General features: G+C 66.9%; 50 protein-coding genes (2 of these 50 cut by a window edge). 21 read left to right on the plus strand and 29 right to left on the minus strand.

The window, feature by feature from the left end; genetic code table 11:
- The 3 genes in view from sdhA to sdhC are tightly spaced (at most 7 nt apart) and all read right to left on the minus strand, a layout consistent with a single transcriptional unit that may run on beyond the window.
- Positions 1–1,044 carry the 5' portion of a succinate dehydrogenase flavoprotein subunit gene (sdhA, locus tag E7T10_RS01890; protein ID WP_137720487.1) on the minus strand. Its footprint begins 741 nt before the window's first position, so 1,044 of the gene's 1,785 nt are visible here — the first part of the coding sequence; the start codon lies at positions 1,042–1,044; the stop codon falls past the left edge of the window.
- 7 nt (positions 1,045–1,051) lie between these two features.
- Positions 1,052–1,456 carry a succinate dehydrogenase, hydrophobic membrane anchor protein gene (sdhD, locus tag E7T10_RS01895; protein ID WP_137720488.1) on the minus strand — a complete coding sequence of 135 codons (405 nt, stop codon included), beginning with the start codon at positions 1,454–1,456 and terminating at the stop codon, positions 1,052–1,054.
- Positions 1,453–1,917 carry a succinate dehydrogenase, cytochrome b556 subunit gene (sdhC, locus tag E7T10_RS01900; RefSeq protein ID WP_185224885.1) on the minus strand — a complete coding sequence of 155 codons (465 nt, stop codon included), beginning with the start codon at positions 1,915–1,917 and terminating at the stop codon, positions 1,453–1,455. The genes sdhD and sdhC overlap by 4 nt, the downstream gene beginning before the upstream one ends.
- Positions 1,918–2,123: 206 nt before the next feature.
- Between sdhC and E7T10_RS01905 the strand changes: the two genes are divergently transcribed.
- The 3 genes from E7T10_RS01905 to alaS all read left to right on the plus strand — a co-directional run bounded on the left by E7T10_RS01905 (position 2,124) and on the right by alaS (position 6,532).
- Positions 2,124–2,717, plus strand: coding sequence for a hypothetical protein (locus tag E7T10_RS01905; protein WP_137720489.1), 594 nt, complete (start codon positions 2,124–2,126; stop codon positions 2,715–2,717).
- Positions 2,718–2,754: 37 nt separating this feature from the next.
- Positions 2,755–3,615 carry a pirin family protein gene (locus E7T10_RS01910; RefSeq protein WP_137720490.1) on the plus strand — a complete coding sequence of 287 codons (861 nt, stop codon included), beginning with the start codon at positions 2,755–2,757 and terminating at the stop codon, positions 3,613–3,615.
- Between the two features lie 271 nt (positions 3,616–3,886).
- A complete protein-coding gene (alaS, locus tag E7T10_RS01915; protein ID WP_137720491.1) occupies positions 3,887–6,532 on the plus strand; it encodes an alanine--tRNA ligase in 2,646 nt (881 codons plus the stop codon).
- A gap of 382 nt (positions 6,533–6,914) precedes the next feature.
- Here the strand turns inward: alaS and E7T10_RS01920 are convergent, their stop codons facing one another.
- The 3 genes from E7T10_RS01920 to E7T10_RS01930 form a co-directional block, all read right to left on the minus strand.
- Positions 6,915–7,469, minus strand: a complete 555-nt coding sequence (locus tag E7T10_RS01920) for a DUF2939 domain-containing protein (protein WP_137720492.1) — start codon at positions 7,467–7,469, stop codon at positions 6,915–6,917.
- A 50-nt stretch (positions 7,470–7,519) separates the two neighbouring features.
- Positions 7,520–8,119, minus strand: coding sequence for a DUF2939 domain-containing protein (locus E7T10_RS01925; RefSeq protein ID WP_137720493.1), 600 nt, complete (start codon positions 8,117–8,119; stop codon positions 7,520–7,522).
- 180 nt (positions 8,120–8,299) lie between these two features.
- A complete protein-coding gene (locus E7T10_RS01930; protein WP_039246750.1) occupies positions 8,300–9,520 on the minus strand; it encodes an NADP-dependent isocitrate dehydrogenase in 1,221 nt (406 codons plus the stop codon).
- Positions 9,521–9,828: 308 nt separating this feature from the next.
- On the opposite strand from E7T10_RS01930, the gene E7T10_RS01935 reads away from it, so the two are divergent.
- The 3 genes from E7T10_RS01935 to E7T10_RS01945 are packed head-to-tail and all read left to right on the plus strand — an operon-like array spanning position 9,829 to position 12,091.
- On the plus strand, positions 9,829–10,041 hold the full coding sequence (locus E7T10_RS01935) for a DUF2945 domain-containing protein (protein ID WP_137720494.1): 213 nt from the start codon (positions 9,829–9,831) through the stop codon (positions 10,039–10,041).
- Entirely contained in the window at positions 10,038–11,186 is a 1,149-nt protein-coding gene (locus E7T10_RS01940; protein WP_137720495.1) for a DUF1176 domain-containing protein, read from the plus strand. Before E7T10_RS01935 ends, E7T10_RS01940 begins: the two co-directional genes overlap by 4 nt.
- The gene (locus E7T10_RS01945; RefSeq protein WP_246846076.1) at positions 11,183–12,091 is read left to right on the plus strand and encodes an NAD(P)/FAD-dependent oxidoreductase; all 909 of its coding nucleotides are present in this window, start codon (positions 11,183–11,185) and stop codon (positions 12,089–12,091) included. The genes E7T10_RS01940 and E7T10_RS01945 overlap by 4 nt, the downstream gene beginning before the upstream one ends.
- Here E7T10_RS01945 and E7T10_RS01950 read toward each other — a convergent pair.
- The 9 genes from E7T10_RS01950 to E7T10_RS01990 all read right to left on the minus strand — a co-directional run bounded on the left by E7T10_RS01950 (position 12,088) and on the right by E7T10_RS01990 (position 23,048).
- Positions 12,088–13,920, minus strand: a complete 1,833-nt coding sequence (locus E7T10_RS01950) for a DUF885 family protein (protein ID WP_137720497.1) — start codon at positions 13,918–13,920, stop codon at positions 12,088–12,090. The genes E7T10_RS01945 and E7T10_RS01950 overlap by 4 nt on opposite strands.
- Positions 13,921–14,070: 150 nt before the next feature.
- Positions 14,071–16,302 carry a polyribonucleotide nucleotidyltransferase gene (gene pnp / locus E7T10_RS01955; RefSeq protein WP_137720498.1) on the minus strand — a complete coding sequence of 744 codons (2,232 nt, stop codon included), beginning with the start codon at positions 16,300–16,302 and terminating at the stop codon, positions 14,071–14,073.
- Between the two features lie 298 nt (positions 16,303–16,600).
- Entirely contained in the window at positions 16,601–16,870 is a 270-nt protein-coding gene (gene rpsO / locus E7T10_RS01960) for a 30S ribosomal protein S15 (protein WP_017506665.1), read from the minus strand.
- A 73-nt stretch (positions 16,871–16,943) separates the two neighbouring features.
- Positions 16,944–17,876, minus strand: coding sequence for a tRNA pseudouridine(55) synthase TruB (gene truB, locus E7T10_RS01965; RefSeq protein ID WP_137720499.1), 933 nt, complete (start codon positions 17,874–17,876; stop codon positions 16,944–16,946).
- 82 nt (positions 17,877–17,958) lie between these two features.
- On the minus strand, positions 17,959–18,414 hold the full coding sequence (gene rbfA, locus E7T10_RS01970; RefSeq protein WP_039246761.1) for a 30S ribosome-binding factor RbfA: 456 nt from the start codon (positions 18,412–18,414) through the stop codon (positions 17,959–17,961).
- A gap of 65 nt (positions 18,415–18,479) precedes the next feature.
- Positions 18,480–19,163 (minus strand): DUF2459 domain-containing protein, encoded by a 684-nt coding sequence (locus E7T10_RS01975; RefSeq protein WP_137720500.1) that lies wholly within the window; start codon positions 19,161–19,163, stop codon positions 18,480–18,482.
- Complete coding sequence (locus E7T10_RS01980) at positions 19,160–19,711, minus strand: hypothetical protein (protein WP_137720501.1); 552 nt, start codon at positions 19,709–19,711, stop codon at positions 19,160–19,162. Before E7T10_RS01980 ends, E7T10_RS01975 begins: the two co-directional genes overlap by 4 nt.
- A gap of 54 nt (positions 19,712–19,765) precedes the next feature.
- Positions 19,766–20,449, minus strand: coding sequence for an outer membrane lipoprotein carrier protein LolA (locus E7T10_RS01985; RefSeq protein ID WP_137720502.1), 684 nt, complete (start codon positions 20,447–20,449; stop codon positions 19,766–19,768).
- Between the two features lie 187 nt (positions 20,450–20,636).
- Positions 20,637–23,048, minus strand: a complete 2,412-nt coding sequence (locus tag E7T10_RS01990) for a DNA translocase FtsK 4TM domain-containing protein (protein ID WP_137720503.1) — start codon at positions 23,046–23,048, stop codon at positions 20,637–20,639.
- 139 nt (positions 23,049–23,187) lie between these two features.
- Here E7T10_RS01990 and E7T10_RS01995 point away from each other — a divergent pair, with 139 nt between their 5' ends.
- On the plus strand, positions 23,188–24,444 hold the full coding sequence (locus E7T10_RS01995; protein ID WP_137720504.1) for a UbiH/UbiF/VisC/COQ6 family ubiquinone biosynthesis hydroxylase: 1,257 nt from the start codon (positions 23,188–23,190) through the stop codon (positions 24,442–24,444).
- Here E7T10_RS01995 and E7T10_RS02000 read toward each other — a convergent pair.
- From E7T10_RS02000 to dapF, 5 genes are all read right to left on the minus strand, one after another.
- A complete protein-coding gene (locus tag E7T10_RS02000) occupies positions 24,441–25,256 on the minus strand; it encodes a SirB1 family protein (RefSeq protein ID WP_039246771.1) in 816 nt (271 codons plus the stop codon). The genes E7T10_RS01995 and E7T10_RS02000 overlap by 4 nt on opposite strands.
- Before the next feature lie 12 nt (positions 25,257–25,268).
- Complete coding sequence (locus E7T10_RS02005; RefSeq protein WP_210416195.1) at positions 25,269–25,670, minus strand: YraN family protein; 402 nt, start codon at positions 25,668–25,670, stop codon at positions 25,269–25,271.
- Positions 25,671–25,675: 5 nt separating this feature from the next.
- Complete coding sequence (rsmI, locus tag E7T10_RS02010) at positions 25,676–26,548, minus strand: 16S rRNA (cytidine(1402)-2'-O)-methyltransferase (RefSeq protein ID WP_137720506.1); 873 nt, start codon at positions 26,546–26,548, stop codon at positions 25,676–25,678.
- Positions 26,545–28,875: an NADP-dependent malic enzyme gene (locus tag E7T10_RS02015; RefSeq protein WP_137720507.1), complete on the minus strand. Its 2,331-nt coding sequence runs from the start codon at positions 28,873–28,875 to the stop codon at positions 26,545–26,547. The genes rsmI and E7T10_RS02015 overlap by 4 nt, the downstream gene beginning before the upstream one ends.
- A gap of 133 nt (positions 28,876–29,008) precedes the next feature.
- Positions 29,009–29,839, minus strand: coding sequence for a diaminopimelate epimerase (gene dapF / locus E7T10_RS02020; protein ID WP_168189868.1), 831 nt, complete (start codon positions 29,837–29,839; stop codon positions 29,009–29,011).
- A 40-nt stretch (positions 29,840–29,879) separates the two neighbouring features.
- On the opposite strand from dapF, the gene E7T10_RS02025 reads away from it, so the two are divergent.
- The 5 genes from E7T10_RS02025 (at position 29,880) to E7T10_RS02045 (ending at position 36,872) form a co-directional block, all read left to right on the plus strand.
- Positions 29,880–30,674, plus strand: coding sequence for a potassium channel family protein (locus tag E7T10_RS02025; protein ID WP_137720508.1), 795 nt, complete (start codon positions 29,880–29,882; stop codon positions 30,672–30,674).
- Positions 30,675–30,774: 100 nt separating this feature from the next.
- Positions 30,775–32,961, plus strand: coding sequence for a prolyl oligopeptidase family protein (locus E7T10_RS02030; RefSeq protein ID WP_137720509.1), 2,187 nt, complete (start codon positions 30,775–30,777; stop codon positions 32,959–32,961).
- 163 nt (positions 32,962–33,124) lie between these two features.
- The gene (locus tag E7T10_RS02035; protein ID WP_137720510.1) at positions 33,125–35,362 is read left to right on the plus strand and encodes a prolyl oligopeptidase family protein; all 2,238 of its coding nucleotides are present in this window, start codon (positions 33,125–33,127) and stop codon (positions 35,360–35,362) included.
- Between the two features lie 68 nt (positions 35,363–35,430).
- Positions 35,431–36,186, plus strand: a complete 756-nt coding sequence (locus E7T10_RS02040; protein ID WP_137720511.1) for a thioredoxin family protein — start codon at positions 35,431–35,433, stop codon at positions 36,184–36,186.
- A gap of 11 nt (positions 36,187–36,197) precedes the next feature.
- Positions 36,198–36,872 carry a phytanoyl-CoA dioxygenase family protein gene (locus E7T10_RS02045; protein WP_137720512.1) on the plus strand — a complete coding sequence of 225 codons (675 nt, stop codon included), beginning with the start codon at positions 36,198–36,200 and terminating at the stop codon, positions 36,870–36,872.
- A gap of 1 nt (position 36,873) precedes the next feature.
- Here the strand turns inward: E7T10_RS02045 and E7T10_RS02050 are convergent, their stop codons facing one another.
- Entirely contained in the window at positions 36,874–37,950 is a 1,077-nt protein-coding gene (locus E7T10_RS02050) for a phosphotransferase family protein (RefSeq protein WP_137720513.1), read from the minus strand.
- 37 nt (positions 37,951–37,987) lie between these two features.
- Positions 37,988–39,517 carry a glycerol kinase GlpK gene (gene glpK / locus E7T10_RS02055; protein ID WP_137720514.1) on the minus strand — a complete coding sequence of 510 codons (1,530 nt, stop codon included), beginning with the start codon at positions 39,515–39,517 and terminating at the stop codon, positions 37,988–37,990.
- A 37-nt stretch (positions 39,518–39,554) separates the two neighbouring features.
- Here glpK and E7T10_RS02060 point away from each other — a divergent pair, with 37 nt between their 5' ends.
- From E7T10_RS02060 to E7T10_RS02070, 3 genes are all read left to right on the plus strand, one after another.
- Positions 39,555–40,535, plus strand: a complete 981-nt coding sequence (locus tag E7T10_RS02060) for a threonine/serine dehydratase (RefSeq protein ID WP_137720515.1) — start codon at positions 39,555–39,557, stop codon at positions 40,533–40,535.
- A 61-nt stretch (positions 40,536–40,596) separates the two neighbouring features.
- Positions 40,597–41,064: a MaoC family dehydratase gene (locus tag E7T10_RS02065; protein ID WP_137720516.1), complete on the plus strand. Its 468-nt coding sequence runs from the start codon at positions 40,597–40,599 to the stop codon at positions 41,062–41,064.
- 239 nt (positions 41,065–41,303) lie between these two features.
- Positions 41,304–42,461, plus strand: coding sequence for an OmpA family protein (locus tag E7T10_RS02070; protein ID WP_137722527.1), 1,158 nt, complete (start codon positions 41,304–41,306; stop codon positions 42,459–42,461).
- 191 nt (positions 42,462–42,652) lie between these two features.
- Here E7T10_RS02070 and E7T10_RS02075 read toward each other — a convergent pair whose 3' ends face one another.
- Positions 42,653–43,327, minus strand: a complete 675-nt coding sequence (locus E7T10_RS02075; RefSeq protein ID WP_045811096.1) for an OmpA family protein — start codon at positions 43,325–43,327, stop codon at positions 42,653–42,655.
- A gap of 226 nt (positions 43,328–43,553) precedes the next feature.
- On the opposite strand from E7T10_RS02075, the gene E7T10_RS02080 reads away from it, so the two are divergent.
- Entirely contained in the window at positions 43,554–44,465 is a 912-nt protein-coding gene (locus E7T10_RS02080) for an isopenicillin N synthase family oxygenase (RefSeq protein WP_137722528.1), read from the plus strand.
- Positions 44,466–44,469: 4 nt separating this feature from the next.
- Here E7T10_RS02080 and E7T10_RS02085 read toward each other — a convergent pair whose 3' ends face one another.
- The 6 genes from E7T10_RS02085 to E7T10_RS02110 all read right to left on the minus strand — a co-directional run bounded on the left by E7T10_RS02085 (position 44,470) and on the right by E7T10_RS02110 (position 51,651).
- Positions 44,470–46,419 (minus strand): TadE/TadG family type IV pilus assembly protein, encoded by a 1,950-nt coding sequence (locus E7T10_RS02085; RefSeq protein WP_168189869.1) that lies wholly within the window; start codon positions 46,417–46,419, stop codon positions 44,470–44,472.
- A 98-nt stretch (positions 46,420–46,517) separates the two neighbouring features.
- Positions 46,518–48,413, minus strand: a complete 1,896-nt coding sequence (locus E7T10_RS02090) for a M2 family metallopeptidase (protein ID WP_137720518.1) — start codon at positions 48,411–48,413, stop codon at positions 46,518–46,520.
- 64 nt (positions 48,414–48,477) lie between these two features.
- Positions 48,478–49,170 (minus strand): monofunctional biosynthetic peptidoglycan transglycosylase, encoded by a 693-nt coding sequence (gene mtgA, locus E7T10_RS02095; protein ID WP_137720519.1) that lies wholly within the window; start codon positions 49,168–49,170, stop codon positions 48,478–48,480.
- Positions 49,170–50,135, minus strand: coding sequence for a WD40 repeat domain-containing protein (locus tag E7T10_RS02100; protein ID WP_137722529.1), 966 nt, complete (start codon positions 50,133–50,135; stop codon positions 49,170–49,172). The genes mtgA and E7T10_RS02100 overlap by 1 nt, the downstream gene beginning before the upstream one ends.
- Positions 50,136–50,184: 49 nt before the next feature.
- Positions 50,185–51,123 carry a pirin family protein gene (locus E7T10_RS02105; protein ID WP_137720520.1) on the minus strand — a complete coding sequence of 313 codons (939 nt, stop codon included), beginning with the start codon at positions 51,121–51,123 and terminating at the stop codon, positions 50,185–50,187.
- A 39-nt stretch (positions 51,124–51,162) separates the two neighbouring features.
- Complete coding sequence (locus E7T10_RS02110) at positions 51,163–51,651, minus strand: Lrp/AsnC family transcriptional regulator (RefSeq protein ID WP_055754211.1); 489 nt, start codon at positions 51,649–51,651, stop codon at positions 51,163–51,165.
- A gap of 161 nt (positions 51,652–51,812) precedes the next feature.
- On the opposite strand from E7T10_RS02110, the gene E7T10_RS02115 reads away from it, so the two are divergent.
- From E7T10_RS02115 to lpdA, 5 genes are all read left to right on the plus strand, one after another.
- Positions 51,813–53,048 carry a thiamine pyrophosphate-dependent enzyme gene (locus tag E7T10_RS02115; RefSeq protein WP_200918604.1) on the plus strand — a complete coding sequence of 412 codons (1,236 nt, stop codon included), beginning with the start codon at positions 51,813–51,815 and terminating at the stop codon, positions 53,046–53,048.
- A 59-nt stretch (positions 53,049–53,107) separates the two neighbouring features.
- Positions 53,108–54,175, plus strand: coding sequence for an alpha-ketoacid dehydrogenase subunit beta (locus E7T10_RS02120; protein WP_371276275.1), 1,068 nt, complete (start codon positions 53,108–53,110; stop codon positions 54,173–54,175).
- A gap of 1 nt (position 54,176) precedes the next feature.
- Positions 54,177–55,832, plus strand: a complete 1,656-nt coding sequence (locus E7T10_RS02125; RefSeq protein ID WP_137720521.1) for a 2-oxo acid dehydrogenase subunit E2 — start codon at positions 54,177–54,179, stop codon at positions 55,830–55,832.
- A gap of 129 nt (positions 55,833–55,961) precedes the next feature.
- The gene (locus E7T10_RS02130; RefSeq protein WP_137720522.1) at positions 55,962–56,420 is read left to right on the plus strand and encodes a hypothetical protein; all 459 of its coding nucleotides are present in this window, start codon (positions 55,962–55,964) and stop codon (positions 56,418–56,420) included.
- Positions 56,417–56,845 carry the 5' end (the start) of a dihydrolipoyl dehydrogenase gene (gene lpdA, locus E7T10_RS02135; RefSeq protein WP_137720523.1) on the plus strand. The gene runs 969 nt beyond the window's last position, so the window shows 429 of its 1,398 coding nt (coding positions 1–429); it begins with the start codon at positions 56,417–56,419; the stop codon falls past the right edge of the window. Before E7T10_RS02130 ends, lpdA begins: the two co-directional genes overlap by 4 nt.

Raw genomic sequence — 56,845 nt, forward strand, 5'->3', positions numbered from 1 at the left:
GATCGGCTCCTTGGTCACATCCACGCCGGCGAAGATCTTGGCGCTTTCGGAAATGCCCGGCAGGCGCTGGTGCAGAATCTTCGGATCCAGGTGATCCAGGTGCAGGAAGATGTGGTCCTTGTTCGGACCCACGCCGCGACCCTCGCGGATTTCGATGGTCATGGAGCGCGAGACCATGTCGCGCGGGGCCAGGTCCTTCACGGTCGGCGCATAGCGCTCCATGAAGCGCTCGCCTTCCGAGTTGGTCAGATAGCCGCCCTCGCCGCGTGCGCCCTCGGTGATCAGGCAGCCGGCGCCATAGATGCCGGTCGGGTGGAACTGCACGAACTCCATGTCCTGCAACGGCAGGCCGGCGCGCAGCACCATCGCATTGCCGTCGCCGGTGCAGGTGTGGGCCGAGGTGGCGCTGAAGTAGGCGCGGCCGTATCCGCCGGTCGCCAGAACCACCATCTTGGCGCGGAACTGGTGAAGCTGACCGTTGTCGAGTTGCAGGGCCGTCACGCCGGTGCAGGCGCCGTCCTGCATTATCAGGTCCAGCGCGAAATATTCGACGAAGAACTTCACCTCGCGGCGCACCGACTGGCCGTACAGGGTGTGCAGGATGGCGTGGCCGGTGCGGTCGGCGGCGGCGCAGGTGCGCTGCACCGGGCCTTCGCCGAAGTTGCGGGTCATGCCGCCGAAGGCGCGCTGATAGATCTTGCCTTCTTCGGTGCGGCTGAAGGGCACGCCCCAGTGTTCCAGCTCATAGACGGCCTTGGGCGCGTTACGGACCAGATATTCGATCGAGTCCTGGTCGCCCAGCCAGTCCGACCCCTTGACGGTGTCGTACATGTGCCACTGCCAGCTGTCCTCGCCCATGTTGCCGAGCGAGGCGGAGATGCCGCCCTGGGCCGCGACGGTGTGCGAGCGGGTGGGGAAGACCTTGGTCACGCAGGCGACCTTCAGCCCCTGCTGGGCGGCGCCGAGCGCGGCGCGAAGGCCCGAGCCCCCGGCGCCGACGACGACGACGTCGTATTCGTGATCGATCAGTTCGTAAGCGGCCATCAGTTCATCAGGCTCCGAAACCAGCGGGCAGCGGCGCCGAGCCCAGCGCCAGCCGCACGATGAAGAAGACGCTGGCGGCGGCCAGCAGCAGGAAGACGACGTTCAGCAGCAGGACCAGAAGGCCGCGCGTTCCGACGTTGGGCACGTAGTCTTCCAGAACGACTTTCCAGGCCAGGCTGACGTAGCCGAAGAAGATCACCGCGGTGATGGCCATCAGGGCGGCGTTCAGCGGATTGGCGAACCACGCCATCGCCGCGTCATAGCCGGCGCCCGCGAGGGTGAAGCCGGTCGAGGCGACCCAAAGGCCCAGCGGCAGCAGGGCCACCAGCAGGATCCGCTCGATCAGCCATTCGCCGGCGCCGTGACGCTCGGAAACCTTGACGTTGTTCTTGAATTTTGCGGCGCCGCTCACAGCGAAACCCTCCCGGTGGCGAACAGCACGACCCAGAACAGCACGGCCAGCGGGATCGGCCCCCACACCGCGATGTTCGACAGGGCGGTCGCCGACTTCACCGTCAGTCCGTTGCCGGTGTCGTTATAGGTGTGGCGCGCGCCGTTCAGGATGAAGGAGAACAGCACGACCGTCAGACCGAAGAAGACCAGCAGGCCCAGCGGCGATCCGGCCAGATCGAGCGCGCTCTGGAACGCCTCGGGCCCGAACGCCAGCGCGCCCAGCCAGGCCAGGACGAACAGCACGCCGACCGTGGCGGCGATGATCGTCGCGCGGAACAGGATCGAGGCCGCCATGGTGACGTGCCAGCGCCAGACGCCCATGTGGGGCGACAGCGGCGCGATATGTCCGTTCGGTTGAGTGACGAAGCGACCCGTCCGGTCGCTTGAGGCGCCACCCGGCGTCGGGTTGGGCTGGTTCATGCGAATGGTTCTCAAAAGCGAATGAATTCAATCGCCGTGTGCGGTTGCGAAGGCTTTTGTGACCCTGTGGGGCCGGTGTCAACGCACAGACCCCCAGATCGACGGATTGTGCGGTTTACGTCGGTTCCATCACGACGGATCACGTTTGCGTTCCGTAAGCGTTCGACGGCTAGGCGATGCGGCGGGCGATTTGGCAGGGTGGGCTCATGTTGCTGCTCGCCCTGATGTCCGCCGTCGCACTGGAGCCCGCCATCCAGACGACAGGGCTTCTGGACGCGACGCCTGAAACCTATCGTGCGCCGGCCGTCCGCCCCTATCAGCCGCCGTCCCGTTTCGGGCGCGAAACGGCCGAGGGGGACGGCGAGATCGACCTGCATCGCCGCCCTCTGACGGCCCCCGTCGGGGTCGACGACTACGCCGGCGACTATGAGTTCAGTCCCTCCGACAGCCAGACGACCTATGATCAAGGCGTGGCCCAGGCTGCGATCGACGCCGAAGCCGCGATGGGGCCGCTCGATGGTCGCTGGCGCATCGCCCAGCCGGACGGAACACCCTTGCTGTCGCTGTCCCTCACCGACCGGGGCGAGGGCCGTCGGGTCGAGGGAGCCTGGCGAAGTCTGGACGCGCCGGCCGGGATCGACCGAATGGGCTTCGCCGGCCCGGTCTCGACCCAGGGCGAGGTCGTCGTCATTCCCCTATCCGAGGGCGAACTGCATCTGCATCCGGCGTTGAATGGCTGGGCCGGCGAATGGATCCGGGACGGCCGCGCCCGTCCCGTCACGGCGACCCGTTCAGGCTGATCTCGCCAGCATCTATCCGCCACCCTATATGTAGCGGATGACCCAGCCCCGTTCCGTTCTTCGCCTGCACCCCGCCCATCGCGACGACATCGGCGACCTGACCACCCGCCGTCCGGTGCCCGGTCCCGGCGTGGACCAGATCGATCCCTTCCTGTTCCTGAACCATCACGGGCCCCAGACCTATGCGCCGGGCAACGCCGGGCTGCCGTTCGGCCCGCACCCGCATCGGGGCTTCGAGACCGTCACCTTCATTCTGGACGGCGAGCTCGCCCACAACGATTCCGGCGGCGGCGAGAGCATCATCAAGGCGGGCGGCATCCAGTGGATGACCGCCGGCTCCGGCCTGATCCACGCCGAACTGTCGCCGGCCGCCTTCAAGCGCGACGGCGGGCCGATGGAAATCCTGCAGCTGTGGGTCAACCTGCCCTCGCGGCTGAAGATGACCAGGCCGGACTATGTGGGCCTGCAGAAATCCGACATCCCGACCTTCACCACCGAGGCCGGCGTCACGGTCGAGCCGGTCTCCGGCGACTGGCTGGGCGTGAAGGCGCCGATCCAGTCCCTGATCGACATCCATCTGGCCGTCGTCCGCCTGCCCGCCGGCGCGACGTTCGAGACGCCCGTCGCCCCCGGCCGCAACGTCTTCCTTTATGGGATCAAAGGCGAGATCGCCGTCGCCGGAACGCCCGTGCCCCAATGGAACCTCGCCGCCCTGTCCGACGGCGATGCGGTCCAGATCACGGCGACCACCGACGCCGTGGTGCTGCTGGGCCACGCCGATCCCATCGGCGAGCCGGTCTTCAGCCACGGCCCCTTCGTCATGAACACCCGCGACGAGATCATCCAGGCGATCCAGGACTACCAGTCCGGCAAGTTCGGCCCGCCGCCGAAGGTGTGAGGCGGGCGCTCCCGTCTCCTCCCTGCTTTGCGGGGAGGTGGCGCGGCGCTTCTTCAGCGCCGTGACGGAGAGGCTCTTCGGAGCGTCACCGATCAAGGGCCTTAAGGCGGCCTCAACCCTCCACCGTTGCGCGGTCCCCCTCCCCGCAAAGCGGGGAGGAGACATCGTCTTCTCTGGCGCGCGCGCCTCTCCCCGCGCAGATGATGCGCTCCCCGCCAAAACCCTATATGACGCCGGTTCCTAGCGACCGCCCCAGCCGAAGACACGCCGAATGCCCAGCCTGAACGAGATCCGCGCCACCTACCTCGACTATTTCGCGGCGGACGGCCACGCCAAGGTCCATTCGGCGCCGCTGGTGCCGCAGAACGATCCGAGCCTGCTTTTCGTCAACGCGGGCATGGTGCCGTTCAAGGACTATTTCACCGGCGCCGCCAAGCCGCCCTATCCGCGCGCGACCAGCTCGCAGAAATGCGTGCGCGCCGGGGGCAAGCACAACGATCTTGACAACGTCGGCTATACCGCCCGCCACCTGACCTTCTTCGAGATGCTGGGCAATTTCTCCTTCGGCGACTACTTCAAGGAGCACGCCATCGAGAAGGCGTGGAACCTGGTGACCCAGGACTTCGACCTGGACCCCAAACGCCTACTGGTCACCGTCTATATCGATGACGACGAGGCCGCCGCGATCTGGAAGAAGGTCACCGGCTTCTCCGACGACAAGATCATCCGCATCGCCGGCTCGGACAACTTCTGGGCCATGGGCGACTCGGGCCCCTGCGGCCCCTGCACCGAAATCTTCTGGGATCACGGCGACAAGATCGCCGGCGGCCCTCCCGGTTCGCCGGATGAGGACGGCGACCGCTACGTCGAGATCTGGAACAACGTCTTCATGCAGTATGAGAAGGAGAACGATCAGATCGTTCGCAACCTTCCCAAGCCCAGCGTGGACACCGGCATGGGTCTGGAGCGGATGACCACCGTGCTCCAGGGCGTGCATTCGGTCTATGAGACCGACCTGTTCAAGACCCTGATCGCCGCGTCCGAAGACGCCACCTCGACCAAGTCGGACGGCGATCAGGCCGCCAGCCACCGCGTCATCGCCGACCACCTGCGCTCGTCGTCCTTCCTGATCGCCGACGGCGTCACCCCGTCGAACGAAGGCCGGGGCTATGTGCTGCGCCGCATCATGCGCCGCGCCATGCGCCACGCCCACCTGCTGGGCGCCGCCGATCCCCTGATGCACCGTCTGGTCCCGACGCTGGTGGCCCAGATGGGCGACGCCTATCCCGAACTGGCTCGCGCCCAGCCCTTCATCGAGGACACGCTGAAGCAGGAAGAGGTCCGCTTCCGCACCACGCTCGGCCGCGGCATGGCCCTGTTCGACACGGCGGTTCAGGGCTTCCGTCCCGGCGATATGCTGGACGGCCAGACGGCCTTCACCCTGTCCGACACCTACGGCTTCCCGCTGGACCTGACCCAGGACGAGGCCCGTCGTCGCGGCTTCTCGGTCAATGTCGACGGCTTCGAGGCCGCCATGGCCGAGCAGCGCCAGCGGTCGCGCGAGAACTGGAAGGGCTCGGGCCAGACCGCCAACACCAACGAATGGCTGGCGATCCGCGACCGGATGGGGCCGACCGTCTTCACCGGCTACGACAATATCGAAGGCTCGGGCGAGGTCCTGGCCATCATGAACGCCGGCGCGCCGGTCGAGACGGCCGAGGCGGGCGACATCGTCGAAGTCTTGTTCGACACCACCCCCTTCTATGCCGAAAGCGGCGGCCAGGCCGGCGATCACGGAACCCTGGAATGGCCGGGTGGAGAGGCCGAGGTCATCGATGTGCGCAAACACGCCGGCGACCTGCACGTCCTGGTGGCCCAGGTCACGGCCGGCAAGCTGGAGATCGGAACCCGCGCCGCCCAGCTGGTGGACGCCGAGAAGCGCCGCACCAGCCGCGCCAACCACTCCGCCGCCCACCTGCTGCACACGGCGCTGAAGAATGTGCTCGGCCCCGCAGTCGCCCAGAAGGGTCAACTGGTCGATGCCGAGCGCGCCCGCTTCGACTTCAGCCACGGCGCCCCGCTCACCGAGGCTGAATTGTCGGCCATCGAGACCGAGGTCAATGCCGTCATCCGCCAGAACGTCCCGGCGGAAACGAAACTGATGGCCCCGCAGGAGGCGATCGAGGCCGGCGCCATCGCCCTGTTCGGCGAGAAGTACGGCGACGAGGTCCGCGTCCTGACGCTGGGCCGCTCGCTGGTCAGCGACAACGCCCCCTATTCGGTCGAACTGTGCGGCGGCACCCACGTCGCCCGCACCGGCGACATCGCCCTGTTCAAGATCGTGCAGGAAACCGGCGTCGCCGCCGGGGTGCGCCGCATCGAGGCCCTGACCGGCGAAGCCGCGCGTCAGTATCTGCTGGCCCAGGCCGGCGTCGCCCGTTCGCTGGCCCAGAGCTTCAAGGTCCAGACCGCCGACGTCCCCGCCCGCGTCGACAGCCTGACCGCCTCGGTCAAGACGCTGGAGAAACAGGTCGCCGAGCTGAAGAAGCAGCTCGCCCTGGGCGGCGGCTCGGGCGCGTCGTCCGCGCCAGAGGAGATCAACGGCGTCAAGCTGATGGCCCGCGTGCTGGACGGTGTGGACGGCAAGGGTCTGCGCGGCGTCGCTGAGGACTTCAGAAAACAGGTCCAAACCGGCGTCGTCGCCCTGATCGGCGTCACCGAGGGCAAGGCGGCGGTCACCGTCGCCGTGACCTCCGACCTGACCGACCGCGTCAACGCCGCCGACCTGGCCCGCGCCGCCGTCATCGCCATGGGCGGCCAGGGCGCCGGCGGCAAGCCCGACTTCGCCCAAGGCGGCGCCCCCGACGGCTCCAAGGCCGAAGACGGTCTGACGGCGGTTCGCGCGGCGCTGGCGTAAAATACGATGCCCTTCTCCCGTTGGGAGAAGGTGGCCCGCAGGGCCGGATGAGGGTCGGTCGGCGGGCCATGGCGCACCAGCCGACCCTCACCCTTTCGCGCAAGTACGATCGCTGCGCGCTCGTGCGCTTAAACCCTCTCCTAATGGGAGAGGGTAATCCATCGCAATTTCGAACCTGACAGCCTTGCAACTCAGCGGCTTAGACGGCCGCAGCGTCCGCTTCCTGAGCATGCCGTAGGGACGGCCTATACTCTGCGCTCACCACAGAGGAGGCCGCGCACCCAAGACAAAGTGCACCAATTGCACTCATTTTCTGATCGACGCCCCGCCGTCCAATCAGACGAATTAGACACTTTAGACGGTGTTTTTGTCCCCGACCGTCTCAACCCATCGGGTCGGGCGTCAGATCGACCCCGGCCAGCTTCCAGGTGAAGGGCGTCCGGCGTTCCATGATCAGCACCAGCGCATCGTCCGGCCGATCGTCGCGCGTCAGGGTGACGGCGAAGGTGTTGAGGCCGCGATAGGCCCAGGATTGGCGGATCTTGTCCTTGTCCACGGCCGGGGTGTCGTCAGCGGGCACGGGCCGTTCCGGCTCGGGCGTCTCGCCGGAGCGGACCATGGCGGCGATGCCTTGCGGCGTGACGAAGTTGTCGACCGCGCCTTCGACCAGCGACGGGGCCAGCAGCATGCCCAGCGCCGCCAGGCCGGTGTCGCCCTTGGTCCGGTTGCGGATTTCCAGGGCCGCGCGCGCGTTCAGCTCGCTCTTCAGGCTGGTGCGGAACGCCGGGAAGTCCACCTGCCGCTCCAGCCCGGCCGCATCCCCGGTCCGCGCGGCCCGCACCAGCGCCTGGGCGGCGATGAAGGGCGAAACGAACAGGGCGACGACCACGCCGACGACGACGGCGATCAGGGCTCCGGTGATGATCTTGCGGCTCATGTCGTCTCCTTGGAAAGCCAACGCGGGCTGGGCGGCGTCGGTTGCCGGGTTTATCGCGGGGTGACGGTGACGGCCGGGGCCGTCCCGTCGGGCAGGCCGATGTGAACCAGCTGCCACTCGAACGGCCCGCGCCGTTCGAAGGTGAACAGGGTGCGCGACCCGCCCTGATCCGTCACCGCCATCCGCGCCCGGTTGACGCTCCAGTAGGCGGGGTTGGGCCAGGGCTTGCGGCTGCGCTCCGAGGCCGGCGCTATCCCCGCTGAGGTGCGCTGGCTGGCGTATCGGCCCTCGCCCTTCAGCAAGGCGCTGAGGGCGGCGGGCGTCAGATAGGCGTCGACGTCCGGCTGGCGCAGGATCGGGTTCTGCTCGATCTGACGCCGGAAGGCGCCGATGGGGTCTTCCAGGAAGGACGGCGCGGGCGCCATCGCCTCGGGCCGTCCCGCCAGCTGCGGCCGCAACGACTGGCGCACCGCGTTGAAGTCGATCAGCCGCGCCAGCCCCGCCACGTCGTTCGCCTCGGCCGCCGACCGAATGGCGAAGAAGGCCACCGCGGGCGCCGCGAAGAAGGACAGCACCGCCACGACAACCGCTGCCAGCACCAGGTTTCCGAACAGCCGCTTCACGAACGCATCCTCATTACCGCCGATCATGCACGCCCCGGCCCTTCGCACAACGAAAAGCCCCGCCGGAGCGATCCGACGGGGCTGATTGTTCTCGTCCTACCGCCCTTCGGGCTGCTTGAGGACGTCTCCTCCCCCATCGGGGGAGGGGGACCGCGAAGCGGTGGAGGGGGCTAGACGCCTCGTGGCGTTCCGGCTCCCCCCTTGTCCTCAGCCCACGTCCGGCAGGGCGGTCTTCAGGTTCTCGGCGACCTTGTCGAGGAAGCCTTCGGTGGTCAGCCAGCCCTGTTGGTCGCCGACCAGCAGCGCTAGGTCCTTGGTCATGAAGCCGGCCTCGACGGTGTCCACGACCACCTTCTCCAGGGTGTCGGCGAACTGGTCCAGGGCGGCGTTGCCGTCCAGCTTGGCGCGGTGCTTGAAGCCGCGCGTCCAGGCGAAGATCGACGCGATCGAGTTGGTCGAGGTGGCCTCGCCCTTCTGATGTTGGCGATAGTGGCGCGTCACGGTGCCGTGGGCGGCTTCCGTCTCCAGCACCTTGCCGTCCGGCGTCATCAGGACCGAGGTCATCAGGCCCAACGAGCCGAAGCCCTGCGCCACGACGTCGGACTGCACGTCGCCGTCGTAGTTCTTGCACGCCCAGACGAAGCCGCCCGACCACTTCATCGCGGCCGCAACCATGTCGTCGATCAGGCGGTGCTCATAGGTCAGGCCGCGCGCCTTGAACTCGGCGGCGTAGTGTTCATCGAACACTTCCTGGAATAGGTCCTTGAAGCGGCCGTCGTAGGCTTTCAGGATCGTGTTCTTGGTCGACAGATAGACCGGGTAGTTGCGCTGCAGGCCATAGGCGAACGAGGCGTGGGCGAACTCGCGGATGGAGGCGTCCTGGTTGTACATGGCCATGGCCACACCAGCGCCCGGCGCCTTGTAGACCTCGTGCTCGATCACTTCGCCGTCCTCGCCGACGAACTTGATCGTCAGGGTACCGGGGCCGGGCATCAGGAAGTCGGTGGCCTTGTACTGGTCGCCGAAGGCGTGACGGCCGACGACGATCGGCTGGGTCCAGCCCGGAACCAGGCGCGGCACGTTCGAGCAGATGATCGGCTCGCGGAACACCACGCCGCCCAGGATGTTGCGGATGGTGCCGTTCGGCGACTTCCACATCTTCTTCAGGCCGAACTCCTGCACGCGGGCTTCGTCCGGGGTGATGGTGGCGCACTTCACGCCGACGCCGTGCTTCTGGATCGCGTGGGCCGCGTCGATCGTCACCTGGTCATCGGTGGCGTCGCGGTGTTCCATGCCCAGGTCGTAGTAGTCCAGCTCGAGATCCAGGAACGGGAAGACCAGCTTGTCCTTGATCATCTGCCAGATGATGCGGGTCATTTCGTCGCCGTCGATGTCGACGATGGGGTTTTCGACCTTGATCTTGGCCATGCGTGCGGTCCGCCTGTGACTGTGGGGAAGGGAATGTCGTGGCGGCGGTATAGCGAGGCCGCGCGCCCGCGCAAACCCCGCCGCCCGTCGTCACCGCCCGGAATAACGCAGATCGTTCCTGAACCCTTTGCCGCCCCCGGACTTCTCTTGAACCCAGCAACAGAGATGGACGGCAGGATGACGGAGGAAGAGCGCCAGCTGGTGGATCGCTGGATCGTCACCTTCTGCGAGGCGCCGCCCGTGATCGATGCGGAACTGATGCGCAGGCTGATCGCTGAACAGGAAGCGACACAGCAGGAAGCACAATCATGTCAGAAAAGACGTTCAAGGCCGGCGACAAGGTGAAGTGGGACCACAGCCAGGGCACCACGACCGGCAAGGTGTTCAAGAAGGTCACCTCGGAGACCAAGATCAAGGGCCACAAGGTTGCGGCCTCCAAGGATAATCCGGAGTATATCGTCGAGAGCGCCAAGACCGGCGCACGCGCGGCGCACAAGCCGTCGGAGTTGAAGAAGGCATGACCCTGAACGGCCTGTGGCGCGGCGTCGCCCTTTCGGCCCTTGTCCTGTCTGCGCTGTCCATCGCTGGATGCGGAGACAAGGATGCGGGCAAGACGCCTGCCGCGACCCAGGCCGCCCGTAAGGCCGCGCCGGCCGCCGCTGCGCCGGTGCTGCAGATCCGCCCTGAAACCAAGACTTTCCGGGATTGGAGCGCCACCTGCGGCAACGACGGGACATGCTGGGCCTTCGGCTTTGCGCCAGAGTTCGCAGCCGGTTGGGTCCGTATCACCCTGGCGCCCGGCCCTGACGCCCAGCCGCAGATCCTCTTCGGCTATTGGCCCGACGGCGAGGCCAAGGGCGCCGGCTCCCTCAGCCTGACCATCGACGGCCGCGCCTATCCGGCCGTGCTCGGCGAGGCGAGCGACGCCGAAGCGCCCGTTGGTGAAATCCGCGACGGCGCCCGCACCGCCCTCGACGCCCTGGCCCAGGGCAAGGTCATGATCATTCGCGGCGCCTCGACCCAGGAGGTGTCGCTGCACGGCGCCGCCGCCGCCCTGTTGTGGATCGACGAGAAGCAGGGACGTCTGGATACGCCCACCGCCCTGATCCGACGCGGCGACCGTCCGGCCGCCCTGGTGCCGATCGCGCCGTCGCTGCCGACGGTGACGTCCGCTCCGGCCGTCGATCAGGCCGGGTTTGGCGATCAAAATCAGCGCCTGCCCGCTGCGCTGCGCGCTCGCACCGAGGTCGGCGATTGCCTCAAGGAATCCGCCACGCCCGACATCAGCGACATGGTCATGTCCGCTCGTCTGGACGCCCGCACCGAGCTGTGGGCTGTGCCCTGCGGCGCCGGCGCCTACAACCTGACGCACAACTGGTATCTGACCGGCCCAGGCGGTCGCGATCCGCGACCTGCTGTCCTCGCCGGATCGGAAGGGTCGGGATCCGATCCGGTCATGCCCGACAACGCGACCATCAACGGCGCCTATGATCCCAAGACCCGCACCCTGTCGGCCTTCGCCAAGGCGCGCGGCATCGGCGACTGCGGCGCGGCGCAGACCTGGGCCTGGACGGGGCAGGGCTTCGCCCTGACGCAGGAAAGCGTGATGGGCGAATGCGCCGGCGTGCCGTCCGACCTGTGGCCTGTCACCTGGCGCACGCGGTGACCGATCCGGAGGTTCTGATCATTGGCGCCGGCCCGGCCGGCCTGACGGCGGCGACGTATCTGGGTCGCTTTCGGCGGCGGACGCTGGTGGTGGATGGCGGCGCGCCCCGCGCCTGCTGGATCCCGCTCAGTCACAATATGCCGGGCTTCCCCGCCGGCGTCACTGGCGCGGACATCCTCAAGCGGATGCGCGAACAGGCCGAGGAGTATGGCGCGGTCGTCGAACCGGGTCGCGTCCAGCGGCTGACCCAGGACGGCAACGTCTTTATCGCCGAGATCGATGGCCGCACCATCCGCGCCCGCGCCGTCCTGTTGGCGACCGGCGTCGTCGATCACCATCCGGATCTGCCGGGCGTCGAGGACGCGGTGCGCAAGGCGCTGGTCCGCATCTGTCCCATCTGCGACGGCTATGAGGCGACCGACAAGGCTGTCGCCATCATCGGGCAGAGCGACAAGGGCGCGCGCGAGGCCGCCTTCATGCGCACCTATTCCGACCGTGTGACCCTGATCCATATCGGCGCGCCTGACGCGCTCAGTCGGCGCGACGAACTGGAACGGCTGGGCGTCGAACTGATCCTGGCGCCGCTGGACGCAATCGACATCGAGGGCGACAGGGTCACGGCGCTGAGCTACGCCGGCCAAAGTCGCGCCTTCGACCTGGTCTATTCGGCGCTGGGCACATCGCCGAACGCCGACCTGGCCCGAGCGCTGGGCGCGCGTCTGGCCGACGATGGCCGGCTGGAGGTCGATCTGCACCAGGCCACCAGCGTGCCGGGCCTGTATGCCGCCGGCGACGTGGTGCGCGGCCTCAACCAGATCGCGGTCGCAACCGCCGAGGCCGCCGTCGCCGCCACCGACATCCACAACCGCCTGCGCCAAGCCGACGGCCTGACCGTCGCCGACTAGGCCTGGGTCGCGACCCAGCCGTCGACGATCCGTTCCAGCACCGACAGGGGCACGCCGCCGGCGGCGAGGGCGGTGTCATGGAAGCCCTTGATGTCGAATCTGGTCCCCAGCGCGGTCTTGGCCTTTTCGCGCAGGCGGACCCATTCGTTGTGACCGACCTTGTAGGCGCAGGCCTGGCCCGGCCAGCCGCAATAGCGTTCGACCTCGGACGTCGCCGCGCCCTCCTGATCGCCATAGGCCTCCATCATGTAGCGGATGCCCTCTTCGCGGCTCCAGCCCTTGGAATGGATGCCGGTGTCGACGACCAAGCGCGCGGCGCGGAACATCAGCGATTGCAGGTAGCCGATCTGACCGACCGGGTCGTTCTCATAGGCGCCCAGTTCGTCGGCCAGCTGTTCGGCGTACAGCCCCCAGCCCTCGACGTAGGACGAGAAGCCCAGCAGGTTCATCAGCAGCGGCGCCGACTCGCTCTCCTGCTGCAGGCTGATCTGCAAGTGGTGGCCCGGCGTCGCCTCATGATAGGTCAGGGTCGGCAGGGTCCAGGACGGCCATTCCGCCGTGTCCTTCAGATTGATCCAGTAGATGCCGGGCCGCGTCCCATCCAGGCTGGGCGAGTTGTAATAGCCCATCGGCGCGCCGGCCTCGATCTCGGGCGGGACGCGCTTGATCTCGACCTTGGCCTTGGGCAGGCGGCCGAAGGCGTTGGGCAGACGGGCCTGCATGTCGGCCATCTGGGCGTTCAGCTTGGCGATCAGCTCGGCCTTGCCGGCGTCGGTGTTGGCGTAGGCGTATTTGGGATCGTCCCCCAGGGCCTTGATCCGTTCGGCGACCGAACCCTGTGTCAGGCCTTGCGCCTTCAGCAGGACATCGGCGCGCGCCGTCAGATCCGCCATCTGTTCCACGCCGGTGCGGTGGATCTCGTCGGCGGTCAGCCGGGTCGTGGTGATGTAGCGCAGGCTGTTGGCGTAATACTGCTCGCCCTGCGGCAGGCGGCGCACCGAGGCCTCGTGCACGGCGTTCGGTTGGGCGGCCTTGAGTACGGCGTTCTGGGCGGCCAGGGCCGGATAGACCCGCTCGGTCACAAGCCGTTCGACCTGGACGCCCCAGTCGCCGGTCAGGCCCTTGGCGCGGGCGCGGTCGACAACCGACTGGGTCAGGGGCGAGGTCGCCGTCGGCGTCGCCAGGACGCCGTCCTGCTGGCGGATGGCCTTGGCCAGGATGAAGTCGGGTGGGATGACGCCCAGCGCATAGTCTTCCTTCAATCGATCCGTCTCGGCCAGCAGCACGTCAGCGAAGACGTTGACGCGGGCGACATAGGCGTCGGCGTCGGCGGCCGTCTCGATCGTGTGCTGGTTGGCCAGGAAGTCGGGCGTGGACTGATAGGCGCCGCCCTGCTGGCTGACGCGGTACGGATTGGGCCAGCCGCCCTGGCCGTAAGGGATGTCGTAGGTGGCGATCACCCCGTCCAGATTCTGGGTCAGGCTGTCGTAGTAGTTGGCGTTGCGCGCATCGAGTTTGGAGCGGTCGATGCGGGACAGGTCGGCGTGTTGGCGACGGGTGAAGGCGCGCTGGTCTTCTTCCTCGGCGCGGGTCGGAACCGTCAGCCTGGACTTGGCGGCGGCGCGGTCGCCCTTGTCTAGGCCGAACATGGTGACGACCTCCGGGCTCTTGTCCAGCGTCTGCTCGAACGTGGCGTCCATGAAGGTCTTCAGCTGGGCGGCGGCGTCGCCCTGAGACGCCCCGGCCTGACGCGCGAAGGCGGGGCCGCCCACGGCGACGAGACCAGCGCCCAAGGCGGCGGACTGAAGAAGACGACGACGATCGAACATGGAACGGCCCCTCGAAACTGGATGCGGCAATGGAAACCGCATGGGCCGAAGCGGCAAGTAAAATCGCGGACAGCCGTTGCGCGGACCCAAAGAAAAAGGCCCAGCGGATTGCTCCGCCGGGCCCTCTTTCAGTCTCGCTACCAGAGTCGCTTAGTCGCGACGACGACGTCCGCGATCGCCGCCGCGATCACCGTCACGCTTGGGACGACCGCCGGTGTCTTCCGACAGTGGGGCCTCGCCGCGCTCGGCGCGCTCGGCGTTGATCTTGTCCGTCAGATCTTCGCCGGTTTCCTGATCGACGACCTTCATCGACAGCTTGGTCTTGCCGCGATCGTCGAAGCCCAGGAACTTGACCTTGACCTCTTGGCCTTCCGACAGGACGTCGGCCGGGTTGGCGACGCGTTCCAGAGCGATCTGGGACACGTGGACCAGACCGTCCTTGGCGCCGAAGAAGTTCACGAAGGCGCCGAAGTCGACGACCTTCACGACCTTGCCGGAGTAGATGGTTCCGACTTCCGGCTCGGAGGCGATGGACTGGATCCAGGCCTTGGCGGCGTCGATCTTCTCCTGGTCGTTGGCGGCGATCTTGATGGTGCCGTCGTCGCCGATGTCGATCTTGGCGCCGGTCTTTTCGACGATCTCGCGGATGACCTTGCCGCCCGAACCGATGACTTCACGGATCTTGTCGACGGGGATCTTGACCGTTTCGATCTTGGGCGCGTGTTCGCCCAGTTCGGCGCGCGGCGCATCCATAGCCTTGGACATCTCGTCCAAGATGTGAAGGCGACCAGCCGAAGCCTGGGTCAGGGCCTGCTGCATGATCTCCTTGGTGATGCCGGCGACCTTGATGTCCATCTGAAGGCTGGTGATGCCTTCCGACGTGCCGGCGACCTTGAAGTCCATGTCGCCCAGGTGGTCTTCGTCACCCAGAATGTCCGACAGGATGGCGAACTCGCCCGACGGCTCCAGGATCAGGCCCATGGCGATGCCCGAGACCGGACGGACCAGCGGCACGCCGGCGTCCATCAGGGCCAGCGACGAACCGCAGACCGTGGCCATCGAGGACGAGCCGTTCGACTCGGTAATTTCGGAGACCAGGCGGATGGTGTAGGGGAAGTCTTCCTTGGTCGGCAGCATCGGACGGATCGCGCGCCAGGCCAGTTTGCCGTGACCGATCTCGCGACGGCCGGGCGAACCCATGCGGCCTGCTTCACCCACCGAATAGGGGGGGAAGTTGTAGTGCAGCAGGAAGTTCTCTTTGTAGGTGCCCTGCAGGCTGTCGATGTACTGTTCGTCCTCGCCGGTGCCGAGGGTGGCGACGACCAGGGCCTGGGTTTCCCCACGCGTGAACAGGGCCGAACCGTGGGTGCGCGGCAGGACGCCGACTTCCGACACGATGGCGCGGACCTTGTCGAGGGCGCGGCCGTCGACGCGGTGCGCGTTCTCGATGATGTCGCGACGCAGGACCTCGGCTTCGCACTCCTTGAAGGCGGCCGAGAACTTGGAGCCGTCGACGCCGTCGGGGTTCTCGTCGGTCTTCACCAGCTTGGCGGCGGCGGCCTTCTTGGCGGCGTCGACGCCCGAACGGCGCTCGTATTTGCCGGCGTGGGTGTAGGCGGTCTTGATGTCTTCGCCGACCAGCGACTTGATCGAGGCGACGACGTCGGAGTGATCTTCGGCCTGGAAGTCGAAGGGCTCCTTGGCGGCGTGTTCGGCCAGTTCGATGATGGCGTCGATCACCGGCTGCATGCCCGCATGCGCGAACATCAGGGCCTCGAGCATCTTCTCTTCCGACAGCTCCTTGGCTTCGGATTCGACCATCATCAGGGCGTCTTGCGTGCCGGCGACCACCAGGTCGAGGTCCGAGGACGGCATCTGGTCGATGGCCGGGTTCAGCAACAGCTCGCCGTCGATCAGGCCGACGCGCGCGGCGCCGATGGGGCCCATGAAGGGCACGCCCGAAATGGTCAGGGCGGCCGAGGCGGCGACCATGCCCAGAACGTCGGGGTCGTTTTCCATGTCGTGCTGCAGCACGGTCACGACGACCTGGGTCTCGTTCTTGAAGCCCTTGACGAACAGCGGGCGGATCGGACGGTCGATCAGGCGGGAAACCAGGGTTTCCTTCTCGGACGGACGGCCTTCACGCTTGAAGTAGCCGCCCGGAATCTTGCCGGCGGCGAAGGTCTTTTCCTGATAGTTGACCGTCAGGGGGAAGAAATCCAGGCCGGGCTTGGGCGCGCGGCCATAGACGACGGTGGCCAGAACCACGGTCTCGCCGTAGGTCGCCAGCACGGCGCCGTCGGCCTGGCGGGCGATGCGGCCCGTTTCCAGGGTCAGCGGGCGGCCGGCCCAGTCGATCGTCTTGCGTTTGATGTCGAACATATTTCGTCTTTCGTATCCCGGACGGCGTATTCCGTGCGGGGTCCCATCATGGGGCGGATGCGTCGGCGTTCAGTCCTTCGATCCAGAGGCCGCCGCGCCATCGCGACGACCGGGAGAGGACCGTCATGGCCCTCGCAGCTGCGCCGGTAAGTCCTGCGGCGCACAGGTCGTATTTTTGTAGTCACGCTTCCCGGGCGGCCAACCGGCAGCCACTTGGCCTGGAAGCGCTTAGTTGCACAACGAGGCGCGGACGTGACCGCCCGCGCCTCGAAAGCGTATTCTACACTGTTCCGACGCCTTAGCGGCGCAGGCCCAGTTTGGAGATGAGCGCCTGGTAGCGACCGGCGTCGACCTTGTTCAGGTGGTCGAGCAGGCGGCGACGTTGCGACACCATCTTCAGAAGGCCACGACGCGAGTGGTTGTCCTTCTTGTGGGTCTTGAAGTGTTCGGTGAGGTTGGCGATGCGTTCCGACAGGATCGCGACCTGAACCTCGGCCGAGCCGGTGTCGCCGGCGGAGCGGGCGTTATCGGCGATGATTTCGTGCTTGCGTTCAGCAGTAACCGACATCGTAGTTCTCCCTTGGTGGCCTACCGCGCTTTCGCGCTACTTGAGGCCGGGTTGGAGTCTCCTGATCAGGCGATCAGGAAAGATTGAAAACGCGGTCGGGTTCTAGCCGGCCGGCCCGCAACTGACACAGCGCGACGAGGGTCTGGCCCTGAAAGGCTGAAACCGTGCGCGAACCGCCGGTAAGACGATCCTTTAGGGTTTCCACCTGGCGGGGGAGCAGAACGATCGGGCGTCCCTGCCGAAGCGAGAAGGCGTCCTGTTCGTTCACGGCCAGTTCCGGGATGTCGTCCAGAGCGGTCGCGACGGCAAGCAAGCCTTCCGAGGCGGCGCCCCTATGCACCATTTCCTCCAGAGAATCCAGAGTGACGGCGTTTTGGGTGCTGAACGGCCCGACGCGCTCGCGTCTCAGGGCGCTGACATGACCCTCGGCGCCGAGGGCTGCGGCCAGGTCGCGGGCCAGCGAGCGGACATAGACGCCCTTGCCGGTGCGGATGGTCAGTTCGACGTGGTCGGCGTCGGGCGCATCCGTCACCTCGGCCGAATGGATGGTGACGCGGCGGGCCTGAAGCTCGAACTCCACCCCGTCGCGGGCCAGGTCATAGGCGCGGGCGCCGTCCACCTTGATCGCGGAAAAGCGCGGCGGCGTCTGGTCGATCTCGCCGACGAAGGCGGGCAGGGCGGCCTTCACCTGATCCACCGTGGGGCGCACGTCGGAGCGGCCGATGATTTCGCCCTCGCGGTCCACGCTGTCGGTCGAGACCCCCCAGTTGATGGTGAAGCGATAGACCTTCTGGGCGTCCATCATCATCGGCACGGTCTTGGTCGCCTCGCCCAGCGCGATGGGCAGGATGCCGCTGGCCAGGGGGTCCAGCGTTCCGGCGTGACCGGCCTTCTGGGCGTTGAACAGGCGACGGATGCGGCTGACGGCCTCGGTCGATCCCATCTCGAACGGCTTGTCCAGACAGACCCAGCCGTCGACGATGTCGCCCTTCTTCTTGCGGGCCATTATGCTTGGCCTACCGCGCTTCGCGCTACTTGAGGCCCGAACGCTCGGCCGGTGGCGCGTCGCGCTACTTGAGGCCGGAGGATCACTGATCGCCCTCGTCTTCGTCGCGGCGCTCCAGGTCGGCGCGGACGCGGGGGTCGTCGAACAGGCGGTCGATGTGGCTGGCGGCGTCGAAGCTTTCGTCGTGGCGGAAGCGCAGATCGGGGGTGAATTTCATGTCCAACCGGCGGCCCAGCTGGCCGCGCAGGAACTTGGCGTGGGCGTTCAGCGCCTTGATGATCTCGCTCTCGTGTCCGGCCGTCGGCGCGGTCTCGACGCCGGCGCCCAGCGGCTCGACGAAACAGGTGGCGTGTTTGAGGTCGGGCGACAGCCGCACCTCGGTCACTGTCACGGAAACGCCGACCAAGGCCGGGTCGTGGATATCCTCTTCGCGCAGGATGTCGACCAGGGCGTGACGGATCAGCTCGCCGGCGCGCAATTGGCGCTGGCTGGGTCCGGCGGGGCCGGAGGCGTTGCGGGTGTGTTGCTTGTGGGCCATCGGCCTCTCCTTCTTGTTCGCCTGGTGGGGATCGGACCCGGCCGGATAGGCGAAAGTCGGGCGGTCTAGTCCCGCAGCGGGGGTCTGTCCAGTTTTCGCGCCCGTTCGGTGGCCCGAACCGAGCGCATCACCTCGCCCGAGGTGATCGCCGGAACCGGCCGGACCGCCACGCCGCCGGCGTTCAGCACGCCGGCCGTCCAGTGATTGCACAGATGCAGGATGGAGAAGGTCTCGCGGCTGGCGAAGAAGCGCGCGTCGTCGTCGGGTCGCAGGGCTGCGATGCGCGGCCGCCCGTTCGACAGATCGAGCGAGGCCTCGACCCGCGCGGCCAGACGCTCGAACCGGGCGCGGCTCAGGGTCAGGGCGGCGCTGTCTTCGCCATAGGCCAGCCGCGGATCCTCTCGACGAGGGGCCAGCATCAGCACCGATCGATTGCCGGGATGCAGGAAGGCGCGCGCCCCGTCAGGCAGCCGATCCGAAATCGGGCGCTGATCGACGTAGAATTTCGCATCGCCCCAGCCGATCAGAATCCAGTCGCCGGGCACCAAAGTCTCAACTGCATGGGCTAGAGGACCGCCGCGGCGTTCCAGTGCGGCGCGCGGGACGGCGATATCGGTGTGAAAGCCGTTGTCGAGCACCTGAATGACGACAGGATCCGTCGCCCTACGATCCTCCGCGCCGGGCCGGGTCCAGGTCAGAAGCGCGGCGACCAGTCCGGCCAGCGCCGCCAGCACCAAGGCTCGCATCATCGGCTGAGGTCCAGGACGGCGCACAGGCGGTCGTCGGCCAAGAGGGCGCCCGGCGGCGGCCCCTGGCGCACCGGCATCAGGACGAAGCCATCGCGCCGCACGGCCAGGGCCAGCCATCCGACGGCATGTCCGGCGCACAGCCGCGTGTCTTCGTCACCGGTGACGCGCCGCACCTCGATCTGGGCCGTCGGCGGCACGGCCATGGCCTCGGTGAAACTTTTGGAGACGCTGGCCGGCTGATCCGCCTGAACCAACCGATGCGGCGCCGAGGTCAGGCGGCCCCCCTTGGTCGTGCTCAGCGCGCCGCCGTCAACGTCGAGCGCCATGGCGGAATTGGTCGCGGCGTAGCGCCCGGAAAGCACGACCTCCCCGACCTCGACCTGTCCGGACGCGCGAGGTCTAACCGGGGCGTCGATCGGTGCGATCAGGCGGTTCAGGGCCGGTTCGACCACCAGGGCGCCCAGCATGAACAGAGCAAAGGCGCCCGCGCCGACCGCCGCGATCCATTTCAGCGATGGGACGCCGTATGGCGGGGCGGTCGCGTTCATGCGGCCAGTCTAGGGGAACAGGGGTTGAGGAATGGTCACCCGCCCCCGAAAGCCCTAGTTGCGGCCGGGACGACGGGTCGGATCGCTGAGCTGGAATAGGCGCGCCGACAGGCCGGACGCTGGTTGCAGCGAGGTCAGCTGGGTCCGGGTGCGGGCGCCCTGCGGATCGGTGATAGTCCACTCTTGCAAACGCATCGGATTGCCGGCGAAGGCCAGCACGACCTGACCGTCATTCGGGCGGTTGGAATCCCGCGCCGTGATGGCGAAGGCGCCCGAGGCCATCCGCGTCACGCGCTCGATACGCACGCCCTGATCCAGCCGCACATTGCGCGCCAGGAAGGTCGACAGCGGGGTGCGACCCAGCGGCACCTGCTGGAAGCTGTTCAGGCGCGGGTCGTAGCGTTTGACGTTATAGCCGTCCGACACCACCAGCAGACCGGCCGGGTTGGTGTATTCGAAGCGCATCTTGCCCGGACGCTGCAGATAGAAGCGGCCCTGGCGCGTCTGACCGTTCGGGCCCGTTTCGGTGAAGGTCCCTTGCGCCGAGGTCAGGGCCTGCAGATAGCCCTGCGCCTGTTGCACCACGGCGCGATCCTCGGCCGACAGGTTGGACTGGGCGTGGGCGGCGTCGAAGGCGCCCAGCGCGATCAGGCCGGTCGTCAGGCCGGCGCCCAGCAGCAGGCTGCGGCGGTGCAGGTCGGGGGTGGCGATAGCCACGGTCTTGGCGCGCGAGGTCATGAAGTTCGTCTCCCGTTCGGGATGGTTGTCGATCCTGCCGTCTTGCCCGATCGGCTTGGCGTCGGAATGACGCGAGCCTGACCATATTCCGGCGCTGCGATGAAGCCCTGTTCATCGAAATGCTGAAGCTTGGACGCGATAGCGGGTCAGACAACGGCTCCGAGCCGCAGCCGTTCCTCGATTTTCGTCACACCATCGGCGGCGGGCCGGCCAGGACGTCGCGCTTGCCGGCGTGGTTGGCGGGGCTGACTACGCCTTCCTGCTCCATCCGCTCGATCAGGGAGGCGGCGCGGTTGTAGCCGATCTGGAGCCGACGCTGGACGTAGCTGGTCGAGGCCTTGCGGTCGCGGGTGACCACGGCGACGGCGCGGTCGTACAGGTCGTCGCCCGAGCCTCCGGCGCCGCCTTCGTCATAGCCGTTGTCGCCATCGCCGTCCGGTTCGTCGGTGATCAGATCCAGATAGTCGGGCTCGGCCTGGGCCTTCAGGTGTTTGCAGACGTCCTCGACTTCCTTGTCGTCGACGAACGGGCCGTGCAGGCGCGTGATCCGCCCGCCGCCGGCCATGTAGAGCATGTCGCCCTGGCCCAGCAGCTGTTCGCCGCCCTGTTCGCCCAGGATGGTGCGGCTGTCGATCTTGGACGTGACCTGGAAGGAGATCCGGGTCGGGAAGTTGGCCTTGATGGTGCCGGTGATCACGTCGACCGACGGGCGTTGCGTCGCCATGATCAGGTGGATGCCGGCGGCGCGGGCCATCTGGGCCAGACGCTGAACCGCGCCCTCGACGTCCTTGCCGGCGACCAGCATCAGGTCGGCCATTTCGTCCATGACGACGACGAGGAAAGGCAGGGGCTCGGGGCGGATCTTCTCGGACTCATAGACCGGGCGGCCCTGGTCGTCGAAGCCGGTCTGGACCGTGCGTTCGAAATGCTCGCCCTTGGCCTGGGCTTCACGGGCGCGCTCGTTGTAGCTGGCGATGTTGCGCACCCCCAGCTTGGACATGCGGCGATAACGATCCTCCATTTCACGCACTGTCCATTTCAGGGCGACGACGGCCTTCTTCGGATCGGTCACGACCGGCGCCAGCAGGTGCGGGATGCCGTCATAGACCGACAGCTCCAGCATCTTGGGGTCGATCATGATGAAGCGGCATTCGGCCGGGCTGTGGCGATACAGGATCGACAGGATCATGGCGTTGACCCCCACCGACTTGCCCGAGCCGGTGGTGCCGGCGATCAGCAGGTGCGGCATACGCGCCAGGTCGGCGACATAGGGTTCGCCGCCGATAGTCTCGCCAAGCGCCAGGGGCAAGAGATGCCCCTTCTTGTCGTATTCGGCGCTGGCCAGAAGGTCGCGCAGATAGACGGTCTCGCGCTTGGCGTTCGGCAGTTCGATGCCGATGGCGTTACGGCCCTGGACCACGGAAATGCGGCAGGCGCGGGCGGACATCGACCGGGCGATATCGTCGGCCAGGGCGACCACGCGGCCGTGCTTCACGCCTGGCGCAGGCACCAATTCGTACAGTGTCACGACAGGGCCGGGACGGATCTGGTCGATCACGCCGCGCACGCCGAACTCCTGCAGCACGCCTTCCAGCATCTTGGCGTTCTGCTTCAGAGACTCCTCGTCGACCGAGGCGGTGCGCTGACCGGGTTTGCTCAATATGCCCAGCGGCGGCAGGTCGAAATCACCCTCGGGTCGAGTGAAGTCGAAGGCCTGCTGGTCCACGTCATCCTTGCGGGCCTTGGGCGCCTTGACCGCAGCGACGCGCGGCTCGACCGGGCGGGCGGCCGAGGGGCGGGGCGCGGGCTGGACGGCGTCGTCCTCCCACGGCGGCAGGTCGTCATAGGCGGTCTGAGGCGGCTCTTCGGCATAGGTCGGGGCCAGCGGCGCCTCTTCCGGTGGGGCGGCGCGGGGCGCTCGGGCCTTGGCGGGCGCCTTGTCGCGGGCGGCCTGGGGCTTTGGCTGAGGCGGCGCGGGTGCGCGCAACGACTTGCCCCAGTGCAGGGCGTCTAGGAAATCCATGGCGCGCAGGCCGATGGCGAAGCCGACCAGCCACAGCCCTGCGACCAGGAAGACGAGACCCGCAATGATGCGGCCGCCGGGAATATGCAGGGCGCCGAGGCCGCGCGCCGCCAGGCCTGTCACCGCATCGCCCCACAGACCGCCCAGACCGGCGGCGAGCGGCCAGGCGGCGGGCGCGGCCAGGGCGGCGAGCGCGCTGGACAGCAGCAGCACCCCGCCGGTCGCGGCCAGGGCTTTCAACGGCGTGGGCTTGAGCCTTTGCTGGATCGTATCGCCAACCGCGCGCGCCAGGCCGAAGGCGACCAGCAGCAGTGCGGCGGGCCAGGCCGCAAGGCCCAACGATTGCATGAACAGATCGGCGAACAGAGCCCCGTTCGCCCCCAGCCAGTTGGTCGTCGGCAGACTGGAGGCGGCGTTCAGACTGGCGTCCGCCGGATTCCACGACACCAGGGCGATCAGCAGCAGGGTCGCCAGCAGTGCCTGCAACACCCCCCTGAACCGCACCACGAAGGGCGCGTCCCACAGGATGCGGGCGCTGATCCAGGCCTGACGGCCGATGACGAGGGCGGTGGACATGAAGGGTCGAACCTTCCGGCGGCTGACGTTCGACGCCTTTGTCGCATCCACAGGGTTAAGGGGCTGTTTACCAGCTTGGCCTTGGCGATGGACAAACCGACCTCTGGACCTTTGGCCGCGACGGCGCGACAAGCCTTCCATGGCTGACACCGAACGCTACGACATCGTCATCGCCGGCGCGGGGCTGACCGGGGCGGCGTTCGCCCTGGCGGCGGCGCAAGGCGGGTTGAAGGTCGTGATGATCGATCCGCAGCCGTTCAGCGACCAGTTGGCGCCGACCTTCGACGGGCGTTCGACCGCCGTCGCCTTTTCGACTTTCCGTATGCTGGACGCGCTTGGTCTGGGCGAAACCCTGCGTCCCCACGCCTGCCGGATGGACCATATTCTGGTGACGGACGGGCGTCGGCCGGGCGCGGCCAGCCGGCCCGCCTCGCCCGCCTTCCTGCGCTTCGACGCCGATGAGATCGGCGGCCGCACCGGCGGCGAGCCCTTGGGCTATATGGTCGAGAACCGCCGCATCCGTGCGGCCCTGGCCGAGGCGGTGACGCGCGGGGGGACCGCGGTGCGGGCTCCGGCGACCGTCGCCGGCGTCGCGACCGATGCGGGCAAGGCGACCGTGACCCTGGCCGATGGATCGATCCTGATCGCGCCTCTGGTCGTCGGCGCTGAGGGGCGAGGCTCGACCGTGCGCCGCGCGGCCGGGATCGAAACCGTCGGCTGGGGTTATGGACAGAGCGGCGTGGTGGCCACGGTGCGGCTGGGTCGCGACCACGGCAATGTCGCCCACGAATATTTCCTCCCCAGCGGCCCCTTCGCCATTCTGCCCCTGACGGATCAGCGCGCCAGCCTGGTCTGGACCGAGACGACGCGGCGGGGCGAGGCGCTGCGCGACGCCTCGGACGCAGCCTTCCACGCCCATCTGATGCGGCGGTTCGGGGAGTTTCTTGATGGAGCGGCGGTCGAGGGGCCGCGCTTCGTCTATCCGCTGTCGCTGAGCCTGGCCGAGAAACTGGTCGCGCCGCGCATCGCCCTGATCGGGGACGCCGCGCACGGCGTTCACCCCGTTGCAGGCCAGGGTCTGAACATGGGGCTGAAGGATGCGGCGGCTCTGGCCGAGGTGCTGGCCGAAGCCGCACGTCTGGGCGAGGACATCGGGTCGGAAACCGTTCTGGAGCGCTATGCGCGGTGGCGCCGGTTCGACAATGCGGCCCTGGCGGCGGGCTTCGACGCCTTCGTGCGTCTGTTCTCGAACGACATCGCGCCGGTGCGTCTGGCGCGCGACCTGGGCATGGCGGCGGTCAATCGCATCGGTCCCCTGCGTCGCGCCTTCATGCAGGAGGCGGGCGGCGCGACAGGCGACTTGCCTCGCCTGCTGCGTGGGGAGGCCGTCGTTTAGTTCAACTGCATCCGCACGCGCTCGAAGGTCGTGAACCGCCGCGCCTCCTCGACGCCGTCCAGACCCTGAGCGCGCGCCAGGGCCTGCAGCGAGCCGGCGAGCGCTCCCTGTTTCTCGCGCGCCGAGGCGACATCGAGCCACGGCCGGTGGTCCTCGGGGTCCAGCAGGGCGCGACGCAGGGCCGACCGCTCGGCGCCCTCATAATCCCGACCGCGAATGGCGCGGCTGAACAGCACGTTCTGCAGCCGGATCAGCGACTGACGATCCGTCACCGGCGCCATCAGAAGATCCAGCCTATCCGCGACGTGCGGCATCAGACCGGCGCGAAGGGCGCGCCGGGTCAGTTCGCTGGGCAGGATCAGCCGACCCTGGCTGAACGGGTCCAGGGCGACGGGTCCCTCCGGCGTTTCGACGCGAACCATGAAATGGCCGGGAAAATCGACGCCGGCCGCCGTAATGCCGGCCGCGCGCGCCGCGTGCAGATAGAAGACCGCCAGCACGGCGGACAGGCCGCGCCGCCGCTCGGCGACCGCGATGATGTCGGTGTTGTCGGGATGGTCGTAATGGATCAGGTCCCCGTTCAGCCGCAGGTCGGCGCACAGGGTTTCGGCCAAGGCCTCGTCGGGACCTTCGCCGCCGATCCGCTCCTTCAGCCGCTCGCAGGCGTTGCGGGCCAGGGCGCGCACAGGCTCGGGATCACGCAACGGGTGGTCATGGATGGCGCAGGCGATCGCCGCCTCCAGCAAGGGAAAGGCGTCGTCTTCGGCCTGACCGGCGGCGGTCAGGACGGCCTCGGCCTCCTCGCGCGTCATGCGATCCCCTCGTCAGCGCCTCTCGACGCCGCGAAGATGACGTGGAACGCGCCAGGGAGCCAGCGCCACCATATCAATTCTCAATTCCAGACGTTGCAGGCCCGGCCGATTGCGCCGGATCGCCTCGCCCGCTGCGACCAGTCGATCGTACTGGACCGGCTTCAGCGCCAGCAGGGCCGCCTCCATCGTCGCGCGGCGCTTGACCTCTACGACCGCCAGCACCGGACCGCGACAGACCAGCAGGTCGATCTCGCCGGCCCGGCTCTTCAGACGGAACCCCAGCACGCGATAGCCGCGCAGGATCAGCCAGAAGGCTGCGATCCATTCGGCGGCGTGACCGGATTGGAACGCCGTCCCGCCCTTCGCCTGACGCCACGCCGCCTTTGGGCGACGGACCGGCGCGGGACGAGACAGGCGTTTCACTTGCCCTTCAGCTCCAGCGCCCGGCGATACAGGGTCTTTCGGTTCAGCCCCAGGGCCTTGGCCACCTCGGAGGCGGCGTCGCCGGTCGATAAGGTCCGAAGCGCGTCGATCAGGGCGGCGTCCGCGTCGGCCTCGGTCGCCTCGACCTCTTCGCCGGGGCCGACGACGACGACGATCTCGCCCTTGGGACTGTCCAGACGCGGATCGACGGCCAAGTCGTCCAGCGTCCCGCGCACGCACTCTTCATAGAGTTTGGTCAGTTCGCGGGCGACGGCGGCGGGGCGCGGCCCCAGCACGGCGGCCATGTCGGTCAAACTGTCTTTCAGGCGCGGTCCGCTTTCGAAGAAAACCAGGGTCTGGCGCTGGCTCTTCAAGGCTTCCAGTGCGGCGGTGCGTCCGGACGTCTTGGGCGGCAGGAAGCCGGCGAACAGCACCCGGTCGGCGGGCAGGCCAGCGATACACAGGGCGGCCAACAGACTCGAGGCGCCGGGGATCGGATGGACGGGCAGGCCTTCGGCGATCACCGCGCGGGCGACGACGAAGCCGGGGTCGCTGACCAACGGCGTGCCCGCGTCCGACACCAGGGCCACGACTTGCCCCTCGCGCAACCGTTCGATCGCCTGTTCGGCCGCGCGGCCGGACGCATGGTCGTCGCAGCGTTCCAGCTTCGCCTTCAGCCCATAGGCGCTCAGCAGTTTGGCAGTGACGCGGGTGTCCTCGGCCAGCACCAGATCGGCGGCGGCCAGCACGTCCAGCGCCCTCAGCGTCATGTCGCGCAGATTCCCGATCGGGGTGGCGACCAGATAGAGGCCCGGCTCAACCCGCCGGGGCGGCGGGGCGGCGGGGGGAAAGGGCGAGGGTTCGCTCAACGCTCGACCACGGCCGCGGGGGGGCGCGGCGCCGAGGTCAGGCCCGAGCCCTGGAAGGCGGGACCGGCGTCATAGGCGGCGAAGGTGGCGGCGGTGATGATCTCGCTGACCGAGGCGCCCAGAGACACGATCTGCACCGGCTTCTCCAGACCGACCAGCAGCGGGCCGATCACGGTCGCGCCGCCCAGGGCCTGAACCAGCTTGGTCGAGATGGCGGCGGAATGGATGGCGGGCATGACCAGGACATTGGCCGGCTTGGTCAGACGGTTGAAGGCGTAGGCGGCGTGACCCTTGGGGTCGAGCGCGACTTCCGGCGGCATTTCGCCTTCGTATTCGAAATCGACGCCCTTCTTGTCCAAGATGCGGATCGCCTCGCGCACCTTCTCGGCGCGGTCGCCGGGCGGGTTGCCGAAGGTGGAATAGGACAGGAAGGCCACGCGCGGATTGCGACCCAGCTTTCTGACGGTGTCGGCCGCCTTGATGGCGATGTCGGCCAGCTCTTCGGCATTCGGCAGTTCGTGGATGGTGGTGTCGGCGACGAACAGGGTGCGACCCTTGGCCAGCAGGATCGACAGGCCGATCAGGGTGTCATCCACGTCCAGCACGCGCTGGACCTCCTTCAGCGCCATGTTGAAGTTGCGAGTCACGCCCGCGACCATGGCGTCGGCCCGGCCCTTGGCGACCAGGGTTGCGGCGAAATAGTTGCGGTCCTGATTGATCATCCGCTGGACGTCGCGGCGCAGATAGCCCCGGCGCTGGAGTTTTTCGTACAGCCAGTCGGTATCCTCGACATTGTGGTCAGAGACGCGCGCGTTGGTGATCTCGATGCCCAGTTCGTCGAAGTTCAGACCGGCCTCGGCGGCGTTCTGACGGATCAGGTCCTCGCGTCCGACCAGGATCGGCGTGCCCAGGTCGGCCTGTTTGAAGCCCCAGGCGGCGCGGATGACGGCGGGTTCCTCACCCTCGGCGAAGACGACGCGCTTGTTCGGCCCGCCGCGCACGGCCGAGCTGATCTTCTGCATCAGGGCGGCGGACGGGTCGACGCGCGAACGCAGCGCGTGACGATAGGCGTCCATGTCCTCGATCTGGACGCGGGCCACGCCGGTGTCCATCGCCGCCTGGGCGATGAAGGGCGGGATGTACCAGATCAGGCGCGGATCGAAGGGCGTCGGGATGATGTAGTCCGGGCCGAACTTCAGCTTGCGTCCGCGATAGGCGGCGGCGACCTCGTCCGGCACGTCCTCGCGCGCCAGGGCGGCCAGGGCCTGGGCGCAGGCGATCTTCATCTCGTGGTTCACGCGGCGCGCGCGCACGTCCAGCGCGCCTCGGAACAGATAGGGGAAGGCCAGGACGTTGTTGACCTGGTTCACATAGTCCGAGCGGCCGGTGGCGATGATGGCGTCCGAGCGTACCGACTTGACGTCCTCGGGCGTGATCTCGGGGTCGGGGTTGGCCATGGCGAAGATGATCGGATTGGGCGCCATCGACGCGACCATCTCCTTGGTGATCGCGCCCTTGGCGGACAAGCCCAGCACCACGTCGGCGCCGACCATGGCCTCGGCCAAGGTGCGCAGGGGCGTGTCGGTGGCGTGGGCGGCCTTCCACTGGTCCATGCCGTGGTCGCGACCCTTGTAGACGACCCCGTCGCGGTCGCAGATCACGGTGTTCTCGGCCTTGACGCCCGCGGCCTTCATCAGGGCGATGGAGGACAGGCCCGCCGCCCCGGCGCCGGCCAGAACGACCTTGATCTCGTCCAGCTTCTTGCCGGCGATATGGACCGCATTGATCAGGCCGGCGGTCGAGATGATGGCGGTGCCGTGCTGGTCGTCGTGGAAGACGGGGATGTCCAGCAGGTCCTGAAGCTCGCTTTCGATGACGAAGCATTCGGGGGACTTGATGTCCTCCAGATTGATGCCGCCCCAGGTGTCGCCGATGTTCTTGACGACCGTGATGAACTCGTCCGGGTCGGTGGTCTTCACCTCGACGTCGAAGCTGTCGACGTCGGCGAACCGTTTGAACAGGACCGACTTGCCCTCCATCACCGGCTTGGAGGCCATGTGACCCAGGTTGCCCAGGCCCAGGATCGCCGTGCCGTTCGAGATGACGGCGACCAGATTGCCCTTGGAGGTGTAGTCGTAGGCCTTGTCCGCATCGGCGGCGATGGCCAGCACCGGCACGGCCACGCCCGGGGAATAGGCCAGCGACAGATCGCGTTGGGTCGCCATCGGCTTGGTCGGCGCCATGGAAATCTTGCCCGGCGTCGGGATGCGGTGGAAGTCCAGCGCTTCGTCGTCGGAGAAGGTTTGCTTTTCGGTCTGATCGGGCATCGGTCGTCCAGGGCGTCGGCGTGGCTGTAACCGTTCGTGTCCTAGAGGCTGGGACGGGCCGCGCCAACCCTTTACGCGGAGGAAGCCTGAGCAATCGGTCCCGAGCTTGACCTGCGCGTCAGCGTCAACGCCGTCAGAACGACAGCACGCCCGTCCGTTCGATCTCGACCGGTCCGGTCATCAGGACGTGATCGGTCGCGGCATCCCAGTCGATGACCAGTTCGCCGCCATCGACGACGACCGTCGCCTTGCGTTCGGTCAGGCCGCGCCGCGCGGTGGCGACCAGGGCGGCGCAGGCGCCGGTGCCGCAGGCTTTGGTCAGGCCGGCCCCCCGCTCCCAGACCCGCAGGCGGATGTGATCGCGGTCCAGGACGTTTGCGAAGCCGACATTGACCCCTTGCGGGAACAGCGGGTGATGCTCGACCAGCGAGCCGGATCCCGTGACGAAGCCGTCGTCCTGGCAGTCGGTGAAGAAGACCACGTGCGGATTGCCCATGGAGACGGCGCCGGGCGTATGCAGGATCGGCGCGTCGATCGGCCCGACCTGAAGCTCTATCCCGCGCGTGTCCATTTCTTCGGCCAGCGGCACCTGGGTCCAGTCCAGGCGAGGCTTGCCCATGTCCACGGTCACGCGGTGGTCGCCGGCGCGGGTGGCGGTGGTCGGGCCGCCCGCCGTATCGATGACGACGCGCTCTGATCCGTTCGCCTGCATCAACAGCCAGCCGACGCAGCGGAGGGCGTTGCCGCAGGTCTCCACCATCGATCCATCGGCGTTCCACACCCGCATGAAGGCGTCGGCCGTGTCTGACGGTTCGATGGCGATCAGCTGGTCGAAGCCCTCGCCCGTCTGCCGGTCGCCCAGCGCACGAATCTGGTCCTCGCCGGGAGCGAACGGCTGTTCCAGCGCATTGACGACGACGAAGTCATTGCCGGCGCCGTTCATCTTGACGAAAGGACGGGTCATCCAGGCCATATAGGCCCAACCCAGCGTCGCGGAAACCAGCGTGTCCCAGACCGAAACCGACCCCAAGGACAACGGCCTGCGACTGCGCGCCCGGCTGCGCTACCTGTATCATGGCAGTCAGCCGGCGGCGGTGAAGTTCCGCTTGACCGTCATTGTGATCGACCTGGCGATCATCGGCTTTTTCCTTGCCGCGCCCATCCTGAAGAACATGGGCTGGGCCTTCTATGCGCTGGACTATTTCATCGCCGCTATCCTGGCCCTGGACCTGGCCGCGCGAGCCTATGCCTATGCCAACATCAAGGACTGGCTGAAGCGGCCGATCGTCTGGGTCGACCTGTTCGTGCTGGCGACCCTGCTGTTTCCGGCCTGGCTGTTCAACCTCGGCTTCCTGCGGATGTTGCGGTTGTGGACCCTGCTGAATTCGGACTTCTTCTGGCGCACCGTGGGGGCGCGGTTCGACGATACGCGGGTCGAAGGCATCGCGCGGGCCCTGGCCAATCTGATCACCTTCGTCTTCGTGGCGACCGGCTTCGTCTATGCGACCTTCAGGGGGCATGACGGCATCGCCGGCTATGTGGATGCGCTGTATTTTACAGTGGCTACTCTGACGACGACTGGATTTGGCGACGTCACCCTGCCCGGGCCGTGGGGGCGCTTGCTGTCCATCGCTGTCATGCTGGTCGGCATCACCCTGTTCCTGCGCCTGGCGCAGGCCCTGATCCGACCGCACAAGGTGCATTTCCCGTGCGACCGCTGCGGCCTGCAGAACCACGACCTCGACGCCGTCCACTGCAAGGCGTGCGGCAAGCTGCTCTGCATTCCCGACGAGGGTTGAGGCGGCGCGTCCCGCTGGTGTGACAAAACGGTAAGGTCGCACGGCTTGCCGCACGGGAAGGCGTCGTTAAGGTGCCGGCTTCGTTTTCGGGGACCTGTCCATGATCCGTGCTTCCGCCGTCGCGCTTGCGACGCTTCTCGCCTCCACCAGCCTGACCTCGGTATCCATGGCCCAGACCCCCGCCTCCTCTCCCGCTCCAGCCTCTGGCGGCTTCGCGACCAGCGACGCGACCGACCCCTATCTGTGGCTCGAAGAGGTCGAGGGCGAGCGGGCGATGGAGTGGGTCAAGGCCCACAACGAACGCACCTTCGCCGTCCTGCAGGGCGATCCCCGCTACGAAACCCTGCATCAGCAGGCGCTGGAGATCGTCCAGGCCCAGGACCGCATCCCGTCGCCCGGCTTCACCCACGACGGCCATATCGACAACTTCTGGCAGGACGCCCAGCATGTGCGCGGGCTGTGGCGCCGCACGACGCTGGACAGCTATCGCACCGCCACGCCCGAGTGGCAGACCATCCTAGACATCGACGCCCTGGCGGCGGCCGAGGGCCAGAACTGGGTCTACAAGGGCTCGACCTGCCTTCAGCCCGAAGAGCGCTACTGCCTGATCAGCCTGTCGAACGGCGGCAAGGACGCGGTGACCCTGCGCGAGTTCGACACGGTCGAGCGCAAGTTCGTCGACGGCGGCATCACCCTGCCGGAATCCAAGGGCGGCGCATCCTGGATCGACAAGGACACCCTGCTGATCTCGCGCGACTTCGGTCCCGGCACCCTGACCAACTCGGGCTATCCGATGGTGGTCAAGCGGATGAAGCGCGGTCAGACGCCCGACCAGGCCGAGACCCTGTTCACCGGCCAGCCGACCGACGTTTCGGTGTCCGGCTATACGCTTCGCGACGCCGACGGGGCGGTGAAGGCGACGTTGATCAACCGTTCGGTAGACTTCTATTCGTCCGAGACCTGGCGGCTGGGCGACGACGGCGCCCTGACCCAGCTTCAACTGCCGCCCAAGTCCGACATCACCGGCCTGGTTCAGGGGCAGCTTCTGGTGTCGCTGAAACAGGACTGGACCGCGCCGTCGGGTCAGGATTTGAAGACCGGCGACCTGATCGCCTGGCCGCTCGAGGCCTGGCTGGCCAATCAGGCGACGCCGGCCCAGCTGGTGCTGCGTCCCACCGAGCGTCAGGCCATCGAGGGTGTCAACGTCACGCGCAACCGGCTGGTCGTCGCCCTGTACGACAATGTGCGCGGCTCGGTGCGGGTCTACACGCCCGGCCCAGAAGGGCGTGGCGGCGAATGGGCGCACACGACGCTGGACCTGCCCCAGAACGTCTCGGTCGGCGTCGGTTCGGCCTCGGAGAAGGACGACAAGGTCTTCGTCAGCGTCACTGGCTATCTGAACCCATCCAGCCTGTGGCTGGCCGATGCGGCGACCGGCGCGGTCGATCAGGTCAAGTCGATGCCGGCCAAGTTCGACGCTGCCGGCATGACGGTCGAACAGCACGAGGCCCGTTCGGCCGACGGGACTATGATCCCCTATTTCGTGGTGCATAAGGCGGACATGCCGCTGGACGGCTCCAACCCCACGCTGCTGTACGGCTACGGCGGGTTCGAAAGCTCGCTGCTGCCCGGCTATTCGGCGACGGTCGGCAAGCTGTGGCTGGAGCGGGGCGGCGTCTATGTCATCGCCAATACGCGCGGCGGCGGCGAGTTCGGACCCCGCTGGCACGAGGCAGCCCTTGAACAGAACCGCCAGCGCGCGCATGAGGATTTCCAGGCCGTGGCCCTGGACCTGATCGCCCGCGACATCACCAGCCAGCCCAAGCTGGGCATAATGGGCGGTTCGCAAGGCGGGCTGTTCATGGGCGCGATGCTGACCCAGCGACCCGACCTGATCAACGCCGCGGTCATTCAGGTGCCGCTGTTCGACATGCTGCGCTTCCACAAGCTTCTCGCCGGCGCCTCGTGGATCGGCGAATACGGCAACCCCGACATCCCCGAGCAGCGCGCCTGGATCGAGCAGTATTCGCCGTATCAGAACCTGCGCGCGGGCCAGCCCTACCCCGAGGTCTTCATCCATACCTCGACCAAGGACGACCGCGTCCATCCGGGCCATGCCCGCAAGGCGGCGGCGCGGCTGGAGGAACTGGGCTATCCGGTTCTGTTCTACGAAAACGTCGACGGCGGCCACGCGGCCGGGGCCAACTTGCGCGAAACCGCGCGTCGCCTGGCGCTGGAATACACCTATCTGTCGCGCCGTCTGATGGACACGCCGGCGCAGGAATAGCACTCAATCCTTCCCCGTGAGCGCTTGCGAACGGGGGAGGGGGACCACGACGTGGTGCAGGGGGCGACCCCGCGCACCGTGTCTGGTTCCGCCCCTCCACCGCCTGACGGCGGTTCCCCTCCCCCGCGACGCGGGGGAGGATCAGATTTGCGGAGTTCAAGCCATGCGTCACCTGATCCTGTCCGCCGCCATCCCGGCCCTTCTGCTGGCCGCCTGCGCGAGCACGCCGAACATGGACGAATATTTCGCCCCCAAACCTGTCGCGACCGGCGGCGACGGAATCGTGGTCTCGACCAACAACAGACCTCCGCCCCATTTCCCCCGCGATCTGACCCCGGCGGGCGTTGCGGCGGCGGACGATCATCTGGCGCTGGAGCAGGTGGACGGGGCCGAGGCCATGGCCTTCGTCGCCGAGGAAAACCGCAAGTCTCTGGCCGCCCTGACCGGCGATCCGCGCTACGAGACTTTCCGCGCCGAGGCCCAGGCGATCCTGACGGCCACCGACCGCATCCCCAGCCCATCCTTCCTGGGCGACGGCATCGGCAACTTCTGGCAGGACGCGACCAATCCCAAGGGCGTCTGGCGTCGCACGACGCTGGCCAGCTACCGCACCGCGACGCCGCAGTGGGAGACGCTGCTGGACATCGACGCCCTGTCCAAGGCCGAGGGCAAGGACTGGGTGTTCAAGGGCGCCGACTGCCTGGCGCCGGACGACACACGCTGCCTGATCAATCTGTCCGACGGCGGCAAGGACGCGGTGGTCGTGCGCGAGTTCGACCTGACCACCAAACGGTTTGTCGATGCGGGTTTCAGTCTGCCCGAGGGCAAGCACCGCATCGAATGGCTGGACCGCGACACGCTTCTGGTCGCCACCGACTTCGGCGCCGGAACCATGACCGAGTCCGGCTATCCCTTCATCGTCAAGACGCTGAAGCGCGGCCAGGGCCTGACCCAGGCGACCGAGGTCTATCGCGGCGACCAGGGCGACGGCGGCTACGGCGTCAGCCCGGCCGTCTATCGCGACAAGGACGGCAAGGTGACCGCCGTCATCATCACCCGCCCGCTGGACACCTTCCGCTCCGAGACGTGGATGATGGCCCACGACGGTTCCACCCAAAAGCTGGGCTTGCCGGATCGGGTCAGCGTCTTCGGCGCGCAGGGAGACCTGTTGATCGTCTCCAACGACGAGGCCTGGACCATCAACGGCATCGCCTACAAGCCCGGTTCGCTGCTTTCGATCCCGCTGAACAGTCTGCGGACCGACCGCGACGATCTGAGCATCAGCAATCAGGCCTATCTGATCTATGAACCGGCCGCGCGCCAATCTTTGGGTGGCGTGCGAGTTCTGGACCGCCAGGTCGCCGCGTCTCTGTCCGACAATGTGGCCGGGCGGTTGGCGATCTTCGAGAACCGGGGCGAGTTCGGCTGGCGGCGTCAGGACGTCACCGTGCCCCAGAACATCGCCGTCGGTCTGGGCGATTCCTCCAAGTCGAAGGGCGAGGTCTTCGTGTCGACCCAGGGATTCCTGACGCCCCCGACTTTGAGCCTGACTTCAGTCGGTTCGACCGCCCTGACAGAGCTGAAATCCGCTCCGGCCAAGTTCGACGCATCGACCCATGTGGTGGAGCAGTTCGAGGCGACCTCGACTGACGGGACCAAGATCCCCTATTTCGTCACCCGCCCGCGCGACATGAAGCTGGACGGGTCGAACCCGACCGTCATGCTGGGATACGGCGGTTTCCAAGTCAGCCTGAACCCGGCCTACAAGCCCGAGATGGGCAAGCTGTGGCTGGAGCGGGGCGGGGTCTTCGTCCAGGCCAACATCCGTGGTGGCGGCGAGTTCGGTCCCGACTGGCACCAGGCGGCGCTGGACGGGAACCGCCAGAAGGCCTTTGACGATTTCGCCGCCGTGGCGCGCGATCTGGAACAGCGCGGGATCACCAGCCCGCGTCGCCTGGGCATCTATGGCCGGTCGAACGGCGGGGTCCTGACCTCGGTGTCGATCACCCAGCACCCGGAGCTGTTCAACGCGGCGGTGATCGAGAGCCCGCTGGTGGACATGCTGCGCTATCACGAACTGCCGGCCGGGGCGTCGTGGATCGGCGAATACGGCGACCCGCGCATCCCGGAAGAAGCCGCATGGATCGCCAAATATTCCGCCTATCAGCAGCTCCGTCCGGGCCAACCCTATCCGCGCGTCTATCTGACCACCAATACGCGCGACGACCGGGTCCATCCGGGCCATGCGCGCAAGTTCGCCGCGCGCCTGGGCGATATGGGCTATGACCACCTCTATTATGAGGACACGGCCGGCGGCCACTCCAACGACGCCGACCCGGTCGCCAACGCCCGTCGCTGGGCCCGCCATTATGTCTATCTGTCGCAACAGCTGATGGATTGAATGAAGCGGAGAGAGCCTCACGCGAATATGAGGCGCTCCTTGGCAGCCGAAGGATTAAGAACGACGGCATGAACACCAAGGGCTGGATCATCGCGGGCACGGTCATGGCGGGCGCCCTCATGTCCGTCGCCTCGGCGGCCCAGCCGGCGGCGGGGCGGCCGCCGCTCGCGCCGCGTCATGCGACGGCGAGCGGCCCGCCGGTGGTCGTCGAACTGTTTACCGCCCAGGGATGCGGCGGCTGCATCGAAGCCAATGCGGCGGTGGAGAAGGCGGCGGCCCAGCCGGGCGTGATCGCCCTGACCTATGGCGTCGACTACTGGGATTACCTCGGCTGGACCGACACCTTCGCCCGGCCCGAGTTCGTCCAGCGCCAGCGCGCCTATCGCGCCGCCCTGCGCCAGCGCGGCGTCTCGACGCCGCAGGTCGTGATCGACGGCCGACGTCAGGTGTCGGGCGCCCGCAGCGTCGAGCTTGAAACCGCCATCGGTCAGGAGGCGGTGCGTCAGGCCTGGCCTCCGGAGATCGAGTTCCGCGAGAACGGAACCGGCGTCGGCGTCGGTTCCGGCCGCGCGCCGGTCGGCGGCGCCGAGGTGGTGGCGGTGACCTATACGCCCGGCCCTCAGGTGGTCGAGGTCCGTCAGGGCGAGAACCGGGGTCAGGCCGTGCGACACATGAACGTCGTGCGCGGCCTGACGCGCCTTGGCGAATGGCGCGGCCGCCCGATGCTTTACGCCCTGCCGTCCGCCCGCCCCGGCGAGGCCGTGGCGGTGCTGGTGCAAGGCAAGACGGACAAGCGTATCCTAGGCGCCGCCGTCAGGGATTGATGTCTAGGCTTATGACGCTCGATCTTGCGGCGTTTCAGGATTTGGGCGCCCACCGTTTTCAAGGCGCGGTTTCGGATGACCTCGAGACTCTGTTCACGATCCTCGCTGACCTTCCATCTGATCGCGCGGGCGTGCGCCTACGCGGCATTGATCGACTAAGCCAATATTTAGCGCCAGACGGACGGATAGGGGCCGTCGCCGCCGAGGTGCTCGGCGATGCCAGCCGTCCCGTCCGGGCTATTCTTTTCGACAAGACGGCTGAAACCAATTGGTCGCTGGATTGGCACCAAGACCGCACGATCTGCGTCGAGCGGCGTGTCGCCGTCGATGGATATGGTCCCTGGTCCATGAAGGCGGGAATGCAGCATGTCGCTCCGCCTTTCGATCTGCTTGCGCGTATGGTGACCGTGAGAGTGCATCTGGATGATGTCTCCGTAGAGAATGCACCGCTCCTCATCGCTCCGGGTTCTCATCGTTATGGCCGGGTTGCGATCGACGATGTCCCTGAGGTCGTTCGACAGTGCGGCGTTCAGGTCTGCCTCGCCAAGGCCGGCGATATCTGGCTGTACGCAACGCCGATTTTGCACGCTTCAGACGCCGCAGCCCGTCCCACGCGACGGCGTGTTCTTCAGATCGACTATGCGGCCGAAGAGCTTCCTGGCGATCTGGAATGGCTGGGCGTCTGACCTAAGCGCCCGCCTTCTTTGCAAAGCCCCAGGCCGCGTCACTGAGCGGACCGACCTGGGCGGCCATAGTCTTGGCGTGGGCGCTGGCGGCGGTGCCGTCGCGGACCCGGCCGGCGATGCCCTGACAGATGGCGGCCAGGCGGAACAGGTTGTAGGCGTAGAGCCAGTCGAGATTGGCGGGCCGCATTCCCGTCGCGGCGGCGTAGCGTTCGACGGTCTCATCCACGGACGGAATGCCCAAAGCCTCCAGATCGGCGCCGGCGAGGCCGTTGCGCAGCGAGGCCGGAATCGCCCAAGCGATCAGCAGATAGGAGAAGTCGGCCATCGGATCGCCCAGGGTCGACAGCTCCCAATCCAGCACGGCGCGAACCTCTGCTCGGTCCGGCGCCAGGATCATGTTGTCGAGACGAAAGTCGCCGTGGACGATGCGGCTGGGTCCCTCGGCCGGGAGGCTTTCGGGCAGGAAGGCGATCAGCCGATCCATCGCCGGAACCGGCTCGGTCTCCGACGCATGATACTGTTTGGTCCAGCGGCCGACCTGACGCGCGAAATAGTTGCCGGCCTTGCCGTAGTCGCCCAAGCCGATGGCGGACGGATCGAAGGCGTGCAGCCGGGCCAGCGTGTCCGTCTGAGCTTCATAGACGGCGCGCCGCTCCACGGGCGTCAGGCCGGGCAGTTTCAAATCCCAGAAGATCCGACCCTCGACCTTATCCATCACATAGAAGATCGAGCCGATGACGGTTTCGTCCAGGCATAGGGCATGAGGCTTAGCGACTGGGAAGCCTTGTGCGGCCAAGGCCGAGATGACCTGAAACTCGCGGTCGACGGCGTGGGCGCTGGGCAGCAGGACGCCGGGCGGTTTGCGCCGCAGCACATAGGCGGCCGAGGGCGTCACCAGATCATAGGTCGGGTTCGACTGGCCGCCCTTGAACTGGCGCACCGTCAGCGGGCCGGCGTATCCCGAGACGTGGGCGCGCATCCAGACGTCCAGCGCCGCCTCGTCCAGGCGATAACGTGGATCGACCTCGCGCGTGCCGGAAAAGGCGCTCTGGGCGTCCAGCGGGGCGGCGTCGGTCATGCGGCGGTCCTCGTCGTTTCCTTGAGCCTTCCGGATCTCACGCCCGGTCCGGCGCGGCGATGATGGCGGCCTTCACGGCCCGACGCCAGCCGGAAAGCAGACGCTCGCGCTCGTCCGCCTTCATGCGCGGTTTCCAGCAGGCGGGCGCTTCAGCGGGTCGCGCCTCCAGATCGGGCAGCAGTCCGACGCCCAGGGCCGCCAAGCGCGCGGCGCCCAGAGCCGTCATCTCCTGGAAGGCCGGACGCTCCACCTCCACCTCGCAGATGTCGGCGACGAACTGCATGGCGAAACTGTTGGCGGTGACACCACCGTCCACCTTCAGCGTCTTCAGAGGCGGCGCGCCGTCGGCGGCCAGGGCATCGAGCAGGTCACGCGTCTGATAGGCCAGGGCTTCCAGCGCGGCGCGCACGAAATGCGCCGGACCGGAATCCCGTGTCAGCCCGACGATGGTTCCCCTCGCTTCCGGCTCCCACCATGGCGCACCCAGACCGGTGAAGCCCGGAACCATGTAGATCCCGCCGTTGTCCCTGAGGGTCTGCGCCATCGCCTCCGACTGGCGCGACTCCGAGATCAGCCCGACCCCGTCCCTCAGCCACTGGATCGCCGAGCCGGCCGAGAAGATCGACCCTTCCAGCGCATAGGCGGTCTGGCCGCCGGCCTGATAGCCGAGCGTGCCCAATAGGCGCCGGGTTGAGGCCACCGGCTCCACGCCCACATTGGCGACCAGAAAGGCGCCGGTGCCATAAGTAATCTTGGCGTCCCCGGCCTTCAGCGCCCCGTGCCCGACAAGAGCCGCCTGCTGGTCCCCTGCTGATCCGGCGATGGGTAGCGGTTGGCCGAACAGCGCCGGATCGCTCTCGCCGATTACACCCGCGCAAGGGACGATGTCGGGCAGGGCTTCGCGCGGGATGTCGAACAAGGCGCATAGGTCGTCACGCCACTCGACGCAACTCAGATCCATCAGAGACGTGCGGGAAGCGTTGGTCGCGTCGGTGGCGTGGACCCGGCCGCCGGTCAGTTTCCAGATCAGCCAGGCGTCGATCGTGCCCAGCTTGACCTCGCCCTTCGCCGCCCGCTCGCGCGATCCGGGCACAGCATCCAGGAGCCAGGCGAACTTGGTCGCCGAGAAATAGGGATCGAGGATCAGGCCGGTCGCGGTCTGGACCCTCGGCTCGTGGCCCTGGGCAGTCAGGCGTGCGGTGACGTCGGCGGTGCGGCGATCCTGCCAGACGATGGCGCGATGCAGAGGCTCGCCGGTCGCCGCGTCCCAGATCACGGCCGTTTCCCGCTGATTGGTGATGCCGATGGCGTTGAAGCGGGCAACGCCGCCGGCCTTGCGCACCACCTCGCGACAGGTCTGGAGCGTTGCGGCCCAAATTTCGGCGGCGTCATGTTCGACCCAGCCGGACTTCGGGAAATGCTGGGCCAGCTCGATCTGGCTGACTGCGACGGGCCTCAGGTCCCCTTCTTCTTCGCCTACCGCGCTTCGCGCTGCCTGAGGCGCGACCTCGAAGGCGATGGCGCGGGTCGAGGTCGTGCCCTGGTCGATGGCAAGGATCAGGCTCATGGTTCTCTCCCGGCTGCGTCTTGGGTAAGGGGAGCATATGACGACGCACCTGCCCAGCTATGAAGGCGTCCTCGACGCCGCCCGCCAGATCGACGGGGTGGCCGTCCGCACGCCCCTGCTCGAAAGCCCGGCTCTGAACGCGGTTGTCGGCGGGCGGGTTCTGATGAAGGCGGAAAGCCTGCAACGCGCCGGAGCCTTCAAATTTCGCGGGGCCTACAACCGAATCAGCCGACTGACCGAAGAGGAGAAGGCGCGCGGCGTCGTCGCCTTCTCATCCGGCAACCATGCGCAGGGCGTCGCCGCTGCCGCCGCCATGGTCGGGGCGCCGGCGATCATCGTCATGCCTTCGGATTCGCCGAAGGTGAAGGTCGAAGGCGTGATCGACTTCGGCGGCGAGGTGCGCTTCTACGACCGCTGGACCGAAAGCCGCGAGGCGATCGGCGCGGCCATCGCCACCGAGCGCGGGTCGATCCTGGTTCCACCGTTCGATGATCCCTTCATCATCGAGGGCCAGGGGACGACGGCGCTGGAAATGCTGGATCAGGCGGATGCGCCGTTCGACCAGCTCTTGTGCGGGGCGTCCGGAGGCGGATTGATGGCCGGGATCAATCTGGTCATGGCCGAACGCAGTCCCGCGACGCAGGTGTTCGTGGTCGAGCCCGAAGCCTTCGACGACACCGCGCGATCGCTGGCGGCCGGGGAGCGGGTCGGTCACCCGCAAGGCGCGCCGTCGATCTGCGACGCCCTGATGTCGCCGATGCCGGGCGTGCTGACCTGGCCGATCAATCGACGGCTGGCGGGGGCGATCACTGTCTCGGATGCCGACGTCGCGGAAGCGATGCGTTTCGCGTTCCGCCATCTCAAGATCGTCCTCGAACCCGGCGGCGCCGTCTCGCTCGCGGCCCTGCTTGTCGGAAAGATCGAGACGACAGGACGGACGACGGCCATTGTGCTTTCAGGCGGCAACGTCGATCCGACGCTATACGCCGAGATCATCGAGGGGCGCTTCGGCGGCTGAGGTCTTTCATTCGTGACAAGGGTCGGCCAACCTCGCCTCACAGGCACAGAGGAAACGCACGATGACCAAGACGAGTGAGCTACCGGGACTGATCGGCCAGGAGGTCGGGGTGTCGAAATGGTTCGATGTCACTCAGGCCCGGATCGACGCTTTCGCCGATTGCACCGAGGATCGTCAGTTCATCCATGTCGATCCCGAAGCGGCCAAAGCCACGCCGTTCGGCGGAACAATCGCGCATGGCTTCCTGACCCTGAGCCTGGCTTCGGCCATGAGCTATGACGCCGTGGCCCCGCTGGAGGGCGTCGTGATGGGCGTGAACTACGGCTTCGACAAGCTGCGGTTCTTGGCGCCGGTGCCGGCAGGGTCACGCGTTCGCGGTCGTTTCAAACTCATGTCCGCCGACGACAAGGGCGGGGGACGCTGGTTGCTGAAGCACGAACTGACGGTCGAGATCGACGGGGCCGACAAGCCGGCGCTGATTGCCGAGTGGCTCGGGATGCAGATGGTCGATCCAAAAATCGAGCCGTGACGCTCGCATAGGTTATAGTGTCGCGCCGTCGTGGATTGTGACGCGCCGAAGGCTGCACATTAACTATTCTGTGCCTTGACGCCAAATTCATATGTATCATCAAGGCCACGGTCTCGCCTCTGCTGATCGATACCGTCACGTTTCCGCCTCGACCTCATACGGCAAGGCTGGTAAGACCCGCGTAGGCGGTAGACCCGCCCCCTACTATAACAGAGGCGGAGGGATACCCCCCTATGCGTATGAAGACTTTCGTGCTGGCCTCCAGCGCAGCGGCCGCCCTGGCCCTGTCGGCTGGCGCTGCGTCGGCGGAACCCAATGGCTGGTACGGCGCCATCGATGCCGGTTATCAATGGATCGACGAGATCAACGCTGAATCGTCCACGACCGGCGCCAACTGGAACTGGGAAGTGAACGACGGCTGGGCGGCGTTTGCTCGCCTCGGCTACCGCTTCAACCCGAACTGGCGCGTTGAACTGGAAGGCGGCTACCGCTCGGGCGACATCGGCACCGTGCGCGCTGTCTCGGGCACGCAAGGCCTGTGCAACCTGACCCCGGCGACGGGCGGCTGCTTCTCGCCCGAAGGCGACATCGAATCCGCCACCCTGATGGCCAACGTCATCTATGACTTCGGCTTCGAATACTGGGGCGTTCGTCCGTTCGTCGGCCTCGGCGCCGGTGTGAACCGCGTCGACACCAACACGATCGGCGCTCTGCGCGCCAACCGTGCCGCCACCTTCGCCGTCGATGACACCTCGACCAAGTTCGCCGCTCAGGCGATCGCCGGTCTGGCTTGGGCCGTGGGCGACCGCGCCAACATCGACCTGACCTACCGCTACCTGACGGGCGACGCCAACTTCGCCTCGACGACGGCCGGTACGGGCGTGGGCGCCACGCAGTTCGGCGAATGGGATGGCGACTACGACCAGTCGCACACCGTGACCCTGGGTCTGCGCTACAGCTTCGGTGCGGAAGACGCTCCGCCGCCGCCGCCTCCGCCGCCTCCGCCCCCGCCGCCGCCTCCTCCGCCCCCGCCGCCCCCGCCGCCGGTCGCGCAGACCCCGGTCGCTCGCCAGTTCGTCGTCTACTTCGACTGGGATCGCTCGGACCTGACCGCGGAAGCCCGCTCGGTGGTGACGCAGGCCGCCAACTACGCCAAGTCGGGTCGTCCGACGCGCGTCCTGATCGTCGGCTACACCGACACCTCGGGTTCGGCCGCCTATAACCTGGGTCTGTCCAACCGTCGTTCGCGCACCGTCGCGGACGCCCTGGTGGCTCAAGGCGTCAACGGCGGCGTGATCGCCCTGGACGGCAAGGGCGAAACCAACCTGGCCAAGCCGACCGCCGACGGTGTGCGCGAACCGCTCAACCGCCGCGCGACCATCGACATCAACTTCTAAGACTTTCAGGAGCCGATCTGGTTCGTCCGGATCGGCTTCAACCTTCGAAGTTGTCGAAAGACAGAACGCCGCTTCCGCAAGGAGGCGGCGTTTTTCTTTGCGTCATCTCAGCTTCTGGATGCTGCGTCCACGCAGAGAAAAAGGGCGACGCCTCGCGACGCCGCCCTCAAGCATTCTGATTTCGACGCCGATCAGCCGGTGAACGGCCGGATCAGGATTTCGACGCGGCGGTTCTGCGCCTTGCCTTCGGCGGTGGCGTTCGAGGCCACCGGGTTACGCGAGCTATTACCGGCGACGTAGAGGCGTTGGGCCAGAACGCCACGGCGCACCAGTTCAGAGGCGACGCTGCTGGCGCGGCGCTCCGACAGGGGCTGGTTGATCGCGTCACCGCCTGAAGAGTCGGTGTGGCCGATCACGTCCACCGTCGACTGGTCATACTGCTGCAGAACGCGGGCGACATCGTCCAGCACCGGTAGGAAGCGCGGATCGATGGACGACTGGTTCGTGGCGAAGGTCACGTCCGACGGCATGCGCAGTACAAGCAGGTCGCCCTGACGCGCCACGCCGACACCGGAGCCGGACAGTTCGGCTTCCATCGCGCGTTGCTGACGATCCATATATTGGCCGACGGCGGCGCCGCCCAGCGCGCCGATGCCGGCGCCGATCAGAGCATTCTTGCGGCCCTGTTCGCCGTTCGAGGTGTTGGTCAGATAGCCGAGAACCGCGCCGCCCAGCGCACCGGCGATGGCGCCAGTCCCGGTGTTGTTGCGAACCGGACCCGAACGATAGGGGTCTGTGGTGGTGCAGGCGGCGGCCCCCAACAGGGCGGCGATGGAAACGCTGGCGACGATGAACTTGGCGCGCATGGAATGGTCCCTTTCTTTTGAGCGATCTGGCGCGGAAACGTGCGCTTACTGTGAAGGTTCCAATCTGTACGGCGCATGAATGCCTGCCACGTCCGCACGCGCCATGGCCCTGACAAGGCCGCCGATTAGGCGTATGGGAACCGCCGCACATCCCCAGATCGAGGACGACGCCGTGAGCGTGACCCAGACGGACCACACGACCGACCGCGCCATTCAGCCGGTTTCGATGACGCAGTACGACGCCGATTTTCAGGCGTTCAGCGACGCATTGGGCGCCTCCTTCTCCCGCTATGGCTTCGCTGTCGTCGCCGATCATGGTCTGGACGAGGCGCGCATCACCGCAGCCATCGACGACGCCAAGGCCTTCTTCGCCCTGCCGGAAGCGGTGAAGCGCCAGTACCATCAGCCCGGTACCGGCGGCGCGCGCGGCCTGACCCCGTTCGGAGTCGAGGCGGCCAAGGACGCCAAAACGGTCGATCTGAAGGAGTTCTGGCACGTCGGCCGGGAACTGCCCGAAGGCCATCCCTATCGCCGCTATATGCGCGACAACCTCTGGCCAACCGAGATCGAGGGCTTCCGCGAGCATCTCTATGGCATGTTCGAAGACCTGGACGCCCTGGGCGCCAAGATCCTGCGCGCCATCGCCCGCTATCTGAAGCTGGGCGACGACTTCTTCGCGGACAAGGTCGACATGGGCAACAGCGTCCTGCGCATGCTGCACTATCCGCCGGTTCCGGCCGATGCGCCTGGCGTGCGCGCCGGGGCGCATGAAGACATCAATGTCATCACCCTGCTGCTCGGCGCCGAAGAGGCTGGTCTTCAGCTGAAGGATAAGGACGGCAGCTGGCTCGACATCGCCCCGCCGCCCGGCGCCTTGGTCGTCAATATCGGCGACATGCTTCAGCGGCTGACCAACCACGTCCTGCCGTCGACGACCCACCGCGTGGTCAATCCGGCGCCTGAGCGTCGCGGCTTCGCCCGCTATTCGACGCCCTTCTTCCTGCACTTCAACCCGGACTTCCCGATCGAGACACTGCCCAGCGCCATCACGCCGGACAATCCCGATCGCTATGCGGGCAAGACCATCCTGGCCGAGGATTATCTGACCGAACGCCTGCGCGAAATCCGCCTGCTCTAGGCCGTCAGCGGGAAATCCGTAGTCGGGTGATGTCGCGTCCGATGGCCTGGAAGTCGTTGGACAGGTCCGCGCCCGACTGTGGCAGGAAGGCCTTATCCTTGTCGGTAGCGCAGGTGCTGAGGATGTTGGCTGCGTCGCTGCCGGGCGTGATCGAGAAGCCCACGGTGTAGACAATCACGCCCTTGGCCTTCATGCCGGTGCACAGTTTTGCGGCCTGATCGAACGGGTCGCCGTTCGTGGCATCGCAGGCAATCTTGTCAAAGAGGTTGCCGGACCCTGAGCCCGCATCGCGGGCGATGACGCCGCCGCAATAGGGCGTGTTGAATTCGCCGTCCGTCATCAGAATGACGGCCTTCAACACCTTGGTCGGTGCATAGGCAGCGGCGGGATTGGACGACCACAGGCCGTTGAACTGGTTGGATACGGTGTACCAACCCCAAGCCAAGCCAATCTGCCCGGACGTTGATCCTGTAACGGTCAAGCCGTTCACGAGCCCCGTCAATGTGTCGATGTTGGAAGTCAGCGGCTGTATCGTCGCTGTCGGGCAGGGGTTGCCCGCCGATCTTACGGGCGTTGAGCGCTGCGGAGCCGCATAGTTGCGACCCACCCTGGCCGTGCTTGGAGCCGCATCGGTGTAGGCTTGTGAACCCGTACGCTCGCTGACGCAGCTGGTGTTATCAAAGGCGGTCAGGCGATTGTACTGAGCGTCACGGAAGACGCGCGTGGCGCATCCGTCGTTGCCGCATTGGACCGAACCGCCACCAGAATAGTCAGCGAACGTGGCGCCGCCGACAGGAATTACAAACACGTCGTTCGAGATCTTTTCGAGGACTTCGTAAAGGCCTTCATCATTCGTCGTGTTGAGCGCCGTCATGCCCTTAACGTCAGCGATCTGAAGCGTGTCGCCTTTCGACAAGCCGTGATTCGTGGAGGAGATGGTGACGAAGCAGTCGGAGCGCATGCATTTGCGGATCTGACCGCCCGAGCTGTAGCTGCTGTATCCATTGCCGCTAGTGGTGTTCAGCGCATACCAGTTCGCGCCCGACTGATATTGCAGAGACACCCGATTGGCGTCGATCCGCATGACCTTATAGGCGCGATTGTTGATCTGGGTCATGCCGTTGACGCCGCTGATCCAGACGTAGTCGTCGGTCGATAGCCCGTGGCCGTTGGCGGTCACGACGCCCGGCGAAGCGCGCGTGATGCCGGAGATCGACTTGGCCGCCGCCGCCGCCCATGCAGCGCCGCTGATGCTGGTCGATCCGATCGAGGCGCCGCGTGCGGCGTCGGCGCGAGCGCCCAAGTTCACGCCGATCGAATAGGGCACAATGGCCATGCGGGAATAGTAGGGCGTCTGTTTCGCGGCCGGCTGCACGACCAGTTTGATCAGCTGGTTCGCGGCGTTCTTAAGATCACCTATCCGATTGTTGCTGGCCATCGAGCCGGTGATGTCGAGCACCAGTGAGACCTCGATGTCCTTGGACGATCGGTTCACCTCGGAGTGGACGCTGACCGGCAGAGTATCATCGAGAATCTTGCCATAGGGCGGCAGGACCACATTGGCGATCAGCGTCTTCACCTGGACTTGGATGTCGGCGATGACGACCTGATCTTTCGTCAACTCGATCTTGACGGCGTCGTCGGCGAACGGCTCCACCGAGGCGTTGCGCAGATTGGCTCTCAGCGCCACCAGCGCGACGGTCTTCAGGTCTTTCGGATCGGTATAGGACGAGCGCGCCGCGGCCAGGGCGGCGGCGTCCAGCGCGTCTTGAACGCGGGCCTTCGCCGTCGTCACGCGGTTGATGTCGATGCCGCCCAGGGTCAGCATGATCAGCGCCGGCATCACCAGAGCGAAGATCATCACGACATTGCCGCCGCGGTCCGACGAGAGGCGCGACGCGAACATGCGCAGAGCCTTCACCGCCCTGCCGATCCGATTGGAAACCTTCACCATGCCCATCCCAGAAGGACGCGGACCGCCCGATTAGCGTTCAGTCTGCCATTCGGGCGGTTAAGGGAATTGTGAAGGGGACGGTTAACGCCGCCGCGTGATCAGGCAGCGGTCCATCCGCACTGGTGACCGCGGTTCTGTTCCTGGAGCCAGACGTTCAATGGGGCGAAATAGTCGGCGATGGCCGAGGCGTCATTGCCGTCGTCGCCGGTGAAGGCCTTCATCGCCTCCTGCCACGGCCGCGACTGCCCCATCTGCAGCATGGCGTTGAAGCGGGCGCCGACCTCCTTGTTGCCATAGACCGAGCAGCGGTGCAGCGGTCCGGTCCAGCCGGCCTGTTTGCAGGCCGCGCGCTGGAACTGGAACTGATAGATGGCCGCCAGGAAGTAGCGGGTATAGGGCGTGTTGCCGGGCACATGGTATTTCGCGCCCGGGTCGAAGGCGTTGGCCGGACGCGGACCCGGCGGAACCAGGCCCTGGTACTGCAGCATATCTGCGGTCCAGGCGGTATTGTAGGCGGCCGGCGCCGTCTCGCCCGAGAAGACGTCCCAGCGCCAGCGATCGACCATCAGGCCGAACGGCAGGAAGGCGATCTTGTCCAAGGCCATCTTGAGCAGGAAGGGAATATCTTCCTCCGCGCCCGGCGTGGTCTTCAACAGGCCGATCTGATTCAGATAGGTGGGGGTCAGGGCCGACAGGCCGACGAAATCGCCGATGGCTTCGTGGAATCCGTCGTTCGCGCCGTTTCGGAACAGCATCGGCTGGTTCTTGTAGGCGCGCTGGTAGTAGTTGTGACCCAGCTCGTGGTGGACGGTGTAGAAGTCGTCGCCGTTGACGTTGGTGCACATCTTGATGCGGATGTCGTCGGCATTGTCCAGGTCCCAGGCCGAGGCGTGACAGACGACTTCGCGGTCGCGCGGGCGTGTGATTTGGCTGCGTTTCCAGAAGGTCTGGGGCAGAGGGTCGAGGCCCAGCGAGACGTAGAAGCCCTCGCCCGTCTTGACCATCTTCGTCGCGTCGTAGTCGGCGGCCTTCAGCAGTTCAGTGAGGTCGTAGCTCGAGGCGCCGCCGCTGGGCGGGGCAACCACATCATAGATGTTGCCCCACTGTTGGGACCACATATTGCCCAGCAGATCGGCGCGGATCGGGCCGTGATCGGGTTGCACCGCGTCGCCATACTTCGCGTTCAGCCTGGCGCGCACATAGCAGTGCAGGTTCTCGTAGAAGGGCTTCACCTGAGCCCAAAGCCGGTCGGTCTCGGCGGCGAAATCGTCGGCGGGCATGTCGTAGCCTGACCGCCACAGGGCGCCGGTGTCGGCGAAGCCCAGTTCGCGCGAGCCCTCGTTGGCGATCTCGACCATGCGGGCGTAGTCGTCGCGCATGACCGGCGAGATGGTGCGCCAGCCTTCATACAGCGCCTTGGTCTCGGCGGGGTCGCGGCTGTCGGCCAGGATCAGCGAGGCCTCGTCCAGCGTGATCGGCTTGCCCTTGAAATCGAACTTACCGGTCGAATAGGTCGAGTCCAGCCGCGTGGTGATCTGGGCCAACTCCTCGGCCGCGCCAGGTCGGTTGGGGGCGGGCAGGACCAGGCTGAGCCGCAGCAGGTTCAGCTTGCGGCGCACGACCGGATCGACCTGAACGTCGTTGAACTTGGCCGCCTGATTGGCCAGCTGGACCTGAAGCTCCGTCGCCTCGGCGTTGGCCTTCGATTCCAGCCACATGGTGTCGAAGGTGATGTTGGTGGCGCGCGCCCATTGGATGCGGGCGACATATTCGCTGACCTCGGCCCATTTGGTTTCGGCGTCGGCGATGAAGGCGGTCGCGCCCTCGGCGGTGATCGGATAGTCGGCGCGCATGTCGCTGACGGTCGGCGCGGGCGTCGTCGAGGCCGTCTGTTCGACCCCCGGGGCTGCGGCGGCGGGTTCGCTGGTGCTGGCGCAGCTGGCGGCGAAGGCGAGGGCGCAGACCGCGACGGCGGTCATCATCTGACGCTTCATGATGGATCTCCTGAACAGCGCGGGCAGGAGAGGTCAGGCCCGGTCGCCCGTCAAGCGTGACGGTTCAGCGGCTGACGACGCAGGTGTTCAGACCTTCGTTGCGCACCGTGCCCATGGCCGCTTGGACGCGCGAGGCGCGCCGACGCACATAGGGGCCGGGCGCGGCGGCTTCGTAACGGCGCGGGGCCGGCAGGATGGCGGCCAGACGCGCCGCCTCACGCGGGCTCAGGTCGCGGGCGTCCTTGCCGAACCAGTGTCGCGACGCGGCCTGGGCGCCATAGACGCCGGGCGCCCATTCCACCACGTTCAGATAGACCTCCATGATCCGGCGCTTGGACCACACGGCCTCGATCAGGACGGTGTAGCCCGCCTCCAAACCTTTTCGGATCCAGTCCCGGCCTGGCCACAGGAAGACGTTCTTGGCCGTCTGCTGGCTGATGGTCGATCCGCCGCGCAGGCGCCCGCCCTCGGCGTTGTGGTCCAGGGCCTTCTGGATCGCCTCCATATCGAAGCCGTGGTGGCTGCAAAACCGGGCGTCCTCGGCGACGATGGCGGCGTTCACCAAGTTGGGCGAAATCTGGTTCAGACCGCGCCACTGATAGTCCATGCCGTCGCCCCTCGCGAGTTGACGCAACATCAAGATGGTGGGAGGCGGCGGGACGATGGCGACGATCAGCACGCCAGCGACCGGGATCAGGGCCAGGATGAGAAACGCGGTCAGCACGACGCGACGCCAACTTTTGCGGCCCGTCGCCATCAGAGGATCAAGACCCCAGCGGCGCCGTCTTCGTCAGCCCAGGCTACCTTGTCGACGGCGGGGCTGAGCGACAGGGCGACGATGGCCGGCCCCTTCTCGGCCTTGACGAAGTTCAGACCGTGGGCCGCCGGATGCGCCACCCAGACGCGCCCATCGGTCAGGCCGGCGGCCAGCAGGCCCTGATCGGCGCGGGCCGAGACCAGATTGACCAGGGTCGTGTCGTCATAGCCGATCTCGGTCGCCTCGCGGCCCATCGGTCCGTTCGATCCGATGAAGGGCCACAGGACCGCGCCCTGCGCGCCCGAGGTCGCCATCAGCTGACCATTCGCCAGGAAGGCCATCGACCGCACCTTGCCCGGATAGCCGCCCATGCGCAGATTCTTGGCGTCTTTGATGCGCCAGCCATGCATCTGATTGTCCTGCATGGTCGTGACGACGAAGGCGCCGTCGGGCGAAAAGGCGACGCCGGTGTGCGACCCGGCCCAGGCGAGCTTAATCGGCTGCTGCTTTTCGATCCGCGCATACCACAGCGCCGCCCCGCCATAGGTCGAGGTGGCGATGCGCCGGCCCTTGGGCTCGAAGGCGACGCCGGAGACGGTGCGCTCGTGCTGGAAGTCGCGCCGGAAGCCCACCTCCTTGGGGTCGATCACCGACAGGGTGCGGCCGAAGGAAAAGGCGATCAGGCCCGAGGCCGGCGAGGCGTCGATGGCGTCAATCCACTGGTTCTTGGCCGTGGCCAGAACGACCGGATCCTCGTCGCGACGGCTCCAGACGACCTTGCCGTCATCGCCGCCTGTGACGATCCCGTCGCCGGACGGATGAACGCAGGCGCACAGCACGGCGCCGTCGTGCGCCTCCACCCGCGTCCGGTCCTCGAACCGGACCGAGCCGTCGCCAAGGGCGAAGACGGCGCCGGTGTTGTCGAACAGGGCGGCGGTGACCTGGGCGTCGAAATCGAAGTTCATAGGCCGCATGTAGCGATCCGACCTCGCCACGTCACCTTCTGCCTGCCCGCTAGACCGGATCGGTCGGCTTGGGCGTCACTGGCGCCGGCTCCGCCTGCGCCTTGGCGGGTTCGTCAGGCAGGGGGATGGACTCCAGATCGTCGGCGTGGGGCAGGCTCATCCGGCCTGCCTTCCAATCGGCCTTGGCCTGATCGATGCGGGCCTGGCTGGAGGCGACGAAGTTCCACCAGATCAGCCGCTCGCCCACCGGCTCGCCGCCCAGCACCATGACGGTCGACTGGGTCAGGGCCTTGACCGTCGGCTCAGCCGTCGGCTCCAGCACGATCATCTGGCCCTCGTGGAAGGTGCGATCGCCGACCTCGATGGAGCCCTTGGCCACATAGAGCGCGCGCTCGCTCATGCCTCCGGCGCCCCTGCCGGACGGCGGGGCGGTTCGCACGCCGGGCTGAAGCTCCCAGTGGATGTAGAACAGCGGCGACGACACAGGGACGGCCGCCTTGGCGCCGTAAGCCTCACCGGCCACTAGTCGCGCGAACAGGCCGCCGTTCTCGTAGGCCGGCTGGGCGTCCTCACCCAGGTGATGAAAGGCCGGGTCCATCTCTTCGGCCTCGTCGGGCAGGGCGACCCAGGCCTGCATGCCGTGCATCGGCCCGCCCTTGCTCTTCTTCAGCGGATCGGTGCGCTCGGAATGGACGATGCCCTTGCCGGCGGTCATCCAGTTGACCTCGCCCGGCCGGATCGCCTGATCGTAGCCGAGATTGTCGTGGTGCATGATTTCGCCCTCGAACAGATAGGTCAGGGTCGACAGGCCGATATGCGGGTGGGGCCGCACGTCGATGGCCGTGGCGCCGGGCGCGAACTCGGCCGGTCCCATCTGGTCCAGGAAGATGAAGGGCCCGACCATCCGGCGCGAATGGAAGGGCAGGACGCGCCCGACCTCGAACCCGCCCAGGTCCTTGCGGCGTGCGTCGATCACCAGTTCGATCATGTATCGGCTCCCAGAGCGGCCCGCGCCGCCTGAGCGACGTTATCCGACGTGAGGCGTGATGATGCCAAGAGGCAGGGCGGTCACATTCTTCACGCCGCGCGTGACGATGTGGCTTTCGCAGTCCGAGACGATGCCCAGGGCCAGCAGCTTCTCGCGCAGGAACAGGTCGAAGGCGTGCATGTCCGAGGTGATTATGCGCAGCACATAGTCCTCGCGCCCCGTGATGGTGGCGCACTGGACCACTTCCGGCCACTTGGCCACGGCGGCCTCGAAGACATTGAGATTGTCCGCCGAGGGCAGCATCAGTTTGACGATGGCGTAGACCTCGAAGTCCAGGCCCAGCAGCTGAGCGTTCAGCAGGGTGACGCGCTTGGTGATCAGGCCGGAGTCTTCCAGCCGCTTGATCCGCCGCCAGCAGGGCGAGGCCGACAGCCCGACGCGATCGGCGACCTCTGCGACCGACAGCCCGGCGTCTTGTTGCAGGATATCCAGAATGCGGGCGTCGATGGGGTCGAGTTCGTCGGCCAATGCGTTTCTCCGATTATAGTTATCGCGAAATAAAATACCCGATATCGGGATTGCGCAAGGTCAAATTGAGCGAGCACCTGCTTAAGCGGCGTGTTATCACACGTCCAGAGGAAACACGGACGGACCCCAGAACGGATATGGACGCCCGCATGAACGATAAGATGAACAAAAAGAACAGCCAGCCCCTGTCGTTGCGCGTGCCGGAGCCGTCCGGCCGTCCCGGCGATACGCCGGACTTCAGCCATCTGCAGATGGACCCCGCCGGCGTGGTCGAGCGGCCCGAGGTCGGATCGACCCCGTATCAGATGCGCGATCTCGCCTTCCGCCTGATTCGGGTGCTGGACGACGAGGGCGCTGCGGTCGGTCCGTGGAACCCGCGCCTGGATCCTGAGACGATGCGCCGGGGGCTGAAGGCCATGATCCTGACGCGCGCCTTCGATGACCGGATGCATCGCGCCCACCGCCAGGGCAAGACCAGCTTCTATATGAAGTGCACCGGCGAAGAGGCCATCGCGGTGGCGCAGGGCATGATCCTGAGCCGCGAGGATATGGGCTTCCCCACCTATCGCCAGCAGGGGCTTCTGATCGCGCGCGGCTATCCGCTGGTCGCGATGATGAACCAGATCTATTCGAACGCCGAAGATCCGATCAAAGGCCGCCAGCTGCCGATCATGTATTCGGCCAAGGACTACGGCTTCTTCACGATCAGCGGTAATCTGGGCACCCAGGTGCCGCAGGCCGTGGGTTGGGCCATGGCCAGCGCCTACAAGGGCGACGACAAGATCGCCATCAGCTGGATCGGCGACGGCGCCACGGCCGAGGGCGACTTCCACAACGCCCTGACCTTCGCCTCCGTCTATCGCGCCCCGGTCATCCTGAACGTCGTCAACAACCAGTGGGCCATCAGCTCCTTCCAGGGCATCGCCGGCGGGCTTGAGACCACCTTCGCCTCCAAGGCCATCGGCTATGGCCTGCCGGCTCTGCGGGTGGACGGCAACGACTTCCTGGCGGTCTGGGCGGCGACCCAGTGGGCCGAGGAACGGGCGCGGTCGAACCAGGGGGCGACGGTGATCGAGCTGTTCACCTATCGCGGCGCCCCGCACTCGACCTCCGACGACCCCAGCCGCTATCGCCCCGGCGACGAGCATGAGAAATGGCCGCTGGGCGATCCGATCGAACGGCTGCGCCAGCATCTGACCGTCATCGGCGAATGGGACGACGAGCGTCACGCCGCCGCGCTGAAGGACGCCGTCGAGCAGGTCCGCGCCGCCGGCAAGGAATCCGAAGCCATCGGCACTTTGGGCCAGTCGCGCCCCAGCGTGAAGACAATGTTCGAAGAGGTCTATGCGACCGAAGACTGGCGCCTGATCGAACAGCGCCGCGAGGTGGGGGTCTGACCATGAGCGAGCAAACCACCTTCACCGACGCCGATCGCAACGATGGCGTCGAGCCGGACATGGTCGACCAGAACGCCGCTCCGGCCTCGCAGGCGACGGGCGCGGGCGTGGTCCCCATGAACATGATCCAGGCGCTGAACTCGGCCATCGACGTCAAGATGGCCGAAGACGCCAATGTCCTGTCGTTCGGCGAGGACGCCGGCTATTTCGGCGGCGTCTTCCGCGTCACCGACAAGCTGCAGCAGAAGCACGGCCTGACCCGCAGCTTCGACGCCCCGATCTCGGAATGCGGCATCGTCGCGGCCGCCATCGGCATGGGCGCCTATGGCCTGCGGCCGGTCGTGGAGATCCAGTTCGCCGACTACATCTACCCGGCCTACGATCAGATCGTCTCGGAAGCGGCCAAGATGCGCTACCGCTCGGGCGGTCAGTTCACGTCGCCGATCACGGTGCGCAGCCCTTACGGCGGCGGCATCTTCGGCGGCCAGACCCACAGCCAGTCGCCTGAAAGCCTGTTCACCCACATCGCGGGTCTGAAGGTCGTCATTCCGTCCAACCCCTATGACGCCAAGGGCCTGCTGACCGCCGCCATCGAGGATGACGATCCGGTCGTCTTCTTCGAGCCGAAACGCCTCTACAACGGCCCATTCGACGGCTGGCACGAGAAGCCGGTCAGCCCGTGGAAGGCCCAGGATCTGGCCCAGGTCCCGACCGGCAAATATGTCGAGCCCATCGGCAAGGCGCGCGTGATGCGCGAAGGAAACGACGTCACTATCCTGGCCTATGGGACCATGGTCTGGGTCGCCCTGGCCGGCTCGGAACACGCGGGCGTGGACGCCGAGGTCATCGACCTACGCTCGCTCGTGCCGCTGGACATCGAAGCCATCGAAGCCTCGGTGAACAAGACCGGCCGCTGCGTCATCGTGCATGAGGCGCCCAAGACCTCGGGCTTCGGCGGCGAACTGTCGGCCCTGGTGCAGGAGCGCTGCTTCTATTCCCTGGAGGCGCCGATCGCGCGCGTCACCGGCTGGGACACGCCCTATCCGCACGCTTTCGAATGGGAATATTTCCCCGGGCCGCAAAGGGTCGCAGACGCCTTGAAGAGCGTCATGACGGGAGGTCGATAAGATGGGTCGTTTCGTCTTCAAACTGCCCGACGTGGGCGAAGGCACCGCCGAGGCCGAACTGGTCGGCTGGCACGTCGAGGTCGGCGATGTCGTCGCCGAGGACCAGATCGTCGCCGACGTCATGACCGACAAGGCCACGGTCGAGATCACCGCTCCGGTCAGCGGCAAGGTTGTCGCCCTGCATGGCGAACCCGGCGCCATGGTGCCGGTGCGCGGTCCCTTGGTGGAGTTCGAGGTCGAGGGGGCGGGCAATGCCGATGACGCCCCGACGCCTGCCGCCCCTGCCGTCGCCAAACCGGACCCCGCGCCCGTGGTCGCCGAAGCGCCGAAGGTCGAAACGACGGCAGCCCCCGCTGTCGCCGCGCCGACATCCGGCAATTACGTCTTCAAACTGCCCGACGTGGGCGAAGGCACGGCCGAGGCCGAGCTGGTCGGCTGGCACGTCAAGGTCGGGGATGCGGTCGAGGAAGACCAGATCCTGGCCGATGTCATGACCGACAAGGCCACGGTGGAGATCACCTCGCCGGTCGCCGGAACGGTCGTCGCCCTGTACGGCGAGGCGGGCAAGTCCGTGCCGGTCGGCGGGCCGCTGGTCGCGTTCGATGTCGAGGGCAAGGGCAATGTCTCGACGCCCGTCGCGGCGCCGAAACCGGCCCCGAAGCCGGCCGAGAGTTCGACGGCGTCTTCCGTAGCTAGTGAGACGACCCAAAGGGCGACTTCAGCGACCGCGCCGTCCAAGCCTGTTCCCGCCCTGACCGGCCGCGCGCCCGGCGAACGGCCGTCGGCCTCGCCGGCCGTGCGCAATCGCGCGCGGGACCTAGGCGTCGATCTGACCTTCGTGCCCGGTTCCGGCCCGGCGGGTCGGATCACGCACGAGGACCTGGACGGCTTCATCGCGCGCGGCGGTTCGCAACCCGCATCGGCGCCGTCCGGCGGCGGCTCGACCTATGCGAAGGCGCAAGGGACGACCGAGGTCAAGATCATCGGCCTGCGCCGCAAGATTGCGGAGAAGATGGCCGAGAGCGTGCGCCGCATTCCCCACATCACCTATGTCGAGGAAATCGACATGACGGCGGTGGAGGAGCTGCGCGCCCACCTGAACGCGACGAAGTCCAAGGATCAGCCCAAGCTGAACGTCCTGCCCTTCATCGCCCGCGCCATCGTGGTCGCCCTGCGCGACCAGCCCCAGATCAACGCCACCTATGACGACGAAGCCGGCGTCCTGACCCAGCACGCCCCGGTCCATCTGGGCATCGCCGCCCAGACCCCGAACGGCCTGATGGTGCCGGTGGTCCGACACGCCGAGGCGCGCGACCCCCACGATACGGCGCTGGAAATCGCGCGCGTCTCGGGCGCGGCCAAGGACGGTTCGGCCAAGCGCGAGGAGTTGTCGGGTTCGACCATCACCATCACCTCGCTGGGCACGCTGGGCGGGGTGGTCCACACGCCGATCATCAACCACCCCGAGGTCGCCATCGTCGGTCCCAACAAGATCGCCGAACGGGTCGTGGTCAAGGACGGCCAGATGGTCGTACGCAAGATGATGAACCTGTCGTCCAGCTTCGATCACCGCATCGTCGACGGTCACGACGCGGCGGTGTTCGTGCAGCGGATCAAGGGGCTTCTGGAAAACCCGGCGACGCTGTGGATGGGATGAGGCCCATTTTCTAAGCGGGAAAGCGAGGTCCGCCCGCGCCGATGGCTATCACCTTGAAATCGGCGGCATGGCTCTTGATGATCCTCTCCTCGCCGAGAGAGGAGCATCGGGAATCGGAAGGGTAATGTGATGCGGCAAGTCAAAGTCAAAGCGCTGACCATCGGCGCCAGCCTGCTAGCAGCCGTCGGCGTCGTCGCCTCGTCCGCGAACGCCTGCATACCCGAGCCGCCGCCGGCATGGTCGTCTCTGCTACGGTCCGATGGGCCGGCGCTTTTCATCGGGCGCGTAACGACGGTGGAGCGTTTGCCGGAACCCAGCCGGACGCCGACCATCGAGGTCATTCAATCCAAGGCGACCATCGCCAGACTGGAAACGCTTCAAGGCGCCCCGCAAGAGACATACACCCTGACCGCTGCAGAAACCGCCCGTCCGCTGGGCGGCTATCAAGGCATGATTTGCGTCGATTTCCAGCGCGTCAAACCCGGCGACATCGTTTTGGCCATGGAAACCGGATCCGGTGCGGTCCGCGTTTTTGAGCCCCAGCAAGTTCCTCCGCAGTTCAGCACCCGCCTTGAGGCCTATCGTTGACCCAGACCCTGAAAACCAAAGTCCTCGTCATCGGCGCAGGCACCGGCGGCTATGTCGCGGGCATTCGCTGCGGCCAGCTGGGCCTCGACACCGTGTTGGTGGACGGCGGCGATGGGCTGGGCGGCACCTGCCTGAACGTCGGCTGCATCCCCTCCAAGGCCATCATCCATGCGGCGGGCAAGTTCGAGACGGTGGCCAAGGCGTCCGGTGGCGGGACGCTGGGCATCACGGCGGCGGCGCCGGCCATCGACCTGACGCAGACGGTCGCGTGGAAGGACGGCATCGTCCGTAAGCTGAACGCAGGCGTCGCGGCCTTGCTGAAGAAGGCCAAGGTCAAGGTCATCAAGGGCTGGGCCGAGTTCGCCGACGCCAAGACCTGCGTGGTCAAGACCGACGAAGGCGATATCCGCATCACCGCCGAACAC

The sequence above is a fragment of the Brevundimonas sp. SGAir0440 genome, from assembly GCF_005484585.1.
Taxonomy (GTDB): domain Bacteria; phylum Pseudomonadota; class Alphaproteobacteria; order Caulobacterales; family Caulobacteraceae; genus Brevundimonas.

What these genes read in the sequence shown, in the direction of transcription:
- E7T10_RS01980 (WP_137720501.1), bottom strand. Translation starts at nt 19,711, where the DNA reads ATGAACGCGACCGCCCCGCCATACGGCGTCCCATCGCTGAAATGGATC.
- truB (WP_137720499.1), bottom strand. Translation starts at nt 17,876, where the DNA reads ATGGCCCGCAAGAAGAAGGGCGACATCGTCGACGGCTGGGTCTGTCTG.
- E7T10_RS01905 (WP_137720489.1), top strand. Translation starts at nt 2,124, where the DNA reads ATGTTGCTGCTCGCCCTGATGTCCGCCGTCGCACTGGAGCCCGCCATC.
- glpK (WP_137720514.1), bottom strand. Translation starts at nt 39,517, where the DNA reads ATGAGCCTGATCCTTGCCATCGACCAGGGCACGACCTCGACCCGCGCC.
- E7T10_RS02080 (WP_137722528.1), top strand. Translation starts at nt 43,554, where the DNA reads ATGACGCAGTACGACGCCGATTTTCAGGCGTTCAGCGACGCATTGGGC.
- pnp (WP_137720498.1), bottom strand. Translation starts at nt 16,302, where the DNA reads ATGTTCGACATCAAACGCAAGACGATCGACTGGGCCGGCCGCCCGCTG.
- E7T10_RS02030 (WP_137720509.1), top strand. Translation starts at nt 30,775, where the DNA reads ATGATCCGTGCTTCCGCCGTCGCGCTTGCGACGCTTCTCGCCTCCACC.
- E7T10_RS02120 (WP_371276275.1), top strand. Translation starts at nt 53,108, where the DNA reads ATGGTCGACCAGAACGCCGCTCCGGCCTCGCAGGCGACGGGCGCGGGC.
- E7T10_RS01975 (WP_137720500.1), bottom strand. Translation starts at nt 19,163, where the DNA reads ATGATGCGAGCCTTGGTGCTGGCGGCGCTGGCCGGACTGGTCGCCGCG.
- E7T10_RS02065 (WP_137720516.1), top strand. Translation starts at nt 40,597, where the DNA reads ATGACCAAGACGAGTGAGCTACCGGGACTGATCGGCCAGGAGGTCGGG.
- E7T10_RS01925 (WP_137720493.1), bottom strand. Translation starts at nt 8,119, where the DNA reads ATGATCGGCGGTAATGAGGATGCGTTCGTGAAGCGGCTGTTCGGAAAC.
- E7T10_RS01985 (WP_137720502.1), bottom strand. Translation starts at nt 20,449, where the DNA reads ATGACCTCGCGCGCCAAGACCGTGGCTATCGCCACCCCCGACCTGCAC.
- E7T10_RS02060 (WP_137720515.1), top strand. Translation starts at nt 39,555, where the DNA reads ATGACGACGCACCTGCCCAGCTATGAAGGCGTCCTCGACGCCGCCCGC.
- E7T10_RS02125 (WP_137720521.1), top strand. Translation starts at nt 54,177, where the DNA reads ATGGGTCGTTTCGTCTTCAAACTGCCCGACGTGGGCGAAGGCACCGCC.
- rbfA (WP_039246761.1), bottom strand. Translation starts at nt 18,414, where the DNA reads ATGGCCCACAAGCAACACACCCGCAACGCCTCCGGCCCCGCCGGACCC.
- rpsO (WP_017506665.1), bottom strand. Translation starts at nt 16,870, where the DNA reads ATGTCGGTTACTGCTGAACGCAAGCACGAAATCATCGCCGATAACGCC.
- E7T10_RS02075 (WP_045811096.1), bottom strand. Translation starts at nt 43,327, where the DNA reads ATGCGCGCCAAGTTCATCGTCGCCAGCGTTTCCATCGCCGCCCTGTTG.
- E7T10_RS01920 (WP_137720492.1), bottom strand. Translation starts at nt 7,469, where the DNA reads ATGAGCCGCAAGATCATCACCGGAGCCCTGATCGCCGTCGTCGTCGGC.
- E7T10_RS02090 (WP_137720518.1), bottom strand. Translation starts at nt 48,413, where the DNA reads ATGAAGCGTCAGATGATGACCGCCGTCGCGGTCTGCGCCCTCGCCTTC.
- E7T10_RS01940 (WP_137720495.1), top strand. Translation starts at nt 10,038, where the DNA reads ATGACCCTGAACGGCCTGTGGCGCGGCGTCGCCCTTTCGGCCCTTGTC.
- sdhC (WP_185224885.1), bottom strand. Translation starts at nt 1,917, where the DNA reads ATGAACCAGCCCAACCCGACGCCGGGTGGCGCCTCAAGCGACCGGACG.
- E7T10_RS02105 (WP_137720520.1), bottom strand. Translation starts at nt 51,123, where the DNA reads ATGATCGAACTGGTGATCGACGCACGCCGCAAGGACCTGGGCGGGTTC.
- E7T10_RS01950 (WP_137720497.1), bottom strand. Translation starts at nt 13,920, where the DNA reads ATGTTCGATCGTCGTCGTCTTCTTCAGTCCGCCGCCTTGGGCGCTGGT.
- E7T10_RS02130 (WP_137720522.1), top strand. Translation starts at nt 55,962, where the DNA reads ATGCGGCAAGTCAAAGTCAAAGCGCTGACCATCGGCGCCAGCCTGCTA.
- E7T10_RS01995 (WP_137720504.1), top strand. Translation starts at nt 23,188, where the DNA reads ATGGCTGACACCGAACGCTACGACATCGTCATCGCCGGCGCGGGGCTG.
- E7T10_RS01930 (WP_039246750.1), bottom strand. Translation starts at nt 9,520, where the DNA reads ATGGCCAAGATCAAGGTCGAAAACCCCATCGTCGACATCGACGGCGAC.
- E7T10_RS02085 (WP_168189869.1), bottom strand. Translation starts at nt 46,419, where the DNA reads ATGGTGAAGGTTTCCAATCGGATCGGCAGGGCGGTGAAGGCTCTGCGC.
- E7T10_RS02050 (WP_137720513.1), bottom strand. Translation starts at nt 37,950, where the DNA reads ATGACCGACGCCGCCCCGCTGGACGCCCAGAGCGCCTTTTCCGGCACG.
- E7T10_RS02000 (WP_039246771.1), bottom strand. Translation starts at nt 25,256, where the DNA reads ATGACGCGCGAGGAGGCCGAGGCCGTCCTGACCGCCGCCGGTCAGGCC.
- E7T10_RS02100 (WP_137722529.1), bottom strand. Translation starts at nt 50,135, where the DNA reads ATGAACTTCGATTTCGACGCCCAGGTCACCGCCGCCCTGTTCGACAAC.
- E7T10_RS02115 (WP_200918604.1), top strand. Translation starts at nt 51,813, where the DNA reads ATGAACAAAAAGAACAGCCAGCCCCTGTCGTTGCGCGTGCCGGAGCCG.
- alaS (WP_137720491.1), top strand. Translation starts at nt 3,887, where the DNA reads ATGCCCAGCCTGAACGAGATCCGCGCCACCTACCTCGACTATTTCGCG.
- E7T10_RS01910 (WP_137720490.1), top strand. Translation starts at nt 2,755, where the DNA reads ATGACCCAGCCCCGTTCCGTTCTTCGCCTGCACCCCGCCCATCGCGAC.
- E7T10_RS01935 (WP_137720494.1), top strand. Translation starts at nt 9,829, where the DNA reads ATGTCAGAAAAGACGTTCAAGGCCGGCGACAAGGTGAAGTGGGACCAC.
- E7T10_RS01990 (WP_137720503.1), bottom strand. Translation starts at nt 23,048, where the DNA reads ATGTCCACCGCCCTCGTCATCGGCCGTCAGGCCTGGATCAGCGCCCGC.
- E7T10_RS02070 (WP_137722527.1), top strand. Translation starts at nt 41,304, where the DNA reads ATGAAGACTTTCGTGCTGGCCTCCAGCGCAGCGGCCGCCCTGGCCCTG.
- E7T10_RS02035 (WP_137720510.1), top strand. Translation starts at nt 33,125, where the DNA reads ATGCGTCACCTGATCCTGTCCGCCGCCATCCCGGCCCTTCTGCTGGCC.
- mtgA (WP_137720519.1), bottom strand. Translation starts at nt 49,170, where the DNA reads ATGGCGACGGGCCGCAAAAGTTGGCGTCGCGTCGTGCTGACCGCGTTT.
- E7T10_RS02015 (WP_137720507.1), bottom strand. Translation starts at nt 28,875, where the DNA reads ATGCCCGATCAGACCGAAAAGCAAACCTTCTCCGACGACGAAGCGCTG.
- E7T10_RS02045 (WP_137720512.1), top strand. Translation starts at nt 36,198, where the DNA reads ATGACGCTCGATCTTGCGGCGTTTCAGGATTTGGGCGCCCACCGTTTT.
- E7T10_RS02040 (WP_137720511.1), top strand. Translation starts at nt 35,431, where the DNA reads ATGAACACCAAGGGCTGGATCATCGCGGGCACGGTCATGGCGGGCGCC.
- dapF (WP_168189868.1), bottom strand. Translation starts at nt 29,839, where the DNA reads ATGACCCGTCCTTTCGTCAAGATGAACGGCGCCGGCAATGACTTCGTC.